The 55,646-nt window shown below is 68.1% G+C and carries 60 protein-coding genes and 1 tRNA gene (2 of these 61 running past the window's edge); 33 read left to right on the forward strand and 28 right to left on the reverse strand.

The features are described from left to right. From ACZ7OI_RS24505 to ACZ7OI_RS24550, 10 genes are all read right to left on the reverse strand, one after another. Positions 1 to 605, reverse strand: the 5' portion of a protein-coding gene (locus ACZ7OI_RS24505; RefSeq protein ID WP_470266493.1) for an ABC transporter permease. The gene continues 376 nt to the left of window position 1, outside the view; the window shows 605 of its 981 coding nt (coding positions 1-605); the start codon lies at positions 603 to 605; its stop codon lies off the left edge, out of view. Then, the gene (locus ACZ7OI_RS24510) at positions 605 to 2,197 is read right to left on the reverse strand and encodes an ABC transporter substrate-binding protein (RefSeq protein ID WP_470266494.1); all 1,593 of its coding nucleotides are present in this window, start codon (positions 2,195 to 2,197) and stop codon (positions 605 to 607) included. The genes ACZ7OI_RS24505 and ACZ7OI_RS24510 overlap by 1 nt, the downstream gene beginning before the upstream one ends. Before the next feature lie 10 nt (positions 2,198 to 2,207). Then, positions 2,208 to 3,101: a serine hydrolase gene (locus ACZ7OI_RS24515; protein ID WP_470266495.1), complete on the reverse strand. Its 894-nt coding sequence runs from the start codon at positions 3,099 to 3,101 to the stop codon at positions 2,208 to 2,210. Then, the gene (locus ACZ7OI_RS24520) at positions 3,098 to 4,486 is read right to left on the reverse strand and encodes a serine hydrolase domain-containing protein (RefSeq protein WP_470266496.1); all 1,389 of its coding nucleotides are present in this window, start codon (positions 4,484 to 4,486) and stop codon (positions 3,098 to 3,100) included. Before ACZ7OI_RS24520 ends, ACZ7OI_RS24515 begins: the two co-directional genes overlap by 4 nt. A gap of 119 nt (positions 4,487 to 4,605) precedes the next feature. Then, on the reverse strand, positions 4,606 to 5,493 hold the full coding sequence (locus ACZ7OI_RS24525; RefSeq protein WP_470266497.1) for a serine hydrolase: 888 nt from the start codon (positions 5,491 to 5,493) through the stop codon (positions 4,606 to 4,608). Between the two features lie 222 nt (positions 5,494 to 5,715). After that, a complete protein-coding gene (locus ACZ7OI_RS24530; protein ID WP_470266498.1) occupies positions 5,716 to 7,371 on the reverse strand; it encodes a PucR family transcriptional regulator in 1,656 nt (551 codons plus the stop codon). A gap of 77 nt (positions 7,372 to 7,448) precedes the next feature. Next, the gene (gene menC / locus ACZ7OI_RS24535; protein ID WP_470266499.1) at positions 7,449 to 8,555 is read right to left on the reverse strand and encodes an o-succinylbenzoate synthase; all 1,107 of its coding nucleotides are present in this window, start codon (positions 8,553 to 8,555) and stop codon (positions 7,449 to 7,451) included. After that, complete coding sequence (locus tag ACZ7OI_RS24540) at positions 8,552 to 9,430, reverse strand: GNAT family N-acetyltransferase (protein WP_470266679.1); 879 nt, start codon at positions 9,428 to 9,430, stop codon at positions 8,552 to 8,554. The genes menC and ACZ7OI_RS24540 overlap by 4 nt, the downstream gene beginning before the upstream one ends. Before the next feature lie 47 nt (positions 9,431 to 9,477). Continuing rightward, a complete protein-coding gene (locus ACZ7OI_RS24545; protein WP_470266500.1) occupies positions 9,478 to 10,635 on the reverse strand; it encodes a M20 family metallopeptidase in 1,158 nt (385 codons plus the stop codon). Then, positions 10,632 to 12,107, reverse strand: coding sequence for an amidohydrolase family protein (locus ACZ7OI_RS24550; protein WP_470266501.1), 1,476 nt, complete (start codon positions 12,105 to 12,107; stop codon positions 10,632 to 10,634). The genes ACZ7OI_RS24545 and ACZ7OI_RS24550 overlap by 4 nt, the downstream gene beginning before the upstream one ends. Before the next feature lie 150 nt (positions 12,108 to 12,257). On the opposite strand from ACZ7OI_RS24550, the gene ACZ7OI_RS24555 reads away from it, so the two are divergent. Further along, complete coding sequence (locus ACZ7OI_RS24555) at positions 12,258 to 12,674, forward strand: VOC family protein (RefSeq protein ID WP_470266502.1); 417 nt, start codon at positions 12,258 to 12,260, stop codon at positions 12,672 to 12,674. Positions 12,675 to 12,708: 34 nt separating this feature from the next. Here ACZ7OI_RS24555 and ACZ7OI_RS24560 read toward each other — a convergent pair whose 3' ends face one another. From ACZ7OI_RS24560 to ACZ7OI_RS24590, 7 genes are all read right to left on the reverse strand, one after another. Beyond that, positions 12,709 to 13,605: an MBL fold metallo-hydrolase gene (locus ACZ7OI_RS24560; protein WP_470266503.1), complete on the reverse strand. Its 897-nt coding sequence runs from the start codon at positions 13,603 to 13,605 to the stop codon at positions 12,709 to 12,711. Then, positions 13,580 to 14,806: an MFS transporter gene (locus ACZ7OI_RS24565; RefSeq protein ID WP_470266504.1), complete on the reverse strand. Its 1,227-nt coding sequence runs from the start codon at positions 14,804 to 14,806 to the stop codon at positions 13,580 to 13,582. The genes ACZ7OI_RS24560 and ACZ7OI_RS24565 overlap by 26 nt, the downstream gene beginning before the upstream one ends. Next, the gene (locus tag ACZ7OI_RS24570; RefSeq protein ID WP_470266505.1) at positions 14,803 to 16,056 is read right to left on the reverse strand and encodes a carboxylesterase family protein; all 1,254 of its coding nucleotides are present in this window, start codon (positions 16,054 to 16,056) and stop codon (positions 14,803 to 14,805) included. The genes ACZ7OI_RS24565 and ACZ7OI_RS24570 overlap by 4 nt, the downstream gene beginning before the upstream one ends. A 115-nt stretch (positions 16,057 to 16,171) precedes the next feature. Next, on the reverse strand, positions 16,172 to 16,339 hold the full coding sequence (locus ACZ7OI_RS24575; protein ID WP_470266506.1) for a hypothetical protein: 168 nt from the start codon (positions 16,337 to 16,339) through the stop codon (positions 16,172 to 16,174). Between the two features lie 37 nt (positions 16,340 to 16,376). Further along, positions 16,377 to 16,919 carry an RNA polymerase sigma factor gene (locus ACZ7OI_RS24580; RefSeq protein ID WP_470266507.1) on the reverse strand — a complete coding sequence of 181 codons (543 nt, stop codon included), beginning with the start codon at positions 16,917 to 16,919 and terminating at the stop codon, positions 16,377 to 16,379. Positions 16,920 to 16,925: 6 nt separating this feature from the next. Beyond that, positions 16,926 to 17,117 carry a ferredoxin gene (locus ACZ7OI_RS24585; RefSeq protein ID WP_470266508.1) on the reverse strand — a complete coding sequence of 64 codons (192 nt, stop codon included), beginning with the start codon at positions 17,115 to 17,117 and terminating at the stop codon, positions 16,926 to 16,928. Then, a complete protein-coding gene (locus ACZ7OI_RS24590; protein ID WP_470266509.1) occupies positions 17,114 to 18,520 on the reverse strand; it encodes a fatty acid desaturase in 1,407 nt (468 codons plus the stop codon). Before ACZ7OI_RS24590 ends, ACZ7OI_RS24585 begins: the two co-directional genes overlap by 4 nt. A 127-nt stretch (positions 18,521 to 18,647) precedes the next feature. Here ACZ7OI_RS24590 and ACZ7OI_RS24595 point away from each other — a divergent pair, with 127 nt between their 5' ends. From ACZ7OI_RS24595 to ACZ7OI_RS24625, 7 genes are all read left to right on the forward strand, one after another. Continuing rightward, a complete protein-coding gene (locus ACZ7OI_RS24595; protein ID WP_470266510.1) occupies positions 18,648 to 19,889 on the forward strand; it encodes a PucR family transcriptional regulator in 1,242 nt (413 codons plus the stop codon). Positions 19,890 to 20,040: 151 nt separating this feature from the next. Beyond that, positions 20,041 to 21,768 (forward strand): GMC oxidoreductase, encoded by a 1,728-nt coding sequence (locus ACZ7OI_RS24600; protein WP_470266511.1) that lies wholly within the window; start codon positions 20,041 to 20,043, stop codon positions 21,766 to 21,768. Between the two features lie 565 nt (positions 21,769 to 22,333). Continuing rightward, on the forward strand, positions 22,334 to 22,465 hold the full coding sequence (locus tag ACZ7OI_RS24605) for a lasso RiPP family leader peptide-containing protein (RefSeq protein ID WP_470266512.1): 132 nt from the start codon (positions 22,334 to 22,336) through the stop codon (positions 22,463 to 22,465). Between the two features lie 102 nt (positions 22,466 to 22,567). Continuing rightward, entirely contained in the window at positions 22,568 to 24,406 is a 1,839-nt protein-coding gene (locus tag ACZ7OI_RS24610; protein ID WP_470266513.1) for an asparagine synthase-related protein, read from the forward strand. Further along, positions 24,390 to 24,644: a lasso peptide biosynthesis PqqD family chaperone gene (locus tag ACZ7OI_RS24615; RefSeq protein ID WP_470266514.1), complete on the forward strand. Its 255-nt coding sequence runs from the start codon at positions 24,390 to 24,392 to the stop codon at positions 24,642 to 24,644. Before ACZ7OI_RS24610 ends, ACZ7OI_RS24615 begins: the two co-directional genes overlap by 17 nt. An 11-nt stretch (positions 24,645 to 24,655) precedes the next feature. Further along, the gene (locus tag ACZ7OI_RS24620) at positions 24,656 to 25,090 is read left to right on the forward strand and encodes a lasso peptide biosynthesis B2 protein (RefSeq protein ID WP_470266680.1); all 435 of its coding nucleotides are present in this window, start codon (positions 24,656 to 24,658) and stop codon (positions 25,088 to 25,090) included. Next, positions 25,071 to 26,777 carry an ABC transporter ATP-binding protein gene (locus tag ACZ7OI_RS24625; protein ID WP_470266515.1) on the forward strand — a complete coding sequence of 569 codons (1,707 nt, stop codon included), beginning with the start codon at positions 25,071 to 25,073 and terminating at the stop codon, positions 26,775 to 26,777. Before ACZ7OI_RS24620 ends, ACZ7OI_RS24625 begins: the two co-directional genes overlap by 20 nt. Here ACZ7OI_RS24625 and ACZ7OI_RS24630 read toward each other — a convergent pair. Further along, positions 26,749 to 27,315, reverse strand: coding sequence for a hypothetical protein (locus tag ACZ7OI_RS24630; RefSeq protein ID WP_470266516.1), 567 nt, complete (start codon positions 27,313 to 27,315; stop codon positions 26,749 to 26,751). The genes ACZ7OI_RS24625 and ACZ7OI_RS24630 overlap by 29 nt on opposite strands. Before the next feature lie 641 nt (positions 27,316 to 27,956). Between ACZ7OI_RS24630 and ACZ7OI_RS24635 the strand changes: the two genes are divergently transcribed. Next, positions 27,957 to 28,475: an FxsA family protein gene (locus ACZ7OI_RS24635; RefSeq protein WP_470266517.1), complete on the forward strand. Its 519-nt coding sequence runs from the start codon at positions 27,957 to 27,959 to the stop codon at positions 28,473 to 28,475. A gap of 38 nt (positions 28,476 to 28,513) precedes the next feature. Then, on the forward strand, positions 28,514 to 28,936 hold the full coding sequence (locus ACZ7OI_RS24640) for a hypothetical protein (protein ID WP_470266518.1): 423 nt from the start codon (positions 28,514 to 28,516) through the stop codon (positions 28,934 to 28,936). Between the two features lie 462 nt (positions 28,937 to 29,398). Here the strand turns inward: ACZ7OI_RS24640 and ACZ7OI_RS24645 are convergent, their stop codons facing one another. Both ACZ7OI_RS24645 and ACZ7OI_RS24650 read right to left on the reverse strand, forming a co-directional pair. After that, positions 29,399 to 30,277, reverse strand: coding sequence for a glycosyltransferase (locus ACZ7OI_RS24645; protein ID WP_470266519.1), 879 nt, complete (start codon positions 30,275 to 30,277; stop codon positions 29,399 to 29,401). Beyond that, on the reverse strand, positions 30,274 to 31,140 hold the full coding sequence (locus ACZ7OI_RS24650) for a GntR family transcriptional regulator (RefSeq protein WP_470266520.1): 867 nt from the start codon (positions 31,138 to 31,140) through the stop codon (positions 30,274 to 30,276). The genes ACZ7OI_RS24645 and ACZ7OI_RS24650 overlap by 4 nt, the downstream gene beginning before the upstream one ends. Positions 31,141 to 31,262: 122 nt before the next feature. On the opposite strand from ACZ7OI_RS24650, the gene ACZ7OI_RS24655 reads away from it, so the two are divergent. The 17 genes from ACZ7OI_RS24655 to ACZ7OI_RS24735 all read left to right on the forward strand — a co-directional run bounded on the left by ACZ7OI_RS24655 (position 31,263) and on the right by ACZ7OI_RS24735 (position 39,892). Beyond that, the gene (locus tag ACZ7OI_RS24655; protein ID WP_470266521.1) at positions 31,263 to 31,646 is read left to right on the forward strand and encodes a hypothetical protein; all 384 of its coding nucleotides are present in this window, start codon (positions 31,263 to 31,265) and stop codon (positions 31,644 to 31,646) included. A 342-nt stretch (positions 31,647 to 31,988) separates the two neighbouring features. After that, entirely contained in the window at positions 31,989 to 32,159 is a 171-nt protein-coding gene (locus tag ACZ7OI_RS24660; protein WP_470266522.1) for a hypothetical protein, read from the forward strand. Between the two features lie 235 nt (positions 32,160 to 32,394). Beyond that, positions 32,395 to 32,559, forward strand: a complete 165-nt coding sequence (locus ACZ7OI_RS24665) for a hypothetical protein (protein ID WP_470266523.1) — start codon at positions 32,395 to 32,397, stop codon at positions 32,557 to 32,559. A gap of 1 nt (position 32,560) precedes the next feature. After that, on the forward strand, positions 32,561 to 32,728 hold the full coding sequence (locus ACZ7OI_RS24670) for a hypothetical protein (RefSeq protein WP_470266524.1): 168 nt from the start codon (positions 32,561 to 32,563) through the stop codon (positions 32,726 to 32,728). Positions 32,729 to 32,733: 5 nt separating this feature from the next. Beyond that, positions 32,734 to 32,907, forward strand: a complete 174-nt coding sequence (locus ACZ7OI_RS24675) for a hypothetical protein (RefSeq protein WP_470266525.1) — start codon at positions 32,734 to 32,736, stop codon at positions 32,905 to 32,907. A gap of 1 nt (position 32,908) precedes the next feature. Beyond that, positions 32,909 to 33,172, forward strand: coding sequence for a hypothetical protein (locus ACZ7OI_RS24680; RefSeq protein WP_470266526.1), 264 nt, complete (start codon positions 32,909 to 32,911; stop codon positions 33,170 to 33,172). Between the two features lie 3 nt (positions 33,173 to 33,175). After that, positions 33,176 to 33,358, forward strand: a complete 183-nt coding sequence (locus ACZ7OI_RS24685) for a hypothetical protein (protein WP_470266527.1) — start codon at positions 33,176 to 33,178, stop codon at positions 33,356 to 33,358. A gap of 98 nt (positions 33,359 to 33,456) precedes the next feature. Continuing rightward, positions 33,457 to 34,830: an FtsK/SpoIIIE domain-containing protein gene (locus tag ACZ7OI_RS24690; RefSeq protein WP_470266528.1), complete on the forward strand. Its 1,374-nt coding sequence runs from the start codon at positions 33,457 to 33,459 to the stop codon at positions 34,828 to 34,830. Next, the gene (locus ACZ7OI_RS24695) at positions 34,827 to 35,048 is read left to right on the forward strand and encodes a hypothetical protein (protein WP_470266529.1); all 222 of its coding nucleotides are present in this window, start codon (positions 34,827 to 34,829) and stop codon (positions 35,046 to 35,048) included. Before ACZ7OI_RS24690 ends, ACZ7OI_RS24695 begins: the two co-directional genes overlap by 4 nt. Positions 35,049 to 35,065: 17 nt before the next feature. After that, positions 35,066 to 35,443: a hypothetical protein gene (locus ACZ7OI_RS24700; protein WP_470266530.1), complete on the forward strand. Its 378-nt coding sequence runs from the start codon at positions 35,066 to 35,068 to the stop codon at positions 35,441 to 35,443. 4 nt (positions 35,444 to 35,447) lie between these two features. Further along, positions 35,448 to 35,669, forward strand: coding sequence for a hypothetical protein (locus ACZ7OI_RS24705; protein WP_470266531.1), 222 nt, complete (start codon positions 35,448 to 35,450; stop codon positions 35,667 to 35,669). Further along, entirely contained in the window at positions 35,666 to 36,088 is a 423-nt protein-coding gene (locus ACZ7OI_RS24710; RefSeq protein WP_470266532.1) for a hypothetical protein, read from the forward strand. Before ACZ7OI_RS24705 ends, ACZ7OI_RS24710 begins: the two co-directional genes overlap by 4 nt. Before the next feature lie 4 nt (positions 36,089 to 36,092). After that, a complete protein-coding gene (locus ACZ7OI_RS24715) occupies positions 36,093 to 36,320 on the forward strand; it encodes a hypothetical protein (protein ID WP_470266533.1) in 228 nt (75 codons plus the stop codon). Positions 36,321 to 36,334: 14 nt separating this feature from the next. Then, complete coding sequence (locus ACZ7OI_RS24720) at positions 36,335 to 37,051, forward strand: DUF2637 domain-containing protein (RefSeq protein ID WP_470266534.1); 717 nt, start codon at positions 36,335 to 36,337, stop codon at positions 37,049 to 37,051. Positions 37,052 to 37,144: 93 nt separating this feature from the next. Next, positions 37,145 to 38,515 carry a replication initiator gene (locus ACZ7OI_RS24725; RefSeq protein ID WP_470266535.1) on the forward strand — a complete coding sequence of 457 codons (1,371 nt, stop codon included), beginning with the start codon at positions 37,145 to 37,147 and terminating at the stop codon, positions 38,513 to 38,515. Then, positions 38,487 to 38,663 (forward strand): helix-turn-helix transcriptional regulator, encoded by a 177-nt coding sequence (locus ACZ7OI_RS24730; RefSeq protein WP_470266536.1) that lies wholly within the window; start codon positions 38,487 to 38,489, stop codon positions 38,661 to 38,663. The genes ACZ7OI_RS24725 and ACZ7OI_RS24730 overlap by 29 nt, the downstream gene beginning before the upstream one ends. After that, entirely contained in the window at positions 38,663 to 39,892 is a 1,230-nt protein-coding gene (locus tag ACZ7OI_RS24735; protein WP_470266537.1) for a site-specific integrase, read from the forward strand. Before ACZ7OI_RS24730 ends, ACZ7OI_RS24735 begins: the two co-directional genes overlap by 1 nt. Positions 39,893 to 39,905: 13 nt before the next feature. On the opposite strand, the gene ACZ7OI_RS24740 is transcribed toward ACZ7OI_RS24735, so the two are convergent. The 3 genes from ACZ7OI_RS24740 to ACZ7OI_RS24750 form a co-directional block, all read right to left on the reverse strand. Then, positions 39,906 to 39,979 (reverse strand) — tRNA-Leu (locus ACZ7OI_RS24740). A 95-nt stretch (positions 39,980 to 40,074) separates the two neighbouring features. Next, positions 40,075 to 41,403 carry an NAD(P)/FAD-dependent oxidoreductase gene (locus tag ACZ7OI_RS24745; protein ID WP_043836597.1) on the reverse strand — a complete coding sequence of 443 codons (1,329 nt, stop codon included), beginning with the start codon at positions 41,401 to 41,403 and terminating at the stop codon, positions 40,075 to 40,077. A gap of 84 nt (positions 41,404 to 41,487) precedes the next feature. Then, positions 41,488 to 42,171 (reverse strand): uracil-DNA glycosylase, encoded by a 684-nt coding sequence (locus ACZ7OI_RS24750; RefSeq protein ID WP_470266538.1) that lies wholly within the window; start codon positions 42,169 to 42,171, stop codon positions 41,488 to 41,490. Between the two features lie 53 nt (positions 42,172 to 42,224). Here ACZ7OI_RS24750 and ACZ7OI_RS24755 point away from each other — a divergent pair, with 53 nt between their 5' ends. After that, a complete protein-coding gene (locus tag ACZ7OI_RS24755; RefSeq protein WP_470266539.1) occupies positions 42,225 to 43,715 on the forward strand; it encodes a S10 family peptidase in 1,491 nt (496 codons plus the stop codon). 40 nt (positions 43,716 to 43,755) lie between these two features. Here ACZ7OI_RS24755 and ACZ7OI_RS24760 read toward each other — a convergent pair whose 3' ends face one another. Further along, complete coding sequence (locus ACZ7OI_RS24760) at positions 43,756 to 44,358, reverse strand: response regulator transcription factor (protein WP_470266540.1); 603 nt, start codon at positions 44,356 to 44,358, stop codon at positions 43,756 to 43,758. Beyond that, the gene (locus ACZ7OI_RS24765) at positions 44,355 to 45,491 is read right to left on the reverse strand and encodes a sensor histidine kinase (RefSeq protein ID WP_470266541.1); all 1,137 of its coding nucleotides are present in this window, start codon (positions 45,489 to 45,491) and stop codon (positions 44,355 to 44,357) included. Before ACZ7OI_RS24765 ends, ACZ7OI_RS24760 begins: the two co-directional genes overlap by 4 nt. A gap of 136 nt (positions 45,492 to 45,627) precedes the next feature. Here ACZ7OI_RS24765 and ACZ7OI_RS24770 point away from each other — a divergent pair, with 136 nt between their 5' ends. The 5 genes from ACZ7OI_RS24770 (at position 45,628) to ACZ7OI_RS24790 (ending at position 52,206) form a co-directional block, all read left to right on the forward strand. After that, positions 45,628 to 46,512 carry an ABC transporter ATP-binding protein gene (locus ACZ7OI_RS24770; RefSeq protein WP_470266542.1) on the forward strand — a complete coding sequence of 295 codons (885 nt, stop codon included), beginning with the start codon at positions 45,628 to 45,630 and terminating at the stop codon, positions 46,510 to 46,512. Between the two features lie 22 nt (positions 46,513 to 46,534). Further along, entirely contained in the window at positions 46,535 to 47,254 is a 720-nt protein-coding gene (locus tag ACZ7OI_RS24775) for an ABC transporter permease (protein WP_470266543.1), read from the forward strand. Between the two features lie 174 nt (positions 47,255 to 47,428). Further along, positions 47,429 to 48,949: an alpha/beta hydrolase gene (locus tag ACZ7OI_RS24780; protein ID WP_470266544.1), complete on the forward strand. Its 1,521-nt coding sequence runs from the start codon at positions 47,429 to 47,431 to the stop codon at positions 48,947 to 48,949. A gap of 150 nt (positions 48,950 to 49,099) precedes the next feature. After that, complete coding sequence (locus ACZ7OI_RS24785) at positions 49,100 to 50,623, forward strand: alpha/beta hydrolase (RefSeq protein ID WP_470266545.1); 1,524 nt, start codon at positions 49,100 to 49,102, stop codon at positions 50,621 to 50,623. Positions 50,624 to 50,691: 68 nt separating this feature from the next. Further along, complete coding sequence (locus ACZ7OI_RS24790) at positions 50,692 to 52,206, forward strand: alpha/beta hydrolase (RefSeq protein WP_470266546.1); 1,515 nt, start codon at positions 50,692 to 50,694, stop codon at positions 52,204 to 52,206. Positions 52,207 to 52,247: 41 nt separating this feature from the next. Here the strand turns inward: ACZ7OI_RS24790 and ACZ7OI_RS24795 are convergent, their stop codons facing one another. From ACZ7OI_RS24795 to ACZ7OI_RS24805, 3 genes are all read right to left on the reverse strand, one after another. Next, positions 52,248 to 53,963, reverse strand: coding sequence for a S8 family serine peptidase (locus tag ACZ7OI_RS24795; protein WP_470266547.1), 1,716 nt, complete (start codon positions 53,961 to 53,963; stop codon positions 52,248 to 52,250). Between the two features lie 84 nt (positions 53,964 to 54,047). Next, positions 54,048 to 55,046, reverse strand: a complete 999-nt coding sequence (locus ACZ7OI_RS24800) for an ABC transporter ATP-binding protein (protein WP_470266548.1) — start codon at positions 55,044 to 55,046, stop codon at positions 54,048 to 54,050. Continuing rightward, positions 55,039 to 55,646: the 3' portion of an ABC transporter ATP-binding protein gene (locus ACZ7OI_RS24805; RefSeq protein ID WP_470266549.1), read on the reverse strand. It continues 418 nt past the right edge of the window; 608 of the gene's 1,026 nt are visible here — the last part of the coding sequence; its start codon lies beyond the right edge, outside the window; its stop codon occupies positions 55,039 to 55,041. The genes ACZ7OI_RS24800 and ACZ7OI_RS24805 overlap by 8 nt, the downstream gene beginning before the upstream one ends.

Genomic DNA, 55,646 nt, shown 5'->3' on the forward strand with positions numbered 1-55,646 from the left:
GGGCCGAGCGCCAGCGCGATGATCGGCAGCACGAGCGAACCCGCGCCCTCGTGGCCTGCCACCGGGAACCAGCCGAGCTGCACCGCGAAGAACGCCACCAGCGCCACCGCGACCAGGAACTCCGGGATCGCGGCGAACAGCACGGTGGCCGAGGTGAACCCGAGTTCGGCGCCGCGACGCCGTCCGCCGCGGGTCAGCACGGCGAACGTCAGTCCGAGCGGGATCGCGAGCCCGATGACCACCATGAACGCGGGCAGCGCCAGCTGCAACGTCGCCGGGAGCCGGTCGGAGATGACGTCGCCGACCGGCTGCCCGGTCAGCATCGACGTGCCGAAATCGCCGCGGAAGAGTCCACCGAAGTAGTCGAGGTACTGCTGCCACAGCGGATGGTCCAGGCCGAGCGCGGCGCGCCGGGCGTTGATCAGCTCGATCGGCGCGGTCAGGCCGAGCGCCGCACGCACCGGGTCGCCCGGGATCAGCTGGATCATCAGGAACGCCATGGTCACCAGCACCCACAGCGACACCACGAACCGCCCGAGGCGGCGGGCGCCGAAGGTCAGCCAGGGGCTGACCTTCGGGCCCGCGACGGCGATCGCGCCGGTCATCAGGCGTACATCCGGATGGTGGCCGGCTTGATGTAGCCGTTGATGATCTCGAACTTCGCGTTGCTGCCGAAGGTCGGGACCACCGAGTTCGCGAACTGCACCACGTCCTGCTTCTCGTACAGCGCCGATTCCGCGGCCAGCCAGTCCGCGCAGCCCGCTTGCCCGGCCTGCGTGGCTGCCTTGGTGACCAGCGCGTCGTACTGCGGGTTCTTGATGTGCGCGAAGTTCGTGCCCTCCGGCGGCTGCGCACCGGAGATGAACGGCACCAGCTCGCTGGGCACGGTGAGGCCGAGCGGAGCCATCGAGATGTCCCACTCGCCGGTGGCGAACAGCGCCTGGCTGATCCCCGGACTGTCGAGGCCCTTGAGCTGGACGTCGACGCCGACTGCCTTCCAGCCCTGCTGCATCAGCTCCGCGCCGGGCGCCATCGTCGGACCGGCCTGCGTTCCGTAGATCGCGGTCAGCGACAGCCGCTTCCCGTCCTTGACGCGAATGCCGTCCGGTCCCGGTTTCCAGCCCGCCTGCTCCAGCGCCGCCTTGGCCCCGGCGACGTCGAAGCCGGGCATCTTCCCGGTGGCCGAATCGCCCTGGCAGGGCCGGGGTTCCATGGTGACCATGCCCATGACCGGAGCACTGCCGTCGCGGGTCAGCACCTTCGCGACCTGCGGGAGGTCGATCGCCTGGGTCAGCGCGCGGCGCATCGCCTGGTCCGCGCCGAACCGGCCGGGCGCCTGGTTGAAGAACATTTCGCCGAACGGGGCGACGATGTCGGCGTGGTACAGCCGCTGTGCCTTGAGCCGCTGCTGGTCCTGCCCGATCACCGAGGCGGCGTTGACCTCGCCGGACAGCAGCAGGTTCGACATCGTCGTCATGTTCGGGACGATCCGGACGTTGATCTTGTCCGGCAATCCCTGTTGCTTCGGGTCGAACTGGCCGGGACCCCACGTGTAGTCCTTGCGCCGGGTCAGCGTGTAGTGGTCGTTCGGGACGATCTCGGACATGGTGAACATGCCGGTGCCGTTCTCGCCCTTGGCGAGCGTCTTCCGGTCGGCCAGCCCCTTGGCGCAGGCGATCGGCAGGCCGGCGATGTTGCGGAGCAGGAACGCGTCCGGCGCACCGCTGGTGATCTTGACCGTGCCCTCGCCGGCGACCGCTTTGGTGCCGGTCTTCACCGTGACGCCCGCCAGCGGGGACTTGTTCGCCGGGTCGCCGATGAAGTTGATGTTCGCCGCGACGTCGGCCGCGGTCAGCGGACTGCCGTCGGCGCAGGTGACACCCTTGCGCAGGGTGAAGGACGCCGTTGTCGTGTCGGCTTCCCACTTCTCCGCGAGCGCCGCCTCCGGCTGGCCCTTGGAGTCGAGATTGATCAGGGCGTCGTAGAGGAACCCGTCGAGATTGCGGGCGACCGACAGCACGGTGATCGCCGGGTCGAGCGTTCCCGGATCGGTCGGGACGGCATAGGTGAAAGTCTTGCCGTCGACCAGTTTCTGGTTCGCGGTCCGGTCCGTCCCGGATTGCGCTGATCCCCCGCACGCGCTCACGGTCAAGGCCACCACGCCCGCCATCGCGGCGGTGAGCCGGGCAGTTTTCATGGGATTTCTCCTACGTGGTCACGCTCTGGAGGTGGTCGACAGCCAGCCGGGCGGCGGTGCCGATGGACGCGTCGACCGCGGGAAGGCGGTCTTCGAGAGAATGCGCGCGAGTGAACACCGCGACCGCGAACCGGCGGCCGTCCCCCAAGGTCACCACGCCTGCTTCGTTGCGGATTCCGGGCAGCGTCCCGGTTTTCGCCGCGATCGCCACGCCGGACGGGAAGCCCGACGACAGCCGGTGCGGCCAGATCTGCTGCGCCATGATCGTGCGAACCCGTTCGCACGCTTCGGGTTCGCCTGCCCGGTCAGTCCAGATCGCGTCGAGCAGCGTCGTCATCTCGCGCGGCGTGGACGACGTGGTGCGCTCCGGATCGCGGACCGACAGCTTGTCCAGCTGCTCCGGCGTCGCTCCGCCGAGCAGTGCTTCGAGATCGGAATCCGGAGTGCCGCCGAGATCGGAGACGACGGACGCGAACAGGTCCTCGCAGCAGCCGATCAGCCGGGTGCGGGCGAGCCCGAGATCGGCCAGCACCCGGTCCACCGTCTCCTGGCCGAGCCGGTGGTAAATGACGTCGGTGGCGGCGTTGTCGCTCATCGTGAGCATGAAGTGCGCGAGGTCGCGCCAGCTCATCTCGACGTCGTCGGCGCAGCCCGCGGTGCCGATGCCGCCGATCCGGTACCGCGCGGTCACCTTGGTCCGTTCAGTGTCGTCCAGCCGTCCAGCGGCGACCTCGCGGGCGTAGGCGAGCGCTACCGGGATCTTGAACACCGACGCGAGGACGACCGGGGCATCCCCGCCGGCCGACACTTCCGGACCTTGCACCCCGATCTCCCGGGCATGCAGGAATCCTTCCGCGCCAGCGTCGGCGAAGACGGCCTCGATCTGTTCGCGGATCCCGCTCACGGCGAGACCCGTCGGTCCGCGCGTCCAGTGTGGAGGAACTGCGCGCGGCCGTTCCCGTCGTCGCCGACGAATGCGTGTGCCATGTAGACACCCGGAAGCTGCTCGGTTTTCCCGACGAATGTGTCGCCCTGGCACGGGAACAGCTCTTCCTTTCCCGAGGGCGCGCCGATCTCGGCGAAGATTCCCTTCGGGGTGCGGCTCATCCAGAGCTTGCCGTCCTCCTCGGTGACGACGGTGTCGGCGACCATCGACGAATACTCGCCCGTGTACCGGGACAGGTCGGCCGGTGCGGCGGCGGGGTTCGGCAAGGGCAGCGGCGGGACCGCGATGCCGGCGAGTTCGTCCAGCAGCTTGGTGTAGATCTCGTGGTACACGTGCAACGGGTTTCCGCCGTTGGTCAGCAGCGCGATCGCGACGCCGTGCTCGGGCGCCACGCGCAGGAAGGCCGACTGGCCGATGGTGCCGCCGTCGTGGCCGATCACCTTGCCGCCGTCCCAGTCGAAGAGCATCCAGCCGAGGCCCCAATGCTCGGCCATGATGCCGAGGTAGGGCACGTCCACCTGCGGTTCGCGCATCGCGAGCAGCGATTCCGGCAGCAGCACCTGGGCGCCGTCGTCGGCCTTGCCGTCGTTCAGGTGCATCCGGGCGAACGTCAGCAGGTCGCGCGGGCGCATCGCGAGTGTCGAACCGGCGGGCGAGTTCGAGCGGGTGAGCGCCCAGATCGGCGCGGGCACCGGGTCTTCGCCCGGTTTCGGGGAGACATGGCCGATCGCGGCGCGGTAGCGGATCGCGTCGTACGGGCCGGACGCCGCGTGGGTCAGGCCGAGCGGCGCGAAGAGGTGGTCGCGCACGCAGTCGTCCCAGCACTTGCCGCGCAGCACCTCGATGACGCGGCCGAGCACGCAGTAACCGGCGTTGTTGTAGGAGAACCGTTCGCCGGGCGGGAAGAGCTGCGGCACGTCGGACAGCGTCGCGACGAGCTTCTCCACGCAGTCGTCGCCGGGTCCGGTGTCGGTGAAGATGTCGCCCTCGAAGCCGGCGGTGTGACAGGTCAGCTGGCGGACGGTGATCACCGCCGCGGCCTCGTCGTCGCCGAGCACGAACTCGGGAAGGTAGTCGCGCACCGGCCGGTCGAGGTCCAGCTTGCCCTCGTCGACGAGCTGCATCGCCAGCGTGGTCGTCCACACCTTGGTGATCGAGCCGATCTGGAACACCGAGTCCACAGTGGACTCCACGCCGGTGCCCTTGTTGACGACGCCCGCCGCGTGGTCGATCACCTCGCCGTCGGCGAGCACCGCGATCGCGGCTCCGGGAACCTGATGCTTGGCCAGCAGAGCGGCGAAATTCTCCTGGAGCCAGGTCTCGATTTCGGAAATTTTCGACATGTGCACCTTCTGTCCGGGTGAGGGTGGACCGGCGTTTCGGAAATGCTAGGTCGGTGGCGGACGTCACTTGTTCGTCCGGACCGAGGAGAGCGAGGGGAAAGTTCCTCCGCTCCGACGAATCAAGCCGTGCGCAGCGACTCCACTGCCGTCGCGGCGGCGAAACCGATGAAGGCGTCGCGCTCGGGCACCCGTGATCGGGAATCCTCGGCGCGGGTGAACACGGCGACGGAGTACCGCCCGCCGTCCGGGTATTCGACCACGCCGACCTCGTTGCGCACGGCGGGCAACGTGCCGGTTTTGCCGCTCGTGCGGATCCCGTCATCGGGGAATCCGGAACGCAGGCGGTGCGGCCAGACCTGCAGTTCCATCCAGCGCCGGACGTCCGCGCACGCCTGCGGGGCGGCCGCTTCGTCGCGCCAGATCAGTCCCAGCAGCCGGGTCATTTCGGCGGCGGTGGTGCGGCAGGACTTTTCCGGTTGCAGCGCGCGCAACCCGGAAACCTGTTCGTAGGTGAGTTCGGCGAGCGCGCGTTCGTCGTCCTCGTAAGAGACTCCGAGATCCTCGCCGATGGTGGCGAGCAGTTCGCCGCAGTCCTGCGGCACGACGGTTTGCGTGAATCCGAAGCGTTGCAACGTGTTATTTACCGCGTCTTTGCCGACCTCGGCGAGAATCAGGTCAGTGGCAACGTTGTCGCTGATTCCGATCATCAGAATCGCCAAATCGTGCCAGGACATCAGGACTTCGTGGCGAAAGGTGGCGAGGCCGTACGGGCTCGGCGTCGGGTGCCCGGGTTTGACGGTGATGCGCGTGCCGAGATCGAGCACTCCCTCGGCGGCCTGGCGAGCGAGCTCCAGCGCGATCGGGACCTTGAACACCGACGCGGGGACGACCGGAACGTCCTCGCCGATCCCGAGGCTGCGGGTGCCGTCGACCTCGGCGGCGTGCAACCGGACCTCGACGCCGACCTCCTCGGCGCGGCGGGCGATCGTTTCGGATGCGGTGGCCATGGCCCTCCTGTCTACTGTGGACTTCGTTGTCGGCAGCAGGCGGGAATTCCCTGGTGCGCACCGGAAATCGCGAACCGCCGGTTTCCCATTGTGGTGGGGCCGGCAGGGGCGGGGTTGGTGCGTTCGCAGGAAGGTTGCGGAGGGGTTTCCGTCAGGGGGAGCAGAGCGGCGGCAGGGCTGGGTCTCGTGAGTGCTTAGGCCGGTTAGAACCGGCTTAAACACTCACGACCCCTCCTCGGGTTTCTCGACGCGCGGAAGCAGGTGCAGCTGCACCATCGCGGCGAACCGGTCCCCCGGGTCGTCGAGATCGATTCCGCCGACCTCGGCCAGCCGGCGCAAGCGGTACCGGAACGTGCTCGGATGCACGTACGCCGCGGCCGAGGCGGCGCTGATGTCCCCGAACGAATCGAGCCAGCACCGCAAGGTGTGCACGAGCTGCGACTGGTGTTTGGTGTCGTACTCCAGCAGCCGCGCGATCGGCCCGGTCGCGACGTCGCCGCGCGCCGCGGAAAGGTCGGCCAGTTCCAGCATCAACGCCTCGATGTGCGCGTCCTCGGCGGCGATCACCCGCTTCGAGCCGCCGTTGGTGAGCAACACGCGCAACGCCCGGTCGGCCCCGTCGCGGGAGGCGCGCAGCCCGGATCCGTCCAGCGCCAGCGGTCCGATGCCGATCGCCGCGGCGACCCGGCGGCCAGTGCGTTCCAGGAAGGTCGACGCGACGCGCACCGAGCGTTCGCGGCAATCCCCGTGGTTCCCGGGCATCGGGACGATGCCGTACGCGACGTCGCCGACCAGTGCGACCGCCGACCGGGGCTGAACGGCGCTGAGGTGCATGGCGAACGCGTCGGCGACCCGCTGGCGTTCGGCGACCAGCCGGAGGTCGTCGTCGGGCGCCTCGATCAGCCCCATGGCGAGCACGATCGTCGGCTGCCCCAGCAACCCGAGGCGCGCGATGGCTTCCTGCGCGCCGGTGCCGCCTTCGAGCGCGGTGCTGACCAGATCGGCCCGCAGCCGGCGTTCGACGTCGGCTCCCGCGCGCAGCCGAAGCATATGCAGCGCAACGATTTTCGACGCATCGATCAATGCTGCGGTACGTTCTTCGCTGAGCTCTTTGTCGACAGCGGCCCAAATCGACCCGAGGACCTCGTCGCCCGCCCGGACCGCGAGCGCGGCGCGGGGCATGACGATCTTCTTGTCGTAGCCGTCTCCCGGATAGACGTAAACCGGGCCTTGGTCGCGATAGAGCCGCTCGAAAACGCCGTCCTTCTCCAGTTCGCGAGTGAACCGCTCGGGCACCTGACGGCCGAGAATCGTCTCGACCCGCGAAGGGTCGGCCTCGTCCTGACGGCCGGAGAACGCGAGCACGCGCGAGTTGCGGTCCTCGATGGTGACCGGCGCGTCGAGCAGCGCGGCGATGGCGTTGGCGAGCGCGAAAAGATCGCCGGACGGCATCCCGCCGAGCGTCTGTGGGGAAACGTCGCCGACGTCGCCCTCCGCCAGCAGCGTGCGGAGCATGGCGGCCAGCTGCGCCCACGAAGCGCCGCTGGCCAGTCCGAGCAGGGCGACCCCGGAGGAATTGGCCGCCCGCACGAGTTCCGCCGAGGCGGCGACCGGCGCTCGCACGACCAGCGCGGTGGCTCCGCGCGCGGCGACGGCGTGCAGGAGCTGCACGATCTCGCCGGATTCGCGCACGCCGACGCCGAGGACGACCGCCTGCGCGGGGAATTCCGCGTCGTCGTGCGGGTCGTGAATCACCACCCCGCCGAGCTGCCGCCGCGTGTCGCGGCCGACGGCGACCGGTTCGAGGAGCACGTCCCCGAGCGCTTCGAGGACGCGTCCCAGACTCGTGTGCGGTTTGCTCGGCACCGGTGTCAGCACCCCCCGAAGGTAGATCCGGCCTCACCCGGACCGGCTGGTCCGATCCGACCAAATCTACCTCCGGAATTCGTAGCGGGCTACGAACCGATCCACACCTTTGCCGTGGTCACCTCGTCCAGCAGCTCCGGAATCGGCGCCACGCCGAGGCCCGGTCCGGTGGGCACCGGCAGGTGGCCGTCGGACAGCACGAAGGGTTCGGTGATGTCGGTCCGGTAGAAGCGGTCCGACGCCGAGGTGTCGCCGGGCAGGGTGAAGTTCGGCAGCGAGGCCAGCGCGACGTTCGCCGCCCGGCCGAGGCCCGTTTCGATCATCCCGCCGCACCAGACCGGGATCCCGTGCGCCGCGCACACGTCGTGCACCCGCCGCGCTTCCAGGTAACCGCCGACGCGGCCCGGTTTGATGTTCACGATCTGGACCGCGCCCAGTTTGATCGCGTCCGCCGCCGCGCGCGCCGACACGATGGACTCGTCGAGGCAGATCGGCGTCTGGATCCGGCGCGCCAGTTCGGCGTGGCCGAGCACGTCCTCCTCTTCCAGCGGCTGCTCGATCAGCAGCAGGCCGAACGGGTCGAGCTTGGCCAGCTGCGGCGCGTCGCCGAGGGTGTAGGCGGTGTTCGCGTCGACCTGCAGGAGCACGTCGTCGCCGAAGCGTTCGCGGACCGCGCGCACCGGCTCGACGTCCCACCCGGGTTCGATCTTCAGCTTGATCCGGACGTAGCCCTCGTCGAGGTATCCGCCGACGACGTCGAGCAGCTGCGGGATCGTGTCCATGATCCCGACCGAAACGCCGCACGGCACGGAATCGCGCACCGACCCGAGTTCGGCGGCGAACGACCGCTCGTGCGCGCGGAGTTCGGCGTCGAGCACCGCCATCTCCAGCGCGCCCTTGGCCATCCGGTGGCCCTTGAACTTCACCAGCAGCGGCGTCACCTTCGCCGCGGTGACGTCGCCCGCGGCCAGCAGCGTCGGGATCAGATGGTTCCGCAGCACGTGTTCCGCGCCGTCGTTGTACTCCGACGAGTACACCGGCCCGGCCATCGTCACGCATTCGCCCCAGCCCTCGCCGGCCGGCGTGACCGCGCGCAGCAGCAAGAGCTCGCGGACGGACTGGGTGCCGAACGAAGTCCGGAACGGGGCGACGAGCGGCATCTGCACCCGGCGCAGTTCCACACCGCTGAGTTTCACTGCTCCTCCTTGGAGATCACGTAAAAGCCGGCTCGGTCGAAGCCGGTCACCCGGCCGCCGGCGGCCATCAGCCCGCCGAGCGATTCGCGCAGCGCGGCCCGCCACGCGTCCGCCTTGCCGGGATCGGTCGTGCGCAAGCCTTCGATGTCGGACGGGACCGCGACGAGCACCACCGGGGCGTCTGCTTCACCGGTGGCCGGACCGCCGTCTTCGCCGACAGACAGGGCCACCGCCGCGCCTTGGTCGAGCAAGGCCTTCGCATTGGTGCGGATCGGCTCGCCGAACGCGGCGGTCCGCACGGTCGGACTGGCCAGGTCCCAGGACACCATCAGCCGGTCGGTGTCGCCCGAACCGTTGATGCCGTCCGCCATCGGCCCGTAGAAATCCCGCAGGTAGCGCACCGGGAGCGCGCCTAGTTTTCCGAGGTTGAAATAGCCGTTGCGGCGCACCAGCGGGTCGAAGGTCCATTTGATCGTCGACACGTCCTGCGCGAGTGCCCAGCCGCGTTGATGCAATTTCAGCGCGTACCCGATTCCGCGACCCGCACCGGCCTTCGCGACTCCGGCGATGTGACTGTGCAGACTGCCTTTTCCGGGATTGCCGAAAAAGCCGACGCACGCACCGAGCATTTCCCCGTCGGCGAACGCGCCTGCCACGTAATTCCCCGCCGACGACAGCGCGCGCAGCAGCTCCGTGGTCACCGGCCGGGTGCCCGGCGCGGACCGCCAGATCGTCTCGAACAGCACTCCGACCTCGGTCATTTCCGCGATCTCGGTGATTTCCCGGACTTCGACCCTCGAGGCGGCAGCCGCCGCCCGAGCGGCCGCGACCGCCTCGTCGCACACTTCCGCCGCGACGGGTCTTTCCGTGTTCATCGCAAGATTCGTCACGGGATGATCCTTTCCCGGCTTCCCCACCGACGTCACCGTCGTGCTCGACCAGAATCGTCAGCCGGATTCGTCGGAACCGACGGACTCCCCTTCGTCAGCACGTTTTCCACCAGCGCGGCCAGCAACGCCGTTCGCCGCGGCAATTCCTCGACCAGGACATGTTCGTGATCCGCGTGGGCCCCGCCGCCGACCGCGCCGAGACCGTCAAGCGTCGGCACACCCAATCCGGCGGTGTAATTGCCGTCCGAAGCACCGCCGACGGCCGCCTCGGTCAATTCCGGCAATCCCAGTTCGGCGGCCAGTTCCGTTGCCAGGCCGTACAACGCGGCCGACGAAACGGCGTCCAGCGGCGGACGGTTGATGCCGCCGGTGATCCGCACCTGTGCGTCTGCCAGCACCGGTCGCAACGCGCGGACCTCACGGTCGACGCGGAGCTGTTCTTCCTCGTCCCACACGCGCACGTCGACCTCGACCGTGGCTGCCGCAGGCACGGTATTCACCGTGGTACCAGCCGAAAGCACGGTCGGCACAACGCTGGTTCCACGCTCCGGGCTGGCGAGCGCGGCCACCGCGAGCAGCTGATGCGCGATCTCGATCCCGGCGTTGATCCCCTTCTCCGGTTCGAGCCCGGCGTGCGAGGCGCGTCCGGTCACCTCGATCCGGTAGTGGGAAACGCCCTTGCGCCGGGTCTTGAGCGCGCCGCCGTCCGCCGAAGCCTCCAGCACGAACGCCGCCGCGCAGCCCTGTGCCTCTTCCTCGATCAGCCCCCGCGACGACGGCGAGCCAAGCTCCTCGTCGCCAGTGACCAAAATGGACAGTCCACTCCGGTCCGCCAGCGAAGCCGCGACGTGCAACGCCATCACGACGCCGGTCTTCATGTCGAAACAGCCCGGTCCGCGCAAAACGCCGTCCTGTACGGAAAACGGATGCGTCTCCAGCGAGCCCATCGGCCAGACGGTGTCGTGGTGGCCGAGCAGCAGCACGCGCGTCGGGCCGTCACCGAACCGCCAGCGCAGATGCGTCCGTCCATCCAGTACGATCCGCTCCGGCTCCACGCCGAGCAACGCCTTGCCGACGCCGGTCAGCACGTCGGCACTGTGCGCGACCGCGTCGAGGTCGGAGGACGGGGATTCGCAGCACACCAACGTTTCGATGTCGGCGAGCAGAGCGTCCACATTGAACTCGGTCATCGCGGCTCACCTCGCAGCGGCTGGCCGGGGAACGCGTCGGTGAGCAGCTGCCCGTCGCGCACCACCGGAGTGCCCGAGACGAACAGGTGCCGGACACCGACCGCGGGCCGGGTAGCGTCGAAATACGTTGCGGTGTCGGTGATCGTGGCCGGGTCGAGGACGACGATGTCCGCGTCCGCGCCGACGTTCAACCGGCCCTTGGTCCGCGCACCGGGCGCGACCTCGTCGAGCACGCGCGCCGGAAGGTAAGAACAGCGCCGGAACGCCTCCAGCCAGGTCCAGACACCGGCCTCGCGCACCATCAGCCGCAGCGACTTGGAGAACGTCCCCGCCGTACGCGGATGCGTCGCGCCGCCCGGAGGCAGCGGCCACTCGGTCGATTCGTTGGTGCCGTCCTGCCAGTACACCGGCATCGCGTCGCTCGCGACGATCGAGTCCGGAAACGCCAGTGTCTGGTGCAGCAGCGCGCGGTCCACCGGGTCTTCCTCGTCGAGGAACTCCAGGATGCACGGCGCACCCGGCGTCTCGGCGCGGACCTGCAGCAACCGTCCCTCGTCCGAGATCCGCTCGCCCGTCTCCAGCAGGACCACCCGCGTCGGGTTGAGCCCCTTCATCTTCAGCCTCTCCGGCGAGATGAAGAACGCGCCGACCGCGGTGCTGCCCGCGCCGTACGGATAAGCCTCGACCGTCACCCGCGACCCGGCGGACCGGCCCGATTCCAGTGCTGCGAGCACGCGGTCGACGTGCCGTCCGGAGGTGCTGTTGACGTGGCAGTGGTGCATCGCCGCACCGGTCTCGGCCGCGACGATCGCGATCTCCTCGGACCCGTCGGCAGGTGTGTTCGGATCGACCTCGACCAGCTCGCGGACGTGCGTGTACGTCGGCGCTTCAGCCTGCTTGGCCAGCTTCGCCAACGCCAGGAACTCGGCCGGATCGCTGGCCGGCGCGTATCCGAGCAGCACGCCGACGCCGAGCGCGCCCGCCGCCAGCTCGCCCTCCACCAGCGACAGCCACGCGGCCAGCTCGGTCTTCGACGAGGACCGCTGCCAGGCCGGATTGCCGAGCACGGAGAGCCCGGTGTTGATGTTCGCGTCCGGCTCGATGCCGGCGAGCACCTTCGCCCGCGCGGACCCCCACGAGGCCGAGAACCCGTAGTGCAGCGGACGCCCCGCCTTGGCGGCCTCGGCGTAGGCCCGTTCGACCGGCATCAGCCCGGCCTCCAGGTCGAGCGCCGTCGTGACGCCGTCCATCGCCTGCAGCCGCTGTCCCGCGATCGTGTGCACGTGGCTGTGCAGATCGATGAACCCCGGCCCGACGACGTACCCGGCGACGTCGATCTCGACCTGGTCGTCCGAACTCGGCAGTCCCGGTCCGACCGCGATCACCTTGCCGTCGGATACCAGCACGTCAGCTGTGCCGTCGAAGCCCGTAGCCGGGTCGATGACGCGACCGCCACGCAGCAGTGTCCGCATGCTTGCCTCCTCGCCTCGCTGCTGGCGACCCTAGGAGGTTTCCCGGGCAGTACGTTCGTGCGCGCGGACGAATCCGGGGCGGCAGATCTATCCACGCGCACAAACCGAAATCCGCTGGGCGGGGGTGCGCGAGCGCCCTAAGCTCGCCGCATGGCCTGCCGGATCACCGAACTCGTCCTCGACTGCGCCGACCCGCGACGGATGGGCGAGTTCTGGTGCGAAGTCCTCGGCTACGTCGAACTCGGCTGGGACGGCGAGGACCTCGAGATCGGCCCGCCCGAAGCCGGTTTCGGCGGCCCGCAGCCGACGTTGATCCTCAGCCGCAGCAGCGACCCGAAACCGGCGAAACTGCCGCTGCACCTGGACGTGAACCCGACCGACCGGGACCAGGACGCGGAACTGGAACGCCTGCTGGCGGCCGGGGCGCGGCCCGCCGACGTCGGCCAGACCGGGGAGGAGTCGTGGCACGTGCTGGCGGACCCGGAGGGGAACGTGTTCTGCCTGCTCCGCCGCCGGGTCGACCCGATCCTCCCGACGGTCCGTGAGGGGACCCCTGAGGGAATCTGATTCCCTCAGGGGTCCCCTCACGGACTTTGACCCGCTACGCCAGCCACTCCCGGTAGCGGAACTGCCCGGCCCGGACCAGGTCAGCGGCGAACTCGAACACATAGCCGGACGCGCCACGCCGCACCCGACCAGCCGAGGGCGCCGGGAAGTGCGTCGGGAGCAGGACCGAACCGGTCGCTTCCGCCAGCAGACGGCTCCGCACCTCCGCCGCCTCTCGCGGCTCAACGCAGTACCGGGTGCTCAGCTCCGGATGCCGAATCTGCACCCCGTGATGCATCGTGTCCCCGGCGAGCAGGACCGTCCCGGCACTGCCGCGAACCCGCACGCACACATTCCCCGGCGTATGCCCAGCAGCGGGAACAAGTTCCGCATGCTTGCCCACCGCCGCGTCCGGAGCGACGAACTTCAACTGCCCGGCCCGCTCGATCGGCAGCACGCTGTCGGCGAGGTAATCACCAGTCCGGCGCATAGCCTCCCCACCGGCCTCACTCGACCAATACCGGAACTCCTCCTCGACCACGAAGTGCGGAACACCCGGAAAAACCGGCTCCAGCTGGAGAGTGGCCGCACCCACGTGATCGGTGTGCAGGTGGGTGAACACCACAGCATCCACGTCCGAAGGCCGCAGCCCGGCAGCGAGGAACTGCTGCATCCACCGATCCGGCAACTGATCGAACTCCGCGCGCCGCCGGTCCTTCCCCGCTCCGACGCACGCGTCCACCACCAGCACCTCGTCGTGAGAGCAGACCAGGAACGACTGGATGGCGAAGACCAGCTTCCCCGCCGCCCGGTCGAACCACGGCTCCCGCGCGTACCAGTCGTCGAGGTCCGGTTCGAGTCCCGGGAAGAACTCCCCGGGCTCGATCAGCAGCCGGCCGTCCTCGACCAGGGGAACCACCGCGACGTCACCGAGATCGAACCAGTGCGCCATCGCGCTCCTTCCCAGCCTTCGTCCGCACCCGGCTCAGCCCCACCGCGCAAGCGATCGCCACCAGCACCGGAACTGCCGTCGCCAGGACGATGGTCTGCGCCGACAACGCCAGCGCGAGCAGCAAACCCGCGACGCCCGGTCCCACGATCGACCCGATCCGCCCGAGCGCCGCAGCCCAGCCGACCCCGGTGGTGCGAGTGCTCGCAGGATAGATCGAGACCGCCAGGGTCAGCTGGCCGATCTGCCCGGCCGTAACCCCGAAACCGGCCCCGGCCAGCAGCAGGAACAGCACAGTCTCGCCGACCGGCACCGTCGCGACGAGGACCATGCACACCGCCCCGATGGCGGGCATCAGGATCAGCGCGCGGGCGATCCCGATCCGCGCGGCCAGCGGGATGAGCACCAGGCCGCCCGCGATCCCGCCGAGGGTGAGGAACGCGAGTCCCAGCGGAGCCTTCCCCGCGGCGAAGCCGTATCCGGTGAGGAGCGTCGGAACCCAGGAGATCAGCACGTACGCGGTAATGAAGACGAGGAACGAGAACGCCCAGATGAGGGAGGTCGGCAGACGCAATCCCGGGCCGAACAGCCTGCTCACCTTGGCCTCCTGCTTCGCCGTGCCCGCGACCGAGGGCTCGCGGCTGGGCAGCACCACCGCCATGAGCGCGGCCAGCACCAGCGGAGCCAGCCCGGCGACGTAGAAGACCCCGGCGGACCCGACGCTGTGCAGCAGTTTGCCGCCGAAGAATCCGCCGAGGCTGCTCCCGGAAGCGAGACCGAGGGTCACCGCCACGGAGACCAGCTCCCGACGCCCCTCCGCGCTGTGTTTCGTCGCGAGCGAGACCCCCGCCGGAAGCACCAGCCCGAGACCGAGCCCGGTCACCAAGCGAGTCGCGGCGAAGACCGGCATGGATTTCAGGTGCAGGATCGCAGCGGTCAGCACCGTCGCGCCCGCGAAGATCAGGACGCCGGTGAGCACCACCGAGCGCGCCTTCATCCGGGCGCCGACGTAACCCGCGGCCAGATAGCCCACGACGACCCCGATGTTGGTCAGCACCAACGGCAAGGTGAAGGCGGCGGGGGCGGCACCCCATTCGTGCGACAGCGTCGGGATCGTGAACGACAGTGCGGCAGTGTCGAAACCGTCCAGGAGAACGGCGAAGAAGCAAAGCAGGACAACGGGCCAATGGATAGTCTTGCTCATCGCGTGTTCTCCAGTGTCTGAGGGGAATTCCCGATCCGGAAGCCGCGCTGCGGTCCCGGCGAGCCCGAACGCGCGAATTCGGTCCACCACAAGCGCATCTGGGCGCCGAGGCGTTCGACCTCGGCCCAGCTCGTGTCGCCCAGCATCGGGCTCCCGCGCCAGGATTCCGGCGTGCCCAGCAGGAAAGGCAGTTCCAGGCAATGGATCGCGCCGTAGCCGCCGCGTTCCGGAGCCCAGTCGAACTCGTAGGAGTACGCGCCGTACCGCTCTGCCAACTCACGCGCCGGACGACCGAAGAGCGGATCGGTCTGCTCAACGATCGCTTGCCGGATCCCGTCGTCCTGGATTCCGATCGCGAACGCCTCGCACTCTCGCGTGGTGTATCCGATCATCAAGTCCGGCAACGGATCGGACAGTCGCACCTCCAGATCGACGATCCCGAAAGGCGGCCGGGTCGACGTCGGGTCCTTCGCGGCGTTCCACCGGAGAGTCTGCCCTTGCGCGGCAAGCAACTGCTCGACTGAAGCGGTCAACGGATCTCCGCCGACCGCGTCGACGAAATAGCGGCCGATCTCCAGTGCTTTCGCGCGGTCCTGGATGATCGCGGGATCCGGAGAACTTTGGACGATCGCCCGCCGGACGAGCGGACGGCTGTCCGGCCTGGACAACAAGGCGAGCGTCGAAAGCGCGCCCGCGGACTGGCCGAAGACGGTGACATTGCCCGGATCACCGCCGAACGCCGCGACGTTGTCGCGCACCCATTCAAGCGCAAGCGTCTGGTCCGCCAGGCCGAGATTGCCCTCGCTGACGCCGTCGCAGACCAGGTAGCCGAACGCCCCCAGCCGGTAGTTGACCGACACGACAACCACGTCGCCGTCCGCGGCGAGCCGTCCGCCGTCGTACCAGGGAAGGGTGCCGCCGCCGCTGAGGAAACCGCCGCCGTGCAACCACACCAGCACCGGACGGGCCCCGGTCAGCGCGGGCGTCACGACGGCGAGATTGAGGCAGTCCTCGGAGTGCGACGGCTCTTCCCGCGGCGGCCCCATCGCGGCCTCCAGACGAGAGCCGAGCTGTGGGCAGATAGGCCCGGGCAGGCTCGCATCGGCACGAGGAACGGCCGGTCGCGGCGGCCGGAACCGCTCGGCGGCGCCGTACCGCACGCCGCGGAACCGCAGCAGACCGTCGTCGCTCTGAACGCCGATGACCGGACCGGACGGCGGCTGGGCAGTGACAGGCTGGCATTCGGTCATCTCGGCTCTCCTTTGAGCGGGTGTCCGGCACCTTCGACCCGCAGTCAGGCTAAGAAAGCCCGGAATGCCTGACCAATGCTCTTTGCCGCCCGAGACATGTTTGCCCGGCTATACCTCAGCGCGCAACGCGGCTCCCCGCCTCGGCCGGTTCCGCGCGCACCGCCCGGCGCGCGGGCTCGACCCGCTTGCCGCCGCCGGAGAAGACGTCCGAAAGCTTCCCGATCGCCATCCCCAGCAGCGGAAGCCAGATCGGGCACAGCATCAGCACCAGCAGTGGTCCCATGATCTTGAAAATCTCCAGGAATCCGTGCATAACAGCGTCACGCCTTCTCGGTCTCGGCCAGCAGCGTCGCGAGCGTGCGCACCGCGCGGTGCTGCAGCGCCCGGACGCTGTTGGGGTTCTTGTTCATCGTTTCGGCGACCTCGGCGACGGAAAGCCCGGCGAAAAACCGCAACCGCACGCACTCGCGCTGCGGTTCGCTGAGGCCGGCCAGGCACCGGCGCAGCGCGGCGGCTTCGATCCGGGCCAGCGCGAGCCGATCGGCCCCGCCCCGGACGTCCGGTCCGTCGTGGTCTTTCCCGTCGAGGAGTTCACGCCGGTAGCGGGCCGATTTTCGATGGTCGCGCAGGAGGTTGTCGGCGATCGTGTACAGCCAGCCGGTGAACGAGCCGCCGTCCGGGCGGAAGTCCGGCAGTTTCCGCCACGCTCGCAGGAAGGCCTCGCTCGTCAGGTCCTCGGCGACCGTCGCCGTCGGCACCCGCATCCGCAGGTAGCGGAAGACCGGCGGCGCGTGTTCCCGGTAAATGACGGCGAACGCGGCCTGGTCGCCAGACCGCGCTCGCCCCAGCAGCTCCGTCTCCACCGGGCCTCAATCCTGCAGCCGCAGCGCGGCGGCCGGGCACGCGCGCACCGCCGCGTCGACGAACTGCCGGTCCGCCTCGGGCGGCGTCTCGTCGAGGACCTGCACCACTCCGTCGTCCCCGACCTCGAAGAACTGGTCGGCCATCGCCTCGCACATGCCGAGGCCCTCGCATTTGCCGTGGTCCGCGACGATCTTCACGCCGCCTCCCGAACCACCGGCACGAAGTCGACCTTGTCGCGCACGCCGCAATCGGGGCACGTCCAGTCGTCCGGGATCTCCGACCAGGCTGTCCCGGCGGCGAAGCCCTCCAGTTCGTTGCCCTCCGCGACGCGGTAGACATAGCCGCAGCCGGGGCACCGCGCGGCGTCCACGTCGTCGGCCAGCTGCGACCGAGCGTCCACAGTGGATTCCTCCGCTGCGGCAGCGACAACCGGGTACTTCTTCAGCAGCGACGGCAGTTTGCCCGGCCGCACGTTCGCCTGCCGGAGGTCGCCGTCGAAGTGCCGGTAGACCCGCGGATCCATCACCTTGCGGAACCACGCCGGGACCAGCGCGACCACCATCATCCCCGTGTAGCCAGTCGGCAGAACGGGACTTTCCTTGAAGTCACGCAAAGTCTGGAACCGGCGCGTCGGGTTCGCGTGGTGATCGCTGTGCCGCTGCAAGTGGTACAACAGCACATTCGTCGCGACATTGTTGGAATTCCAGGAATGCGCCGGGGTAACCCGCTCGTACCGAGTCTTCACGCCAGTGGTGACCTGCTTGCGCAGCATCCCGTAGTGCTCCATGTAATTCACGATCTCCAGCAGCGAGAACCCGAACACCGCCTGCACCACCAGGTACGGCAGGATCCCGACACCCAGCCAGGCAATCAGCCCGCCCCACAGCACCACGCTCATCAGCCACGCATTGAGCACGTCATTGCCCAGGCGGAACGGGTGACTTCCCTTGCGGGCATAGCGTTTCCGCTCGACACCCCAGGCGCTGCGCAGTGAACCGAAGACCGTACGCGGCCAGAACCGGTAGAAGCTCTCGCCCAACCGGCTCGACGCCGGATCCTCCGGAGTGGCGACGCGAACGTGGTGCCCACGGTTGTGCTCGATGTAGAAGTGCCCGTAGAAACACTGCGCCAGCGCGATTTTCGCCGCCCAGCGCTCCGTGCTTTCCCGTTTGTGGCCGAGTTCGTGCGCGGTGTTGATCGCGATCCCGGCGACCGTGCCCAGCGTGATCGCGAGGCCGATTTTGCCGCCGACGGACAGATCGCCGCGCGCGAGCATCCACGCGCCCGCCACGAAACCGGCGTATTGCAACGGCAGGAAAAGGTAGGTGATCCAGCGGTAGTAGCGGTCCTCCTCCAGCGCCTCCATCACCTCGTCCGGCGGATTGGTGTGGTCGTAGCCCGCGACGAGGTCGATCAGGGGCACGAGAACGAGCACGACGAGAGGTCCGAGCCACAGCACGGCGTCGGATCCGGTCGCGGCGTGCAACCCGATCGCGCCGAACGGCAGCAGCGGCACCACGAGCCCGAGCAGCCACAGGTGCCGCTTCCGGTCGTGCCAGGCGGTTTCGCCGTTCGCTCCGGCGAGGCGGTACTTCTTCATGGCGGCCTCCACGCGGTCTGTCGTTTTCCTGAAGGTAGGAATTCGCGGGCGGCGGGACACTGTGCGCGAAACCGAAACGCTCGGCTGCGTTGGGTCCCGGGCACGAACCGGGCGTACGGTGCTGCCTGTGACGTCGACGGCTGCCGCCACGCTGGCCAAGGTCGCGGACTCGGTCCTGGCCGAGCTCGCGCTGCTCTGCGCGCGGATCGTGGAGGAGATCGCCGCGGCGGTGCCGGTGCTCGCGCCGGACGCCCAGGCCTGGGAACTGCTGGAAAGCTCGGTCCGGGAAAACCTCGTCGCCGCGTTGGGCGTGCTGAGCGGCGCGACGCAGCCCGCGGACGTCGGCGCTCCGCCTACCGCGCTGGAGTTCGCGCGGCGGCTGGCCCAGCGCCGGGTGCCGATCACCGCGATGCTGCGCGCGTACCGGCTCGGCCAAGCCGCCTTCCAGCAGGAGATGATCACCCTGATCGCGGCCGAACCAGTGCAGACCGCGGACGTCTCGGCCGCCGCCACCGAGCTGTCGCAGGTCGCCTTCACCTACATCGACAAGATCTCCGAGGAGGTCGTCGAGGCCTATCAGCTGGAGCGGGACACCTGGCTGCGCCACCGCAACGCGGCCCGGCTCGCGAAGGTGCAGGCAGCGTTGTCCGGCAAGCCCGTCGACACCGCCGACGTCGAGAAGACCCTCGGGTACGCGCTGTCGGACCGGCACGTCGGCGCGGTGCTCTGGTGTGGTCCTGAACTGGACGAAAGCGCCCGGCTGACCACTCTCGAACGGCACGCGGCCCTGCTCGCGAACGCCCTCGGCACGACGCCGCTGGTCGTCGCCCCGGACGCCTCGACCGTCTGGGCCTGGTTCCCGACGGCGAGCCTCGACCTCGACGCGGTGTCCGCCGCGCTGGCCGGCTCACCCGATCCGGTCCGCGTCGCGCTGGGCGACCCGGCAAGCGGATTGGCCGGGTTTCGCACCACGCACCAGCAGGCCCGGCAGGCCGAAGCCGTCGCGCAGATGACCGAGCGGACCCAACCGCGACCGGTCACCGCGGCGGCGCAGCTCGGACCGTTGGCGCTGGTCGCGGCCGATCCGTCGGCGGTCGCGGGCTGGGTCCAGTCGGTGCTCGGCGCGCTGGCCGACGACGACGAGGGGCACCACCGGATGCGCGAGACGGTGTGGGCGTATCTGTCGAGCGGGAGCAGCCTGATGGTCGCCGCGCAGGAGCTCCACCTGCACAAGAACACCATCCAGTACCGGCTCCGCAAAGCTGAGCAGGAACGCGGCCGTCCGCTGTCCGAAGGACGGATCGACGTCGAGGTGGCGCTGTTGGCGTGCCGCCTGCTGGGTACCGCCGTGCTCCGGCCGGTCGACTGATTTGTGCCCCGGGACCAGTCGGGTCCCGCCGTCCCGGTCCGCAGACCGATGCCCGCGCCCGAGCTGGGGCGAAGACTTCGGAGAACGCCGCCGGGCGATGCCCATCCTCCGCCCGGCGGCGTCCCGGACCCCGAGGGCTAGGACAGAACCGATGAACACCACCACCCGCGAGGAGACCGACGTCCTCGTGATCGGCTCCGGTTTCGGCGGCTCGGTGAGCGCGCTGCGGCTGTCCGAAAAGGGCTACCGCGTCACCGTGCTGGAAGCCGGCCCGCGCCGTACCGAAGAGACACTGCCCAAAACCTCATGGGACGTCCGGAATTTCCTCTGGGCACCGCGTCTCGGCTGCTACGGCATCCAACGCATCCACCTGCTCCGCGACGTCGTCATCCTCGGCGGTGCAGGCGTTGGCGGCGGTTCGCTCAACTACGCCAACACTCTCTACGAACCACCCGCGCCGTTTTTCGCGGACCCGCAGTGGGCCCACGTCACCGACTGGCAAGCCGAACTGAAACCGCACTACGACCAGGCGCGCCGGATGCTCGGCGTCACGCAGAACCCCACCGTCACCACCGCGGACAAGGTGCTCCGAGAGGTCGCCGACGACCTGGGCGTCGGCTCGTCCTTCCAGTTGACCCCAGTCGGCGTTTTCTTCGGTGACAAGGACACTCCCGCCGGAACCGTCGTGCCAGACCCGTTCTTCGGCGGTGCCGGACCTGACCGCCGAACCTGCACCGAATGCGGGTCCTGTATGACGGGCTGCCGCGTCGGAGCCAAAAACACGTTGGACCGCAACTACCTCTATCTAGCCGAACAACGCGGCGCGAACGTCATGCCCATGACCACAGTGCTCGACGTGCGCCCCGCGGACGGCGGCTACACCGTCACCGCGGTCCGCACCGGACGCTCGCCCCGCCGCCGCAAAAACGTGCGCACCTTCTTCGCCCGCGATGTCATCTTCAGCGCAGGCACCTACAACACGCAGAAACTGCTCCACCGAGCCCGCGAAACCGGCTCGCTGCCCCGAATTTCCGCCAGCCTCGGCAAGCTGACCCGGACCAACTCGGAATCCATTCTCGGCGCGAAATCGAAACGCAAGGACGTCGACTTCACCCACGGCGTCGCGATCACCTCGTCCATCCACCCCGACGCGCACACGCACATCGAACCGTGCCGCTACGGCAAAGGCAGCAATGCGATGTCACTGCTGCAAACCGCGCTCACCGACGGAGGCAAGTCCGTCCCGCGCTGGCTGACGTGGCTCGGCGCGTTCGCCAGGAATCCGCGCAACCTCACCTGGTTCTCGCCGCGCCGCTGGTCTGAGCGCACCATCATCCTGCTGGTGATGCAAACACTCGACAATTCCATCACCGTCTCCGGAAAACGCACCCGCACCGGACGGCACAAACTGACGTCCGCGCCCGGCCACGGCGAACCGAACCCGACCTGGATCCCGGCCGGAAACGACGCCGCCCGCCGCGTCGCGGACAAAATCGACGGCATCGCGGGCGGCACCGCCGGCGAGATCCTGAACATCCCGATGACCGCCCATTTCATCGGCGGCTGCGCGATTTCCGACGATCCGGGAAGCGGCGTCCTCGACCCGTACCAGCGCGTCCACGGCCACCCCGGCCTGCACGTCGTCGACGGCTCGGCGATCTCGGCGAACCTCGGCGTCAACCCTTCCCTGACGATCACCGCCCAAGCCGAACGCGCGATGTCCTTCTGGCCCAACCACGGCGAGGAAGACCGCCGTCCCCCGCTCGGCGCGCCGTACCAGCGCGTCGACCCGGTGGCTCCGCGCCGTCCCGCCGTCCCGGCCGACGCTCCGGGCGCGCTCGCCAGTTCCCGCCGCGAGACGCACCCCGGCATTACCTGAGCGCACCGCAGCACCGGCACCGCGCCCTTCCGGGAATTCAGTACGCATCCAGAAGCAGTTTCCGGAAAATCCGCTCCCACCAGGCAAGATGAACCTTTACGCATATTTTTCATCAAAATCAAAACGGACTTCGCCCTCGGCCCAACTGATTCGACTGAACGCATGAGTGTCAGCACCGGGATTCCCTGCTAGCGTCTTCCGGGCGGAGAACTTCGCGCATCAGGAAAGTCCATCAGCGATCGCTATCGGACCCATAAGAAAGTCCATCAGAAAGAGCGAACAGAGGAGGACTGGTTTCCGTGAAGACCCTTCCCGAGCGCTATCAGGCCCCTGAGGCCGCCTCCGTCGGCTGCTTCGCGACCGACACCCGCCGGCTGCGCCGCGGCGCACGCGACCACCGTCGCCACGGGCGTCGTCGTCGCTGAGCAGGCGATCCCTTCGCGGGCAGCACCCGTTGCCCGCTGAGCTGACGTGGCTGGAGGTCGAGCCAACCCGGTCTTCAGCCACGTTCGTCATCTCGTCGCTCGATCGACCGCAGAAAAAGCCGACCAGAGGACTGGTTTCCGTGAAAACCGCGACTCTCCCCGAACGCTACCAAGCCCCCGCCGCCACCCGCGTCGGCCGCTTCGCCACCGCCACCCGCCGCTTCGGCCGGGGCGCGCTCGACAGCCGCTGGTTCGGGCGCCTTCTCAGCTGAGCACGCGGACAACACCCGGCCCGGCGTGGCCGGAGGCCGAGCCACCCAGCTTTCAGCCACGTCCGTCCTCCCCGTCGTCCGAATCGATCCCGGTCGGTGCCGATGAACGCAGAGCCGAGCAGCCTCGTCGTCCTCCCCGATTCGCCGGGCGGCTCCGCGCTGCTGCCGCGAGTCCCCTACCAGCGGCCGCGCGTCCTGTTCCATTCCTCCGGACGGCCCTGGCTGGCCGGCCGCTGGACGCCAGGGGAAATCCAAGTGGCAATCGCGGGCCGGGCCCGCGTCGCCGTGTTCGGGTTCTGCCCGATGCCGGTCGAGCGGCTGACCGCGTACACCGCCCGCCTGCGAACGGCGGCCGACGCGGACGCGCTCGCCCGCGTCCTGCCCGGCAGCGCGCACCTCATCGCGTCGGTGAACGGACAAGTCCGGTTGCAGGGCACGCTGACGAACCTGCGCCGCGCCTTCCACACCCGGATCGACGCCACCGCGGTCGCGAGCACCCGCGCCGACCTGCTGGCCGAGATGACCGGCGCGGAACTGGACGAGGATCTTCTCGCCGCGCATCTGACGCAAATGCAGCTGCTTCCCCCGATGATCGAGAAATGCTGGTGGCGCACGGTGCATTCGGTGCCGCCGGATTCGTCCGTCGTGCTGGCCGACGACGGAACGGCCCGCACGGTGCGCTGGTGGCATCCGCCGGAACCGGCTCTGCCGCTTCGCGAAGGCGCCCCCGCCGTACGCACCGCCTTACGCGAATCGGTCGCGGAGCGGCGTCCCGCGAAGGGCCGGTTGTCGCTGGATCTGTCCGGCGGCATGGACTCGACCACGCTGTGTTTCCTCGCCGCCGAGCAGACTTCCGACCTCTTCACCTTCCGGTGGACCGGAGGCAGCGTCGCCAACGACGATCCGATCTTCGCCGCCGAGGCCGCCCGGCTGCTCCCCGGCGTCGAGCACCTGGAACAGTCCGACGCCGACGCGCCGGCGTTGTTCGCACCGCCCTATTCGACGTCCGATCTCGAAGCGCCGTGGACGATGACCCGAGGGCTGACCGGGGCCGCCCAAGGCGTACGCCTGCTCGCCGAGCACGGTTCCGGCCTGCACCTGGCCGGGCACGGCGGGGACGAGGTCTTCACCGCCTCGCCCGGCTATCTGCACACCTTGATCCGTCGCCGCCCGGTCACCGCGCTGCGGCATCTCCGGGTTTACCGCTGCCTCGGCCGGTGGTCGTGGCCGCGCACCGTCGCCTGCCTGGCCAGCAGGCAGAGCTGGGACGACTGGTGGCGAGAGTCGGCCGACCGGCTCACCGACCCCCTGCCCCGGCCGGGCACACCGGAACTGGGCTGGGCCGATCTGGTCCGCGCCGCGCCGTGGGCCACCGGCGACGCGCTCGCGACGACCCGCCGGTTCCTGTACGAAATCGCCGGCGAGGCCACGCCGCTGGCCGCCGATCGCGGCCAGCACGAGTCGCTGACCAGCCTGCGCGCCGCCGGACCGCTCTGCCAGCAGATCCAGCGCGAGTACGCCGCGGACGGGGTGCCGCTCGACTTCCCGTACCTGGACGACCGGGTCGTCGAGGCCGCGCTCGCGGTCCGGACGTCCGACCGCTTCACGCCCTGGCGATACAAACCGCTGCTGGCCGCCGCGATGCGCGGGCTCGTCCCGGACGTCATCCTCGACCGCACCACCAAGGGCAACTACCAGGACGACGACGACGCCGAGGCCCACCGGCACGTGCCCGACCTGCTCGATTACTTCGCCGACTCGGCCTTGGCGGCTCGCGGTCTTCTCGACCTCGACGCGCTCCGGGCGCACCTGCTCGAACCGCGGATGGACGACGAGTGGGAAGCGCACCTGGAAACCGCGCTCGGCTGCGAAATGTGGCTGCGGGCGATCGCCGAGGGCAGGCCAGCGACCGACCGGAGGACCCATGCACCTGCACCCTGACACCGCCGTCACCGACACCGCGGACGGCTCGGTCCTGCTCAACAAACGCACCGGAAGCTATTGGCAGGTCAACCGAACCGGCACGCACACCCTCGACCGCCTGCTGGCAGGCGAATCCGCCGACCGGATCGCCGCCGACCTCGCCGCCAGATACGACATCGACGCGGCCAAGGTGCGGGCCGACATCACCGCGATGACCGAAAGCCTGCTCGCCGCCGGACTGGTCGAACCGTCGTGAGCCAGCCGTCCGTGGTACCCCGCCGAATTCGCCTGCCACTGCACCGGAAATTGGTGGCGCTGCTCGTAGTCGGCCTCGCGACCCTGCTGACCTCGTTGCCGCCCAAGCATCTCTGCGCGATCCTGATCTTCGCACGGCGAGGTGCCCGGCCCGCCACCTTCGAGCAAGCTCGCACCGCGCGTCGATCAGTAATCGCGATCAGCCTGCGCTGCGCGGGCGACGGCTGTCTGCTCCGCTCCGTCGCCACCGCGCTGCTCTGCCGGGTGCACGGCACTTGGCCGACCTGGCGCACCGGCGTGCGCACGCAACCTTTCAGCGCCCACGCGTGGGTCGAAGCCGACGGCCAGGTCGTCGACGAAATCCATCCGCCGGGCTATTTCGCTCCGCTGCTGACCGTCGCCCCGATAACTGCCGAGGACTGCCCGCATGACCGCCATCGCCACTGAAACCAGTCCTTCGGCGACCGACGCTCCCGTCCGGCCCCGAGTCGGTCTGCGCCACCTCTTCGCCGCCACCCGCGGGCACCGGCGAAACATCGCCGTGGCCTTGTTGTTCACCCTAATCGGCGCGGGACTTGGCTTACTGCAACCGATACTGGCCATGCGCACCATCGACGCCGTCGGAACAGACGGCGCGATCGGCTGGCTGCTGGCCGCCCTGGTCGCCGTGTTCGTCGCCGAGGCCGTCGCGGACACCGTCGGCCGCTACTGGCTGGAACGCACCGGCGAAGGCGTCGTGCTGGACCTGCGAGTCCGCCTGGTCAGCCACCTTCTACGGCTGCCGATGCGGCTCTACGACCAACACCGGATCGGCGACCTGCTGTCCCGGACCACCGCCGACACGACCCTCCTGCGCGACACCCTGGCCTACGACCTGGTCGAAATGCTCACCGGCAGTTTCGTAGTCGTCGGCGGCGCCGTCGCCATGCTCTGGCTGAGCCCGCTGCTGTTCGGCATCGTCGCGGTCATCGTCGGCGGCGTCGGCGGCGTCACGCTGTTTGTGTTGGCACGCATCAGAAACGCCACCGAAAACGCGCAAGACAACCTGGGCCTGATGGCCGCGGAACTGGAACGAGCACTGAGCGCCATCCGCACGATCCGCGCCACCCGCGCGGAAGACCGGGAAACCGACCGCATCGGCCACTACGCCCGCACGACCTATCAGGACAACGTCCGAGCCGCGCGCCTCAACTCCATCGCAGGCCCAGCCGTAACCCTCTCCGCCCACGGCGCCCTCATCGCCGTCTTGGTGACCGGCGGAATCCAAGTCGCCAACGGACATCTCACCCTAGCCGAACTCGTCGCTTTCCTGCTCTACGTCAGCTACATCGCCGTCCCGAGCGCAGGACTGTTCGAACTGGCCGCCACCATCCAAAAAGGACTGGCCGCCTTCCAGCGCGTCCACGACATGACCCAACTGCCCACCGAAACCGACCGCACCATCGCCCCTTCCGCATCACCGCCTTCCGCCCCAGTATTGGAACTGCGCGACGTCTGGTTCCGCTACCACCCCGACCGCCCGGTACTGCGCGGCGTCTCCTTCACCGTCCCGCGCCAAGGCCACGTCGCACTGGTCGGCCCTTCCGGAGCCGGTAAGTCCACCATTCTCGCGCTGATCGAGCGTTTCTACGAACCGGATCGAGGAACCATTCTGTTCAACGGACACCAGCCGTCCATCGCCGAATGCCGCCAGAGAATCGGCCTGGTAGAACAAACAACCCCAATCCTGCACGGCACCCTGCGCGACAACCTCACCTACGCCGCCCCCGACGCGACCGACGAGCAAATCCGCGACGTCCTGGCGAAAACCAACCTCGCGGAGTTCGTAGACCGCCTCCCCGCCGGCCTGGAAACCCCCGCGGGAGAACACGGCGGCATGCTGTCCGGAGGCCAACGCCAACGGCTGGCCATCGCGCGCGCACTGCTGGCCCGGCCTGAGCTGCTCTTGCTCGATGAGCCGACATCCCAACTGGACGCGGCGAACGAAGCCGCTTTCGCGCGAACGCTGGATCAGGTTGCTGGGGAGTGCGCGCTGCTGGTGATCGCCCACCGGCCCGCGACGGTGCGCCGGGCGCGGATGGTGATCGCGTTGGAACAGGGGCGGATCAGCACTGATGCGGGGCTCGTTCCTTAGCGTTCCGAGTCTGACCGGCGAGCCACGACCGCAGCGGCCTGCGCAGGAAGACAAAAAGCAGCAGGCTCACGACCAAGATCGCACCGCCGAGCCACGCCAGCCCCGTCCCCCACAGCCCCGTGTAGTGATAAGGCCGCTCCGATTCGGGCACCGTTTCCGCGATCTCGTCTACCCGGTCCTGGATCCGCTGCTGCTCCGCCTCGCTCAGACCGCCTGCGGCGAGTTGCTTGACCAGGTCCCCGATCTCACCGTTCTGCGCGGGGGTGAACCCAGGCAACGTCGTCGCGCCGCCGGACGGGAACTGCGGGTATGCCGTGCAATTCATCGCTTCGCCGGTGTCCGCGCTCAAATACAGGGGCCGGGACTCGTTGCAGGTGTCGCCCTCATGCCCGAACTCGATCCGGTAGGCACCGTCGACGTCGCTCCGCTGGCCGATCCCGGTGATCAGGCATCCAAAGCCGGGCAAGAGCGCCGCCGCGAGCAGAATTCGCGGTACGACCCGAGAGATAGCCTGCCGTAACGGTGCTGGAATCCCCATGCCGGCAAGTCTCGACGACCCGCGCGGGACCGGTCCCGCTTCTGACCGAGCGAACGCTTACCGGCCGGATTTGAACGAGCCTCGATGCTGTCTACCGGCGGGGCAATCTCGACCGAGACTCGCCCTGACCAGCCAAACCAGTGCCCCCGACGAGGTTCGAACCCGCACTGGGTCGATTTTCGGGCGGCAGTGGGCGACGTTGATCGTCCGCTGCCGTCCTTGTCTACTACCTGCGACATTAGCAAACGCAACTACCGGTTGATCGGTGTTGCCGGTCGTCGCGTGGCGTCAAAATCCGGGGGTAAACCGTGGATTGATCTTGCCGTCACGAGGCACTCGCCCGAGCAGAACGCGTGCCGCGGCGTTCATACTTGACCCGACGACCCCTTGACCTCATTGTTCGCGTTCGAGTCCAGGGGCAGTCGGATCCCATAGGCGTCTGCACTGCGGAAACGTGGTCATCGTTGGTTGATGGCGACTGACCTTGGCCGGTGCGGTGTTGGATGAATGTTGCATGCTCGGACAGGCTAGACAGAACCCGATGTTCTGTTACCTACCGGCCGCCACAGCCAGCAGTGCGCAAACTGCCGCCACTGCGAGTCCCGCGCAAGACCGCCTGCGAGTCATGAGAAGATGGCCGAGTGTCTGACGGGAGCGTGGATGCGACGAGTTGGCGGCGCAAGTTCGCCGCTTTCATACTGGTTGCTGCAATCGTAATCTGCGCGGTTCTTCTGATATTTGTTAGCCTGAGCAAGTTCTGGACCGTCGTACTGCAGGTTATTTCAGCTGTTTCCGGGGCGGCGTTGGGCAGTGTTTTATCTCTGGATTCCTCGCGAATGACAGTCAAGAACCAGGCGCGACCCTCGATCCGTCGGATATTTGATCAGATATCCAGGCTTCAACTCTTGGTGGTTCGCGTCGAGGATTACAATGACCGACTGCGTAGCGCCAATGAAAACGGCAAGAAGGTTGATGCAATTCGAGTCACGGAGTGGCTTGAGTCGGTCTCGCTAAGCCTTCGAGGGGAAATTGAGTCAACTGCGACAGCCGCGGACGATTGGGGCGACTTGGCTCGCGATGTCTACGCTTCCGAGCTCAAGCGCTACCGGTCTCGTAGTTCGCGGATGCCGAACGCATCGGATGACAGGGAGCAGGACTAGTGGTTGCTGAGGCTGAGATCTCAGGCAAGGTCGCGAAGGTGACGAGCGACCGCGAGCTTGTCATCAACAGGGGGGCTGAGCACGGCGTGGAGCCGGGCATGGTCTTCCGGGTAAAGGGCAGCCCTACGGAGGTTCTCGACCCGGATACAGGTGAAAATATTGGATCTGTCAGCAGGGTAAAGGTTTTCGTAAAGGTATTTTCGGTCGACGAAAAAATCGCGATAGCACGAACTTTTCGATCGCGACGAATAAATGTTGGCGGCAAGTTCGAAGGCGTGACCCCATTGTCGGGCATGTTCCAGCCGCCAAAATGGGAGACAAAATACGAAACTCTTCGTCGAGATCCTTCTGCTGGCTCGGAGATATCCGAGAAGGATAGCATTGTTTCAGTCGGAGATGTGGTGGAATTGGCCAGCGAAGATGACGACTTCGATGCTGAAGACTCCACGATTTGGCGCTAGTTTCTTTTGCGTGTTACGGGTCGTTGGCCCCCAACAAGTGGGTGGCCTCTCCGCCATCTCGTCGACCTGGCGCAGCCCGATCACGTCGGGTCAAGGGGGCACCTTCCCGCGGTCCGCAGCATGCCGGCCGAACTGCCCCCTTGACGCGGCGTGATAGCCCTCGGGGAGGTCGGCGGGATGGCGGCAGGTCACTCACGGACGCAACGTGCGCGCGGTCCCGGCCATCTCGGAGACCTGCCCGTCCGGCGAGGACACTTCTTTTCTTCTTGGACGCGGCCCCAGGTGCAGCCGCCGGGCCGGGTGCGTGGGTGCCGGAGGCGGGCCCCGCGTGCCCGGCCCGATAGCGGCGCGGCCCCGCAGGGGCCGCCTTGAACAAGAAAAGAAACTCTGAACACAACGGCCACGCCAGGACTGCGAGGGGCAGAGGGTCGGGGATGAGGCGGCTGGTACGCCACGCGCGGACTAACTGCGGAAGTCGCGGAGCACTCGTCGCTGAAGTTCGCGCTGGGCAGTCTCAAATAGGTTGCGTTCGTAACCCATGGGGTCCGGGTGGGCCTCGTCGTAGTTGCTGATGATGGCGTTCATGTGCTCGAACCAGGACTCCAGATCCGGGCTCGCTGCGGCGGAGATTCGGCCGCGGCTGACCGCGTGGTCGACGAGGAGACGAAAGTCCTGCTGCAGGAGTTCGGGCTTAGGCCGGATCGGATTGAACCAGTCGTCGGTCAGGACGGGTCGCAGCTGAGTGGCGTGCTGATTCCAGTAGAGCGTGATGGCAAGGTCCGAGGTAAACCCAGACGGGAGAGTGTCCGGCCAAAGGTCCCGGCGCGCCGCGCGTTGACCCGACCACGGAGTGGAGCCAACCTTTGGCAGGATCTCGGGTAGCAGCAGTCCTGCCAGCGGGGCAAAGAACCCGTTAAGCCACTGGTCGGGGTACATGGGGCGCCAGTAAAGGTTTGAGATCGTCGCGTCCGCAATGCCTCGAACCAAGGGCTCGACAAGCAGCGCGACAAGTGGAGTGTCGCCGTAATACTCAAGGTCGGCATCCATCAGGCAGACAACGTCGCCTCGCGCGGACTTCACGCCCGTGAGGATCGCCTCGCCCTTCCCTTCAGGGGCGATGACGACCTTTGCGCCTGTTTCCTCTGCAAGCTCGGCAGTCTTGTCGGTGCACCCACTGGCACTGACAACTACTTCGCCGTCAACCGAGAGTTCCGCAAGGCCTGCCGTCGCAGCGGCAACTGCGGCCTTGATCGTCGACTCTTCATTGTGCGCAGGCAAAACGACGGAGACAAAGGCAACATCAGTGCTCAGTGTGCGAGTGCGAGGTTTGTTCAGCGTCACTTGCGGTGCTCCTGTTCGCGGTCGTACTTCGGGTAGTCGGCGGGCCACGGCGCTAGCTGCTCACTGACCTCGATCTTGGTGCGATCAGCGGGGTAGATGGCGTCCGAAAGCTCAACGACGCGATCCCGAACGTCGATGGAGCGCGAACGAACCTGCAGCAAGGGCGTTCCGACGTCCATGCCCCACCTTTCTCGTTCAATGGAGCTGGGCGCTGAGGCGGTGACGGTTCGTTCGATCCGTCCCAGCTCGATCCCGACGGTGTAAAGCTGGTGCTGGTGCCCGCCCGGCCAGGGCTCGTTCCCGTCGTCGCGCAATTCGGGGTTGCCGACGATGAGATCCAGCGGAATGTAGGACACGCTGAACGCAATCCGGTGTCCCGACTTCGGGTCGTTCATCTCGTAGGTCCGCCGCTGGACTACGTCCGCGTCTTGGATGTCGAACTCGGCGGCGAGATTACGTCCCGCAGGGATCTCCTCGTACACGTGGGTAGAGGCGACGTCTTCGATGGGGATACCGGCGATCATCTCGATAGCCCCCCGCTTGGCTCGTTCCTCACGCGGGCGCAGAACTAGCGCCTTCTGCTCGTTGGTCCAGCGCGCGGACAGGTGGATGGGGTGCCTCTGAACCTGCGCGCGGACCACGGGCGGCTTCCCCCGGCCGCTTGCCGTGATCAGACCTTCCTGGCGGAGTTCGGTGAGGGCGGAGCGGACGGTGATGCTCGCGCAGTTCCACCGGTCCTGAAGCTCGCGGACCGGGGGGAGCGATTCTCCGGCCTTCAGTGCCCCAGAGGTGATGCGTTCGCGAAGGTCGTCGGCGATCCGAAGGTGCATCGGGACGACGCCGCTGGTGCGTTCTGCCTGCATATCGGCATCTTCTCACACCGCCAAAAAGTTAGCTAGCGAACCCCTTGTGCCTCGGTCGACGCTGGTGATAGCCTGGTGTCAGTTCGCTAGCGAACTAGCGATTAAAGTTTTAGGAGGCAGGCATGCAGGACATCCCGTTCTACAGCGGCGGTTACAAGTTCATGGTCACCGAAGCGCCCGTGATGAAGATGCGGGAGGTCAAGGGCGAGATGGTCCCTGCGGTGGACAAGCAGAGCGGTGAGGCGTCGTTTGTGGTGATGCTGTTCGCGAAGCCGCGGCAGGCTGGCCGCAACGGCCGGATCGGGAAGGGCGAGGAGATCAAGGTGACGCTGGCGACGGACCCGGGCGAGGGGTTCGACGAGGGCGCCTATGTGGAACTGGTGGACCCGGTGCTGAACACGTGGCAGACGACGAACGACGAGGGGCGGATCACGGGGTCGGGCCTGTGGTTCAAGGCTGAGGGGTTGAAGCCTGCCGGTGCTGGCGCGGTCCGCGACGCTGCCTAGCCCGGTTTCCTGACCGGCGGGTGCCCGGTCTCGCGGCGGCTTCCTCCCCGGCCGTGCGCGGAAATCACCACCCTGGAGCCCTTCCCAAGTCGGTTGGCTGCCCGTTTTCGAGTCGGGCGAGGGCGCTTTCCGTTGATTGACAAATACAGAGTGGGCCGATCCATGCCTGAAAACGCGCCTGTTTGTGGTGGCGCGCCTCGGTTCCCGGGTGTTTTCCGTCCGGGGGTCCTGGGGTTTCACCACGGATTCGTATATGGGAAGGGAGAACGGCATGAACACGGTTTTCGCGGCTCGGGGCGGGCTGTCGACGTTCGACCCCTACGGCCCGAAGCGGGGCACGCGGTGAACGACCTGGTGGCGCATCTGGAGGACAAGAGCGCCTGGTCGCCCGGTTTGCTGGTCACGTTGTGCGGGCTGACGGCCGAGCGTTCCGGGTGTTCGTCGGTGTGGTTTCCCGGCTGGGGAACGCCGAAGTGCGAGGAATGCGTGCGGATCAGCGACCGGGGCCACTGATGGCCGGTCATGCGTGTTCCGCGAATTTTTGGCTGTCCGCCACGGGAATTGCCACGTGCACCGTGTGCGGGCGGCAGTGGAATTACTTCGACTAGGGAGGTTTCGAGATGGTGGCGAACTTGAGTCCGTTTTTGTTCTGGCTGGTGCTGACCGGCTGCCTGGCGATCGCCTCGCCGATCCTGGCGGGCGTGACGGTCGTGGCGGCGATCGCGGTGCTGGTGAAGGCGGGCAAGCGATGAGCCGCCCGGTGCGCGTCGGGGTGGTGATCCGGATGCTGGCGGCCCGGCTGGAAGCGCAGCGGGCGCTGGCGCTGGCCGAACCGGCGGATGACCTGGCGTGGCAGGCCGGGTACTGCGAGGGCCTCAAGGAGGCGCAGCACGTGATCCGGAAGGACTCCTGAGATGCCGGAGATCGTCGCCATCATCGAGGCCGCGCACGACGCTTACCGGCGGTTCGTCGCGGCGGAGCCGGACCGGGACATCCGGGTCGCGGTCGGCAACGCGGTCGGGTTCTTGACTGCGGATCTCACCACGGCGGCCGAACTGACCGCCGCAACACGGGAAGGGTAAGCGGTATGGAGGAGATCGCGGCAATCATCGACGCCGTCGACCTGGCTTATCAGGGTCTTCGGAACAGCCATGCGTCGGCGCTCGTCAAGAACTCGGCAGATCGGGCGGTCCGGGCGCTGGTGGGCGACCTGGCAGCGCTGGACTGGTCTGTGCAGAACAACCCGGAGAGGTGGGTCTGACATGCAGGTGGGTTACCTGAATCGCCGGGCGCAGGAACGCTACGGCACGTTCACCGCGGCGCTGGACCTCGTGGCGGAGGTGCTGGCGGAGGTGGACAAGCTGATCGAGGGCTACGACGAGGTGGGGATGTCGGAGTCGTGGACGATCGCGACGCGGGACGAGCTGAAAGCGTTCCGCACGAAGGCGTTCGACGAGCTGGACCGGTTGCGGACGCTGGGCAAGAAGCACGAAGCCGAACTCGTCTCGCGGAACTGGAGGCTCTGAGCCATGTCTCATCAGGTTGACCGGGTCGTGGACGACCTGGACTCGGCGCTGCGCACGCTCAAGGACGCGATGCGCGGTATGCCGGTGCACCAGCACGGTTTCAAGGCCGCGCACGACAAGGCGGCCCGCGCGATGGGCACGCTGTCCACGGAACTGCTGGACGCACGCCCCGCGCTGACGCACTAGACCGAACACGCATTTTCGCACGAGACCGGCCCCGCCCTCCGTCCTGCCCGGACGAGGTGAGCGGGGCCGTTTTCGTGCTGCAGGAAGGGAGTACCGCGATGAAGAACCGCATTCCGAAGTCGGACCGCCGGGCGGGGTTCGAGTTCCGGGGCCTCAAGTGGACCGCCCGGCACCCCGGTTCGGTGCTCATGCCGGCCGGATTGACCGCCTCGGGGCTGGAGCTGGGCTGGACCGCGACCGGCGGGGTGGTCGGCGGGGCCGCGCTGGGGCTGTGCACCTGGTACCGGGCGCATCCGGACACGTTCGACCACTACGCCGCGCCGCGGATGCGGGCCTGGCGTCGCCGCTGGTCGAAGTACTGCGGGCCGAAGCTGAACAAGGCGCTGCAGGCGTGCGACCTGTACGTCACCAACCGCCGCACCGCCAAGGCCGACTTCCCCCGGGTCGTGCGGGTGCAGTCGTTCTCGCCGTCGGTGGACACGGTGACGCTGCTGCTGCCGCCGGGCATGGGACGGCGTGCGTTCAACGACAAGCTCGAAGACCTCGCGGACACGCTGCGGGTGGAGCGGATCGCGCTGGAGCGGGTCAAGCCCGGCCAGGTGTCGCTGATCATCGAACGCCGCGAGCCGTTCGCCGAGACCATCCCGGCCCCGGACATGCCCGAGGAATCCGGCGCGGTCGACCCGGGCGACATCTACGTCGGCGACACCGAGTACGGGACGGACTGGCGGCTGTCGGTTCTGGGCAAGCACACGTTCGTCGCGGGGGCGACCGGGGCGGGCAAGAACTCGATCCCGCTGTCGCTGCTGCGCGGGCTGGCCCCGCTGATCCGGGACGGGCTGGTCCGGCTGTGGATCTGCGACCCGAAACAGATGGAGTTCCGCAAGCTCGAAGGGGTCGCGCACCGCTACGAGCACGACGAGGCCGCCTGCGCGGACCTGGTGCGGGAGTTCATCGAGGACCTGCGCCGGGTGCAACGCGACTTCGCCGCGACCGGCAAACGCAAGATCACGATGTCGCCCGAGACGCCGCTGAACCTGCTGATCGTCGACGAGATCGGCGCGCTGCTGGCCTACGGCGACGGCACGATCGCCCGCACGCTGCGCAAGGACCTCGCGATCGCGGTGTCCCAGGGCCGGGCGACCGGGCATTCCACGATGGCGCTGGTGCAGGAGCCGACCAAGGACACGGTGCCGGTGCGGGACCTGTTCCCGGTCCGGGTCTGCCTGCGGGTGACGTCGCAGTCGCATGTGGACATGGTCCTCGGGGACGGTGCCCGGCTACGCGGCGCGCTCGCCGACGAGATTCCCGAAAGCGAGGACACCGCCGGGATCGGGTTCGTCATCCGGCCGCGTTCGCGGGTGCCCCAACGGGTTCGCGCCGCGTACGTGTCCGACCGGGAGCTGGACGAGCTGGTCGCGTTCATCCAGCGCGGCTACCACGCCGGTCCGGCCCTGTCGGTGGTCGCATGAGCTACCGCGAAGACCGGCATCAGGACCTCCTGGCCTGCCTGTCAGGCGCCTCGAACCGCGCCACGGACTGGTGCGACGCCGTTCGCCAGGAACGGGAACGCCACCTCGGGGCCGTCGACACCGACACCCTGATCGAGGACGCGGAGTACTCCGCCGCGCTGGACGTCTACAGCGCGGTTTCAGACTCGCTGGACCTTGCCCGCCGGGTCGGCGCATGACTGCCCAAGGAGAAGCGATGCAGCAGCTCGTCTATTTCCCGTGCCTGGTGCACGAAACGTACTGGCAGGTCACCTACCAGCGTTTCGGAGGCTCCGGCCCCCGGCGGCAGAGCTTCACGCAGATCGCCGTGTGCACGACGGACGAACGCGAGTCGTGGGAGAAGTTCCTGGACCTGGAAGCCGCCGGGCTGCATCCGGAGGCCGTCCGCTACGACGGGGCGTATTTCCCGCGCTGCGGGGTGTGCGGGGAGCACGTGCACGCTCCGGTGACCCGCCCGGTGTTCTCGTGGGACCAGGTCGTCGAATTCGTGCGCCTGGCCCCGCCCGGCTGGCTGGCCACGTCCGAACAGCTCGTGTTCTGCCCGTACCACCGACCCGAAAACGCAGAGGAGTAAACCCATGTGGCGCATCGGTTTTTACGTGTGGCGGGCGTGGCTGTGGCTCAAGCTCGGCGCGCCCGCCCTGCTCGTCCTGATCGTCATTTACGCGGCTCAGGGCCCGTCGGCGCTGTTCTGGAGCGCGGTGGCGGTGTTCGGGTGCATCGGGCTGGGCGTCGGGATCGCGGTCGCGGACTTCCGCAACCGGGAGTTCGGGCCGGTCGGCCGGGAGCGTGTCCGGTGACCCGCCGCGACCCGGCGCAACTCGGGCTCTTCGGCACGGTCGACGCGGCCCCGGCTCCGCAGTCCGGCCGCCAGTGCCCGCCCGCGCGGGTCTCCCGCCGCTCGAACGCGGGAGAGGGCGCGAACCCGTCGGTGGCCAGGGACGTTCTGGCCGAGGTCCGGGACGGCCGGTTCGCGCTGCTGGACGACACGGACCGGGTGCTGGTGTTCGAGGACACCGACCGCGTCCGGACCGCCCTGGACGAGGACGTCGTGCACCACCTGATCTCCGTCGGCTACGTCATCCGCGGCGGCTCGCGGGAAACGGTGTCGGCGATGCACGGCGCGATCCGGCGGCCGGTCACGCCGCTCAAGCTCACCGCGCGCGGCCGCACGATGCTGCAGCGCTGGTCCAACCTCGCCTCGATGGAAGGGAACTGAACCGATGGAACACATCTTCGGCGAGAACATCGCCGACGCGTTCCGCCAGATACAGCCGGTCGTGGACGAGTACTGCGAGCTGTACGCGCTCGAACGCGGCATGCACGACGGCGAACCGTGGTTCGTCCATCCCCGCCTTGCCGAGATGTCCGACGGCCTGGCCCGGTGGCTGGACACCTACGCCGGAGTGTTCCACCGCTCCGCGGAACGCTTCCGCACCGGCCAAGAATAAAAGGAGGAAACCCGATGTCCACTGCGGACAGTGCGAACGCGACTCGTCGGCTGGTGGACGCGATCCGCCTCCTGGTCGCCGCGACCCTCGGCCTGATCGGCGCGGCGGCCGGGTTCACCCACACCCACGACTGGGCCGTCCACCACGGCCAGACCGGCTGGATCGCCTGGGCCGACGCGGTCGTGATCGAAGGCATCGTGATCGTGGCCGGGTTCGAGGTCCAGCGCGACCACCGCAGCAGGCATCCCCGCCGGTTCAGCTTCCCGCTCGGGGTCCTGGTGGCCGGGTTCGGCGTGCAGATGACCGCACAGGTCGCGCTCGCCGAACCCACCCCCGCCGGATGGCTCGTCGCCGCCATGCCCGCCCTCGGATTCCTCGTGGTCGTCAAGCTCCTCATGCGCCGCGCCCCGGCCGAACCCGCCCCGGCGGCAACGCCGATCCCGGCACCGGCCGAACCCGCCGCCGCGCCTGCCCCGGCGGCAACGCCGGACAAACCGGAAACCGCACCCGCGCCACAGGCCCCGCCCGAACCCGCCGCGCGCCCGGCTGCCCGGCTGAAACTCCCGCCGGAGATCGCCAGCCGCGTCCACGCTGCCGCCGACGCCGCTCGCACCGAAGGCCGCGACCTCACCGCCGACGACATCCGCCGCGCCGCCCGCGTCCCCGACGCCATGGCCGCCCGCATCGTCGCCGACCTGACCGGCCGCAACGGACACCCCGTCACCGCCTGAACCGCCCCGCACCGACCGACGGCGCGGGAGCTGGCCTCCACCGGCTGGTTCCCGCGCCGTTTTCCATGCCCGCCCACGGAAAGGGCCACCGACATGCACACGCTGGACGAGCGCATCGCCTACCGGGTCCGGATGCGCGACTACGACGAATGGCGCGCCAAAGTGCACGCCGTCAACGGCTGCGCCCGCCCGATCCGCCTCGGCGGCGCGCACCAGCTCCAGGACGCGGCCAGCGGGCAGGTGCTGCACCACCACGGCGGCGACATCTTCGTCCCGTGCGGCAACCGCCGCGAATCGGTCTGCCCGTCCTGCTCCGACCGCTACGCCGCCGACGCGTTCCACCTCGTCCGCGCCGGACTCGTCGGCGGCCACAAAGGCGTTCCCGAGCACGTCACCGACCGGCCACGCGCGTTCGTCACCCTCACCGCGCCCTCGTTCGGGCCGGTGCACCACGCCCGCACCAGCGCGCGCGGCAAGCGCATCCCGTGCGGCTGCGGGGAATACCACCTCGACGCCGACCCGCGCGTCGGCACCCCGCTCGACCCGGACACCTACGACTACACCGGATCGGTGCTCTGGCAGGCACATGCCGGGGTGCTGTGGCAGCGGTTCGTGACCCGGCTGCGCCGCGAGATCGCCAAACGCGCCGGGCTCAAAGCCCGCGAGTTCGCCGAACAAGCCCGCCTGTCCTACGGGAAAGTCGCGGAATACCAGCGGCGCGGGCTCGTGCACTTCCACGCCGTGGTCCGCCTCGACGGCCCCGACGGCGCGGCCGACCCCGCCCCGGCCTGGGCACACCCGGACCTCCTCGAAGACGCCGTCTACGCCGCCGCCGGAGCCGCCTACGCCACCACCCACCTCCCCGACGGCACGCCGCTCGTGCTGACCTGGGGCGACCAGGTCGACGTCCGCCGCATCGAACCCATGAACTCCGCAGAGCTGGAGGACAACGCCGGCCGAATCAGCGAAGCCCGCCTCGCCGCCTACATCGCCAAGTACGCGACCAAGGGCACCGGCAAAAGCGAAGCCGCGGACCGGCCGATCCGTTCCGAACGCGACATCGCGCACCTGCGGGTCTCCGACCACCACCGCCGCATCATCCAGGCCGCCTGGGACCTCGGAGCGCTCGAACCCTACGCAGACCTGAACCTGCGCCGTTGGGCGCACATGCTCGCCTTCCGCGGCCACTTCCTCACCAAATCCCGCGCCTACTCCACCACGTTCAAGGACATCCGCGGCGACCGCCGCCGCTTCCGCCTCGAGGAAACCCTCGAACGCCTCGGCCTGGACGACCGCGCCGACACGATCGCCGTGGTCAACAACTGGACCTTCGACGGCGCGGGCTACAGCGACGACGCAGAACGCGAACTCGCGGCCGCCATCGCCTGCCGCATCCGAGACGACCGCAAACACAAATACAGCAAGGAAAACGACCATGGACAGCAAACTCCTGACCGTCACTGACCTCGCCGACTACCTCAGCGTCCCCGTCAACACCGTCTACCAGTGGCGCAAGACCGGCAAAGGCCCCAACGGCTACCGCATCGGCAAATACGTCCGCTTCCGCGCGGACGAGGTCGACGCCTGGATCGCAGAACAGGCCACCGCCTGATGGCCCGGCCGCCCCTGGAGATCGGAACCCACGGCAAGATCCGCTACGAAAACACCGCCAACGGTGTGCGGGCACGCACCAGCTACCGCGGCTACGACGGGAAAGTGCGCGACATCGAGCGCAGCGGAGCGTCGAAGGCCAAGGCCGAGCGGGAACTGAAAAAAGCGATCAAGACCGCGCTGAACGCGCCTGGCGGTGGCGACATCGACCACACCAGCAAGTTCTCCGTCGTGGCGTCGAAGTGGTTCGCTCGCCAGGAGGAACGCGCCAAAGCCGGTGAGCGGGCACCCGGGACGATCGACAACTACCGGAGCATGCTCAAGAACCATGTACTTCCGGCGCTCGGGGAACTGCGGCTCTACGAGGTGACGGTGCCTCGGCTGAGTGTGTTTCTGCCTGCAGTCCAAGCGAAAAGCAGCGCTGCGCACGCTCGAACTGCTCGCGCGGTTGTCGGCGGAGTCCTGGCATACGCGGTCCAACACGGCGCTCTCGGTTCCAATCCGATCCGCGATGCTGACCGGATTGAGGGCGGCAAACGGAAGAAGCCTCGGGCGCTCACCGCTGCCGAGCGGAAGGCGCTGCTGGAGAAGATGGAGGGCGACAAGCAAGCGGCCGCAAAGGACTTGCCCGACCTGATGCGGTTCATGCTGGCCACCGGTGTGCGGATCGGCGAAGCCCTCGCGGTCTTCTGGGAGGACGTCGACCTGAACCAGGGCACTGTCGTTGTCGACTGGAAGGTGGTCCGGATTCGAGGTGTGGGCTTGCGGCGCGTGAATCAGCTCAAGACGGACAACGGGGACCGCACGTTGCCGCTGCCTTCCTGGGCGGTCTCGATGCTGCGCGAACGTCTCCGGATCGCCCGGGAGGATGGACGCGGTCCCGCCAGCCCGGTCTTCCCGGACACGCTGGGCGGGCTGCGCGACCCCTCGAACACCCGGCGGGACCTCCGCAACGCCCGGGGCGTGGACGAGTTCGCGTGGGTCAAGTCGCACGTGTTCCGCAAGACCGCTGCTACGGTGCTGGACGACGCCTCGGCCAGTGCCCGGCAGATCGCGGACCAACTGGGCCACAGCAAGCCGTCGATGACGCAGGACGTCTACATGGGCCGTACGACGGTCTCGCGGGACAACGCGGTCGCGTTGGAAACCATGTGGCTCGACCCTGAATCCGGCAATTCCGGGGATAAACCGGGGATTGATCTTGAACCGGACTCGGAAGAACCGTCCTGACCAGGGAAAACGGTGCCCCCGACGGGTCTCGAACCCGCACTGGGTCGATTTTAAGTCGACTGCCTCTGCCAATTGGGCTACGGGGGCACACCCACCCTAGCGAACCCGCCCCCGCACACGACAAAGCCGGGCCGCCCCAAGACGACCCGGCTTCATCGAGACGAAATCAAGACGAAGAGCACTCAGCCCTTGCTGGCCCGGTTGAACTCTTCCTTCGGGTTGTTGATCTGCCCCAGCGAGATGACCTCACGCCGGAACAGCCCGCCCAGCATCCAGTCGAACAGGATGCGGATCTTGCGGTTCCACGTCGGCATCGCCTTGAGGTGGTACGCGCGGTGGAACAGCCACGCCGGGAAGCCCTTGATCTTCAGGTTCAGCGCGTCCGCGACACCCTTGTGCAGGCCGAGGCTCGCGACCGCGCCCAGGTTCTTGTGGAAGTAGTCCTTCGGCTGTCCGCCGCGGATCACCTTGATGATGTTCTTCGCCAGCAGGCGGGCCTGGCGGACCGCGTGCTGGGCGTTCGGCGGGCAGGTCGCCGTCGGGTCCTGCTCGGTGCGCGACAGGTCCGGGATGGCCGCGTTGTCGCCCGCGGTCCAGACGTCCGGGTGGCCGACTACCTGCATCGCGGCGGTGGCCTCGACGCGGCCGCGCTTGTCGAGCGGCAGGTCCGAGCCGGCGAGGACCGGGTTGGCCTTCACGCCCGCGGTCCAGATGATCGTGTCGGTGTCGAACTCGGTGCCGTCCGAGAGCACGACGTGGCCGTTTTCGAACGACTTCGCCGCGGTCGACAGGTAGACCTCGATGCCGCGCTTCTCCAGCTGCTGCACCGTGTACACACCCAGCGTCTCGCGCACCTCGGGCAGGATCCGCCCGGCCGCCTCGACCATCACCCAGCGGATGTCCGCCGGCTTGATGTTCGGGTAGTAGTTCTCGACCGCGAAGCGGGTCATGTCCTCGAGCTCGGCCAGCGCCTCGATGCCCGCGAACCCGCCGCCGACCACGGTGAACGTGAGCAGGCGCTTGCGCAGCTCGGGGTCGAGCGTGCTGGCGGCCTCGTCCAGCTTGGTCATGATGTGGTTGCGCAGGTAGATCGCCTCGCCGATGGTCTTGAAGGCGATGCCCTCCTCGGCGAGGCCGGGGATCGGCAGGATCCGCGCGACGGCGCCGAGCGCGACCACGAGCACGTCGTAGTTCAGCGTCTCGATGTGGCCGTCGGCCGCTTCGACCGTGACGGCCTTGCGCTCGTTCTCGATCTTCGTGACCCGCGCGGTCAGCACGTGGCAGCGCTTCAGCACGCGGCGCAGCGGCACGACCACGTGCCGCGGCTCGATCGCGCCGGCCGCCGCCTCGGGCAGGAACGGGGCATAAGTCATGTGCGGCTGCGGGTCAACGACGGTCACGGAGGCCTCGTTGGCGCGCAGCATCTTCTGAAGCCCGTACGCGGTGTACAGGCCGACGTATCCACCACCGAGGACGAGGATCCGAGTCGGTTCCGACTTCGCAGCAGCCATGTACCTATAGTCGCACTTCCGAAGCGGCTCCGCTCGGGTACCCCACCCCGCTGTGACCAGCATCGCCACGCTGGTTGTCACGATTCAGATGAGCCCGGCCGCCGAGGCCGCGGCGGTGAACGCGGTCACCACCATGGGCTGTGTCACACGACCGGTCTGGACATTGCGCGGTGACACGTGGTAGCAGCCGAACACCGCTAGGTCGCCGAGCTGCATCCGGGCGCCGTGCGCGAAGGCCGGACGCGGTTTCGGCACCGGCCAGCCCGCGGCGGACAGCACGGGCAGCAATGCCTGCCAGCCGAACGCTCCGAGCACGACGATCGCGCGCAGGGTCGGCCGCAGGAGGTCCAGTTCGTCGGCCAGCCAGTGCCGGCAGGTGTCCCGCTCACCGGGCGTCGGCCGGTTCTCCGGCGGCGCGCAGCGGACCGGCGAGACGAGCCGGGTGCCGCGCAGCGTGAGGCCGTCGCCGATGGCCGTCGACACCGGCTGCGACGCGAGACCGACCTCGTACAGCACGCGGAAGAGAAAATCGCCCGACGGATCGCCGGTGAACATCCGGCCGGTGCGGTTGGCCCCGTGCGCGGACGGCGCGAGCCCGACCACCGCCAGCGCGGCGTCTTCCGCGCCAAAGCCGGGAACTGGACGCGCCCAGTAGCGCTCGCCCGCGAAGGCGGCCTTCGTACCGGCCACGCCTTCGCGCCATTCGACCAGCCGCGGGCACGCGCGGCATTGCACCAGCTGCGCGTCGAGGTCGGCGAACGTGCGCATCGATCTCCTCCGCGTTGGTGTGCTGCCACGGTAACGCGGGATAGGTTGGGGCCATGGCCGACACCACCGCGGACGAGACCGCCGAGAAGACCAAGGACGAGGAGACGAAGGCGGCCGAGCCCGTCGACGACCTCGTCACGACGCAGCACACCCTCACCGTCAAGCGGCGCAAGCTCGCCTACACCGCCCAGGCCGGCCGGATCGTGCTCCGCCAAGAGGTCAAAAAGGACGGCAAGTCCGAGGGCCACCAACCCAAGGCCGAGGTCTTCCTCACCGCCTACACCTTGGACGACGCGGATCCCGGCTCGCGGCCGGTCACCTTCGCCTTCAACGGCGGCCCCGGTTCCTCCAGCATCTGGCTGCACATGGGATTGCTCGGACCGCGCCGGGTGCTGTCCGGCGACGTCGACGACCCGGTGCCGCCGCCGTACGGGCTCGAGGACAACCCGGAAAGCCTGCTCGCGCACAGCGACCTGGTGTTCATCGACCCGGTCCAGACCGGCTACTCGCGGGTGACCGAGGGCGGCGAATCGCAGCCGTACACCGGATTCCAGGGCGACGTCGAATCGATCGCGGAGATCATCCGGCTGTGGGTTTCGCGCAACGAGCGCTGGCTGTCGCCGAAGTTCCTCGCCGGCGAGTCGTACGGCACGCTGCGCGCCGCGGCGCTGGCCGGGCACCTGCAGGACCGCTACGGCCTGTACCTCAACGGCTTGATGCTCATCTCGTCCGTTTTGGACCTCGGCACGCTGCGTTTCGACGAGGGCAACGACCTGCCGTACTCGCTGTACCTGCCCACGTACGCGGCGATCGCGCACTACCACGGTCACCACGGCGAACGTCCGCTCGACGACGTGCTCGCCGACGCCGAGGACTTCGCCTCGAAGGAGCTGCCGTGGGCGCTTTCCCGCGGCGCGCGGCTGTCCACTCAGGACCGTACCGAGGCGGTGCAGACGCTGGCGTCGCTCACCGGGCTCAGTGAGTCCTATGTGGACCGGGTGAACCTGCGGATCGAACACGTCCGGTTCTTCACCGAACTGCTGCGCGACCAGGGCAAGACCGTCGGCCGGATGGACGGACGGTTCACCACGTGGGAGCCGGACGGCGGCGTCGAGCACATGAGCGACGACCCGTCGGTCTCGCGGATCATCGGCGCCTACTCGGCCGGGTTCAACCACTACGTGCGCGCCGAACTGGGCTACAAGAACGACCTGCCGTACGAGATCCTGTCCACTGACGTGTTCAAGGCCTGGTCCTACAAGGAGTTCGAGGGCCGTTCAGTGTCCGTTGTGGACACCTTGAGCGGGGCGATGCGGTCGAATCCGCACCTGCAGGTCCACGTCGCCTTCGGGCATTACGACGGCGCGACGGCGTACTACGCGTCCGAGTATGTGCTCTCGCAGTTGAAGATTCCTGAGGAACTGCGGGAGAACATCGACACGGCTTACTACCCGGCCGGGCACATGATGTACGTGCACGAACCGTCGCGGGTGCAGCAGTCGAAGGACCTGGGCAAGTTCGTGAAGAAGGCGTCCAACCGCTGACCTTGTGAGTGCCTATGCCGGTTAGAACCGGCATAGGCACTCACAACCAGTCGTGCTCTCGGGCGTACCGCGCCGCCTCGTGCCGCGTCCGCGTCTGTGTCTTCTGCATCGCGTTCGACAGATAGTTCCGCACGGTCCCCTCCGCCAGATGCAGCTGCGCCGCGATGTCCGCGACCGAATACCCCTCCCGTGTCGCCCGCAGCACGTCGATTTCCCGCACCGTCAACGGACAGTCGTCCACCACCGCGAGCGCCGAGACGTCAGGGTCGATCCAGCGTTTGCCCTCGTCCAGCGTCCGGATCACCGAGGCGATGTGCGCCGGTTCCGCGGATTTGCTGACAAACCCCTGCACGCCGAGTTTCAACGCCTTGCGCAGCACACCCGGCCGTGCGTGCCTGGTCAGCATCAGGATCACCTGCTCCGGCCGTTCCCGCCGGATCCGCGCGACCGCGCCCAGTCCGTCCACATTGGGCATTTCCAGGTCGATCACCAGCACGTCCGGCTGATGCTCCACAGTGGCCCGCACCGCCGCCTCGCCGTCTTCCGCCTCGGCGAGCACAGTGATCTCGCCTTCCATCGGCAGCAGCGCGGCCATCGCTTTACGGAGCAGCGCTTCGTCGTCGGCAAGCACCACCGTCGTCATCGCGCCGCCTTCTCCGGGAAGGCCGCTGCCGTCACGAATCGGCCGTCCTTCTGCTCCACTGTCAATTCTCCGCCCTGATCCGCCAGCCGGTCCGCCAATGTGGACAGTCCACTTAGCTCCGGAGCGCCATCCGCGGCACCGTCGTTGACGATGCTGATCCCGGTTTCGTTCAGCGTGATCCGCACCTGCCGGGCTTGCGCGTGCCGGAGGATGTTCGTGGTCGTCTCACGCAGCACCTGCCCGAGCAACTCGTCCACGCCCGAATTGACCTCCGCGTGCCGATCGATCCGCACATGGATCCCCGCCGCCTCGAAGAGGTTCTTCGCGTTCTCCAGTTCGGCCGACAGATTGAGCCGACGCTGCGCGTAGGCGAGTTCCTTGGTCTGCACGATGGTGTCGCCGACCAGGGTGTGCACCTCGCGCAGTTCTTCCTGCGCCCGTTCGAGATCCCGGTGCAGCAGCTTCTCCGCGAGCGCGACCTTCAGCTTCACCACGTGCAGCGTGTGGCCCTGGATGTCGTGCAGTTCGCTGGCGAACCGGACGCGTTCCCGGACCACCGCCAGCTCCGCCTCTTTCTCCCGCGATTCTTCCAGCTCCGCCACGAGGTCGTAGAGCCGCTGGCTGGCGAACATCAACAAGGTCGACAGCGCCGAGCCGATCGCGGGGGTCACCACATAGACCACGACGCGAGCGCCGAGATGGTCGTGGTGCAGCAGCATATTGGCCGCGCCGATCACGCCGGTCAGCACGGCGAAGCCGACCAGCGCGGCGAACCGGTGCCGCGGCAGCGGCGGGATGAGGAACGACCCGACCATGCTCAGCCCGTAGAACGCCATGGTGATGTCGCTGAGCGCACCGGCGAACCAGACGAGCGCGGTAAGCACCAGGCAGGGGCGCGCGACCCGGACGAAATCGCCCGCGGTCCAGCGTTCGGCGGTGGCGGTCGCGGCCAGCAGCCCGATCACCTGGACGACGACGTGCCACCAGGTCCGGCTGCTGAGGACGATCAGCACAACGCCGACCACCAGCAGCGGCGGCATCACCGTGACGAGGTTGAGCCGTCGGAGCCGGTCCTGGACCGCGTCGCTGGTCCAAGCCGCGCGACGAGTCCACAGGGGACGGATCTCGGTCATGGTGCTCCAGCTTCGGCCACGGATTGCGCCCCCAGCATGCCGCAGCCGCCGGAGGCCCACCAGTGACGCAGTGTCATGTCTTCGGCTGACACGGCCGCACTACTCCAGACCAGCGAGAACCGGCTGGAATCGGAGCATGTCCACGACCCCAGTCATCGAAGTCGACCACCTGAACCTCACCTACGGCGATTTCCAGGCCGTGCGCGACCTGTCGTTCCAGGTCGGCCGCGGCGAACTGTACGCGCTGCTCGGCACGAACGGCGCGGGGAAAACCTCGACCCTGGAGACCGTCGAGGGACACCGGCCGCCCAGCTCAGGCACCGTGCGGGTGTTCGGGAAGGACCCGCGCGACCGCGCCGCCGTGCGTCCGAGGATGGGGATCATGCTGCAGGAAAGCGGCTTCTCCCCGGACCTGACCGTGCGCGAATCGATCCGGCTGATCGGCAGCCTGACCCAGCGCGGCGACAACGTCGAACGGCTGCTCGGCGTCACCGGCCTCACCCGCAAAGCCACGACGAGGGTGTCGCAGCTCTCCGGCGGCGAAAAGCGCCGGCTGGACTTCGCGACCGCCGTGTACGGGACGCCGGACCTGGTCTTCCTCGACGAGCCGACCACTGGTCTGGACATCCAGTCGCGTGACGCGCTGTGGAACTCGGTGGACCGGCTCCGCGAGGACGGCACCACCATCGTCCTCACCACGCATTACCTCGAGGAAGCGCAGCAGCGCGCCGACCGCATCGGCCTGATGCACCAGGGCACGCTCAACCGCGAAGGCACCGTCGCCGAACTGACCCGGACGTTGCCCGCGACGATCCGCTTCGGACTCCCGCCGCACGCGCCGATGCCGCCGTTGCAAGCGACCCGCGAGGAAGACGGCCGCTTCCTCATCGAGACCTTCGGCCTGCAGAAAGACCTGCACACCCTGCTCGGCTGGGCCCAGGACTGCGCAGTGGAACTGGCCGAATTGGAGGCTGGCCCGACCCGCCTCGACGACGTCTTCCGTGCCATCGGCAACGCCTGACCCATTCCCGAAAGGCTTTCCCATGTTCTCCATCGCCCGCGGCGAACTGATCCAGCTCTTCCGAAACCGATTAGTGCTGGTCACCTCGTTGATTCTGCCGGTCGCATTCAGCGCCTTCTTCATCTCGCGACATGAAACCTTCGCGCAAATCGGCAGCCTCGGTTATATCGCGGCGCTGACGCTTTCCTTCATCACCGCGATCGGCCTCTACACCACCACCGTGACCACGCTCGCCGCCCGGCGGCAGAACCTCTTCCTCAAGCGATTGCGCTCCACCGCGGCGAGCGACTCCGGCATTCTCGTCGGCCTGCTCCTGCCGATCACGGTGATCACCACGATCCAGGTCGCCGTCATCCTCGCCGTGCTCGCCGCGGTCACCGGCCTGCCGAAGAACCCGCTGCTCCTGGTGGTCGCGGTCGTCGCGACCGTCGCCATGATGCTCGCGCTAGGCCTGGCCACGGCCGGTCTCACGAACTCCCCGGAGCACGCCCAGGTCACCACACTGCCGATCACCCTGGCCGTCCTCGCGGCAGCAAGTTGGATCGGAATCACCGGAACGGAACAGCTTTCCCTCCTGAAACGCCTTCTCCCCGGCGGGGCGGCCACCGAACTCGTGTTGAATTCCTGGAATGGCGGAGCTTCGGCCGCCGACTCACTCGTCCTGCTCGGCCCGATCGCGGCGTGGCTGATTCTCAGCGTCACCCTGGCGACCCGACTATTCCGCTGGGAACCGCGCCGGTGAAACCCCTTCCGGCGCCGAGGGGATCGGAGTAACGTCGGCGATGCTTTCGATCGCCGACGTCTCCGCGACGACGCGGCCGGACGTCGGCCCGACCGGCAGCGAACACACCTTGCTTTCGTGCACTTTCCCGTCAGTTTCCTGAGTTCGATTGATCTCGGCAAAGGATGGAAGACAGTGCGAAAACACGTATTCGCCGTACTGGCGGCAGCCGCGTTGACGGTGACCGCTGTTCCGGCGTACGCGGCTCCCCCGAAGTCCACGGTGAACTGGGGAGCCTGTCCGGCCGATGTCGCCGCGCCGGCGCAAGTGCAGTGCGCGTCGCTCGAGGTGCCGCTGGACTACCGGCAGCCGGACGGCAAGAAGATCAGCATCGAGATCTCGCGGCTGCGGAGCGTCGATCCGGCCGCGCGGCGCGGAGTGCTGCTGTTCAACCCGGGCGGCCCCGGCGATCCCGGCCTGACGTTCCCGCTGGACATCATCCAGGCCGGCCTCCCGACGAGCGTGCTCGCCCAGTACGACCTGATCGGCTTCGACCCCCGCGGAGTCGCCCACAGCAATCCGGTGAACTGCGACCTGACCGCGGACCAGACAGCGATCGCCCCGAAGTACGCGCACAGCGAGGCGGACGTCGTCGAGGCGTCCGCGTTCGCCAAGGGGATCGCGCGGCAGTGCGCGGCCTCGGAATCCGCGTCCGTGCTGCCGTATCTGACGACCGCGAACACCGCGCGGGACATGGACAGGATCCGGGCCGCCCTCGGAGAAGCGAAGATCTCCTACCTCGGCTACTCGTACGGCACCTACCTCGGCGGGGCGTACGCGACGCTGTTCCCGGACCAGACCGACCGAGTGGTGCTCGACAGCGTTCTCGGACCGGGCGGTTACGACATCACCGCGGCACGGCGTTTCGCCGAAGGCATGCAGGACCGCTTCCCGGACTTCGCGAAATGGGCCGCCGTACGCAATTCTTCCTACGGTCTCGGCACCACTCCGGCCGAAGTCACCGCGACCTTTGCGAAGCTCGCGGACAAACTCGACAAGACCCCGGTGTCAGGCATCGACGGCTCGTCCTTCCGACTGGCGACGCATAGCCTGATCTACCAGAACCGGTGGTTCCCGAGGCTGGCGCAGACGTGGCAGGCCCTCCTCGCGAACCAGGTCCCGCCGGGCGCGGTGCCACCCGCTCCGACGCCCGCCGAACAGAGCCAGGTCGGCACGATGATTTCGATTCTGTGCGGGGACAACGCGTGGCCGCGGACGATTTCGACCTACCAACGCAACGTCGCGCACGACCGGGCCGCGTACCCGATGCTCGGCGGCACGACGGCGAACGTCTGGCCGTGCGCGCACTGGCCGAAGCAGCCGATCGAAACGCCAGTGCAGTTCAGCGACCAGGGGCCGTCGAATCTGTTGCTGGTCCAGAACACCCGTGACCCGGCGACCCCGCTGTCCGGCGCGCTGGAAACCCGCGCGCAGTTCGGCGACCGGGCCCGGATGGTCACCGTGGACCAGGGCGGCCACGGTGCGGCGCTCCCGTTCCTGAACAGCTGCGGCTTCAACGCCGCCGCTGATTTCCTGGTGAACGGAACGCGTCCGGACACCGACAAGTTCTGCGGAGCCGAAGCGAGCGCACGAGGGCTCAGCCCTCAGCAACAGCAAGCGGCGGACAAGATTCTCGACCGGATGGCGCGGCACTGAACCGACGATGGGCGGGACGATGATCGGCGGTGGGGCGGGCTTCCCGCCCCACCGTCGTTTGCCCGTTCGGGAATGCCGAACGAGCAGCTTCGTGCCCTCTTCCCTCCGATTTCCTGAGTTCGATCGATCTCGGCACAAGGAAGGAAAACAGTGCGAAAGAAATTGCTCGTCGTACTCGCCGCCGCCGCATTGACCGCGACGGCGGTTCCGGCGTCCGCCACACCCGCGAGATCCGCGGTGAACTGGGGCGCTTGCCCGGCCGACGTCGCTTCCCCGGCGCTGCAATGCGCGTCGCTCGAGGTTCCGCTGGACTACCGGCATCCGGACGGGAAGAAGATCAGCGTCGAAATTTCCCGGCTGCCGAGCACCAATCCAGCGAAACGGCGCGGGGTCCTGCTGTTCAACCCCGGCGGCCCTGGCGGTCCCGGGCTGACTTTTCCGTTGGCCTGGGCGAATCTCGGGGCACCGGCCAGCCTGCTCGCCGAGTACGACCTGATCGGCTTCGACCCGCGCGGGGTCGGCCACAGCACTCCGGTGAGCTGCGAGCTGAGCTCTGAGCAGCTTTTGCTCATACCGAAGTACGCGCACAACCGCGAAGATGTCGTCCAGGCTTCCGCGTCCGCGAAGCAGATCGCGCGGAAATGCGCGGATTCGGCCTCCGCGCCGATCCTGCCGTACATCACCACCGCGAACACCGCCCGGGACATGGACCGGATCCGCGCCGCGCTGGGCGAATCGAAGATCTCCTACTTCGGTTTGTCGTACGGCACTTACCTCGGCGGGGTGTACTCCTCGCTGTTCCCGGACAAGACCGACCGAGTCGTGCTCGACAGCGTCGTCGGACCGACCGGCGTCGACGTCACCACAGCCCGGCGTTTCGGCGAGGGAATGCAAGACCGCTTCCCCGACTTCGCGAAATGGGCCGCGGTCCGCAATGCGATCTACGGTCTCGGCGCCACCCCCGCCGAAGTCACCTCGACCTTCTTCAAGCTCGCGGACAAACTCGACCAGCACCCGATCGCGGGCGTCGACGGCTCGATCTTCCGGCTGGGCACGCACAACCTGACTTACCAGACGCTTTCCTTCCCCAAGCTGGCGCAGATGTGGCAAGGCCTCCTCAACAACCAGGCTTCCCCGGCCGGCTCGCTGCAACCGGCCGCGACGGATGCGGAGCAGAGCCAGCGAGCCACCATGATTTCGGTGCTGTGCGGGGACAACGCCTGGCCGCGGTCGATTTCGACCTATCAGCGCAACGTCGCGCACGACCGGGAGGCGTACCCGATGCTCGGCGGCGCGTCAGCGAACGTCTGGCCTTGCGCGCACTGGGCCGCCGAGCCGCTCGAACCTCCAGTGCAGTTCAGCGACCAGGGACCGTCCAACCTGCTGCTGGTCCAGAACCTGCGCGACCCGGCGACGCCGCTGTCCGGCGCGCTCGAGACCCGCGAGGCGTTCGGCGGCCGGGCCCGAATGGTCACTGTGGACCAAGGCGGACACGGCGTCGGCCTCCCCCATCTGAACAGCTGTGGCTTCGCCGCCGTCACCGACTACCTCGTGCACGGAACGCGACCGGAAGCCGACAAATTCTGCGGAGCCGAAGCGAACGCCGCGCGATCGCTTACCCCGCAACAACAACAGGCAGCCGACAAGGTGGCCGATCAGCTGCGGCAGTACTGACCCGACGATGACCGGCGGTGAGGCGGGCTTCCGTCCCACCGCCGGTTTCCCATGAGGAAAGGAAAACCGTGCGAAAACAGTTGCTCGTCGTACTGGCCGCCGCGGCATTGACGGCGACCGCGGTTCCGGCCTCCGCTGGCTCCGCAGTGAACTGGGGCAAGTGTCCGGCCGACGTCACGTCTCCAGCGCTGCAGTGCGCGTCCGTCGAAGTACCGCTCGACTACCGGAATCCAGGCAGCAAGAAGATCAGCGTCGCAATCTCCCGTCTGCCCAGCACCGATCCAACGAAACGACGCGGGGTCCTGCTGTTCAACCCGGGCGGCCCCGGCGGCACCGGCCTCACGTACCCACTGGAGATGGCGCAGGCCGGACTGCCCGCGAGCGTGCTCGCCGAGTACGACCTGATCGGTTTCGACCCGCGCGGAGTCGACCACAGCAGCCCGGTCAGCTGCGACCTGAAACCAGAACAAATCCTCGCCATCGTGCCGAACTACGCGCACAACCCCGCCGAAGTCACCGCAGCCGCGGCGTCCTCCAAGCGGATCTCGCAGCAATGCGCAGCTTCGGCATCCGCGTCGGTCTTGCCCTACATCACCACCGCGAACACCGCCCGGGACATGGACCGGATCCGGGCCGCGCTCGGCGAGTCGAAGATCTCCTATTCCGGGTTGTCGTACGGCACCTACCTCGGCGGCGTGTACGCGTCACTCTTCCCAGAGCAGACCGACCGCGTAGTACTCGACAGCGTTCTCGGGCCGGGCGGGTACGACATCACCGCGTCCCGTCGGTTCGCCGAGGGAATGCAGGACCGCTTTCCGGACTTCGCCAAGTGGGCCGCCGTACGAGATTCTTCCTACGGTCTCGGTGCCACTCCGGCCGAAGTCACCGCGAATTTCTTCAAGCTCGCGGACAAACTCGACCGGCATCCCGCCGGGGGATACGACGGTTCGCTCTTCCGGTCGGCAACGCACGGCCTGAGCTACCGGACCTCGTGGTTCCCCCAGCTGGCGCAGCTCTGGCAGGCCTTCCGCACGGACCAGGCACCCCCGGGCGACGCTCTGCCGAGCATCACCGGCCCGATCCAGAGCCAGGTGACCACGATGCTCTCGGTCGTATGCGGGGACCATGCTTGGCCCCGGCAGATTTCGACCTATCAGCGCAACGTCATCCACGACCGGGCCGCGTACCCGATGCTCGGCGGGTCGACGGCGAACGTCCCGCCGTGCGCGTCCTGGCCGTACCAACCGATCGAATCACCAGTGCGGTTCAGTGACCGGGGACCGTCCAACCTGCTGCTGGTCCAGAACCTGCGCGACCCGGCCACTCCGCTGTCCGGCGCGCTGGAAACCCGCGCGCAGTTCGGCGACCGGGCCCGAATGGTCACTGTGGACCAAGGCGGACACGGCGTCGCCCTCCCGTTCCTGAACAGCTGCGGTTTCAACGCCGCTATCGACTATCTCGTGCACGGCACCCGGCCAGCAACGGACAAGTTCTGCGGTGCCGAAGCGAATGCCGCGCGATCGCTTACCCCGCAACAACAACAGGCAGCCGACAAGATCCTGGACCGGCTGCGGCGCTCCTGAAACCGGCGGTGGGACGGGATTCCCGTCCCACCGCCGCTCGTTCAGCGCAGGAAAGCCGAACCCCGCGTCACCGCGGAATAAGCGTCCACCGAACCGTGTCCGTAGAACCCGTTGAACGACGCGTCACCCAAGCAAGTCGCCGTGAACGAAGCGTCGCGGCCCTCCTTGAGGTAATCGACCGTCCGAGGCACCGGGCACGCGATCGGCGCCGCAGTGCCTTCCAGCACGCGCTGCACCGCGTCCGGGTCCATCGAGACCGAATGTCCGGTCTTCTTGCCGTACTGGGAAACGATCAGCGCCGCGACACCAGTCGCATGTGGAGCGGCCATCGAAGTCCCTTGCAGCCATTGGTAATAGCCGACCCGGCCGTCGGCAGCAGTCGCCTTCTGCACGCCGAGTGCGACCCCAGCCGGGGTCACATTGCCCGCAGCGTCAATGTTTCCCGCCGCTACCCCGACGTTGCGCGGATACGTGGACAGGATTTCGTTCTCCACCGTCCGGTACCAAGGCGTGCCGTAGCCGTCCCGGAAGTACCCGCCCGGCGCGGAAACGGAGATCTGCTCAGTCCCGTAGTTGGAGTAGTCCGCCTTCGCCTGCGTCGGGCCGAACGAGCCGACACCGATGGTGTGCGGACCTTCGACCGGCAGCGAGAAGCACGAAGAATTGTCGATCTTGCGGGGATGCGGCCCGTTCGCCGGGTAGTCCGGGCTCGTGACGTCATCGTGCGGCGCGGCCAGCTCGTCGTGCTGGTTGCCGAGTGCGACCACCATCGTCACGCCCTTGCGGTGCGCGTAGTTCAACGCCCGCGTGGTCGCTTCGATGATCGTGCGCTGTTCCGCTTGTTCCGCGGCGGAATCCGCCGGGTTCGAGCGACAGTTGTACAGCCACGGGTCGACGTAGAAGCTCATGTTGACGACGTCGATTCCCGCGTCGCCGGAGTACGTCAGCGCGTCCACGGTCGGCTGCAGGAAGAAGAATCCGGCGTCCTGTCCGGCGCGGATGTTCACCAGCGTCACGTTCGGCGCCACGCCGGACACGCCGAATCCGTTGGCAGCTGCGGCGATCGTGCCCGCGACGTGCGTGCCGTGGCCGTTGTCGTCGTGGTCCACCGGGTCGACGCAACCGCGGAACTCGCACGGCCCGTCGACCACGGTGCCGTTGACGTCCGCGACGATGTCCTTGGTGAAGTTGCGCGAATCGGCTTTGTCGAAGTTCGGCGCGATGTCCGGGTGACTGCCGTCGACGCCGGTGTCGATGATGCCGACCTTCACCCGCTTGTCGCCCGCCTGCTTGGTGCGCGCGAGGTCGGAACGGGTCGATTTGAGGCCCCAGAGCTGGTCGTCCAGCGGATCGGTGCCGACCGCCTTGTTCGCCGCGGCCTTGCGCGACACACTGCCGCGGCCTTCCTTCTCGACCGCGTCCGGCTTCTCCTTCTTGCCCGCCTTCGGCGCGCTGCCGATCGCTTTCGCCTTCGCCGCACCGAATACCGCACGGTTGGCCGAAACCCGCTCAGTGAAGCCAGTAGCGGGCGCGGTGGCGGTGATGAGCCCGACGGCGGTATTGGTCTCGACGACCGTCCCGCCGGCGTCGCGCACGGCCTGCTGCGCGGCGGCGACGCTCTGGCCGTCCCGCGCCAGGACGCTGAATTCCGTTACCGGCCCGGACGGTTGGGCCGACGCCGCCGGAACGGCGACGCCGGACAACGCACCGAACAATGGCACCGCGAGTGCCACAGCGAGCAATCTTGGTCTTTTCACGAGTCCTCCTGACGGAAACCGACAATGCAACGTACATAGCGGACACTGCGTGCGGCAATCGGCAAACCGGAGGAATCGCCTTTGTTACGGAACCACCGACTTCACCTCGGCGAAGTGACAAGCCGACAAGTGCCCGTCCGTCCGCGGCTCCAGCTTCGGAACCTCGGTCGCGCAAATGTCCGCGGCCTTCCAGCACCGCGTGCGGAAACGACAGCCCGACGGCGGATCGATCGGGCTCGGCACGTCGCCTTCGAGCCGGATCACCTGCCGCTGCCCGCGCACCGCCGGATCCGCGACGGGCACCGCCGACAGCAGCGCCTGGGTGTACGGGTGGGACGGTCGCTCGTAAATCTCGTCCTCGGTGCCGACTTCGACGATCTTGCCCAGGTACATCACCGCGACCCGGGTGGACAGATGCCGCACCACCGACAGGTCGTGCGCGATGAACACATAGGACAGTCCGAACTCGCCCTGCAGTTCCCCGAGCAGGTTCATCACCTGCGCCTGAATGGAAACGTCCAAAGCGGACACCGGCTCGTCGCAGATGATCACCTTGGGCCGCAAGGCCAGCGCCCGCGCGATGCCGATGCGCTGGCGCTGCCCGCCGGAGAACTGGTGCGGATACCGGTTCACGTGCTCGGGATTGAGCCCGACCACCTCGAGCAGTTCCTGCACCTTCTTCGCCCGCGAACCCTTCGGCGCGACATCGGTGTGGATTTCGAACGGCTCGCCGACGATGTCGCCGACGGTCATCCGCGGATTCAGCGACGTATACGGGTCCTGCAGCACGATCTGGATCTCCCGGCGCATCCGCCGCAGTTCCGCGCCGCGCAGTTTGAACAGATCGCGGCCCTCGAACGTCGCCGCCCCGCTGGTCGGCTCCTCCAGGCGCATCAGCACCTGGGCGAGCGTCGACTTGCCGCAGCCGGATTCGCCGACCACGCCGAGCGTTTCGCCAGGCTGCAGGTCGAAGGAAACGCCGTCCACGGCTTTCACGTGTGCGATCGTCCGTTTGAACAGCACGCCGTCGCGCACCGGGAAGTGCTTGACCAGGTCGCGCACGCTGAGAATCGGCTCACCCACGGCTCTCCACCACCTCCTCGGCGAAGTGACACGCACTGACCCGGCCGAACCCGAGCGCGTGCGAGGACGGCCGCTCGTCGCGGCATCGTTGCTCGGCCCGCTTGCACCGCGGATGGAACGGGCATCCGGCCGGAATGTCGAGCAGGCTCGGCGGCAGGCCCTTGATCGTCTCCAGGGTCTGTCCTTTGAGGTCAAGCCGGGGCAGCGAATCCATCAGCGCGGCGGTGTAGGGATGCCCCGGCGAGCTGAACAATTCCCGCACGTCGGCCTGTTCCACGATCCGCCCGGCGTACATCACCGCGATCCGGTCCGCGACCTCCGCGACCACGCCGAGGTCGTGCGTGATGAGGACGAGCCCCATCCGCCGTTCCCGCTGGATGTCCGCGAGCAGGTCCATGATCTGCGCCTGCACGGTCACGTCCAGCGCGGTCGTCGGCTCGTCCGCGATGAGCAGATCCGGGTCGAGGGCCAGCGACATCGCGATCATCGCGCGCTGCCGCATCCCGCCGGAGAACTGGTGCGGATAGTCCTTCACCCGCCGCTCAGCCGCCGGAATGCGCACCAGGTCGAGCAGTTCGACCGCCCGCTTGCGCGCGTCCT

It is taken from the genome of Amycolatopsis sp. NPDC114503, assembly GCF_055633655.1.

Coding starts and splice junctions, on each gene's coding strand:
- ACZ7OI_RS24745 (WP_043836597.1), bottom strand. CDS start 41,403: ATGGCTGCTGCGAAGTCGGAACCGACTCGGATCCTCGTCCTCGGTGGT.
- ACZ7OI_RS24765 (WP_470266541.1), bottom strand. CDS start 45,491: ATGACCGAGATCCGTCCCCTGTGGACTCGTCGCGCGGCTTGGACCAGC.
- ACZ7OI_RS24685 (WP_470266527.1), top strand. CDS start 33,176: ATGTCTCATCAGGTTGACCGGGTCGTGGACGACCTGGACTCGGCGCTG.
- ACZ7OI_RS24555 (WP_470266502.1), top strand. CDS start 12,258: ATGGCCTGCCGGATCACCGAACTCGTCCTCGACTGCGCCGACCCGCGA.
- ACZ7OI_RS24525 (WP_470266497.1), bottom strand. CDS start 5,493: ATGGCCACCGCATCCGAAACGATCGCCCGCCGCGCCGAGGAGGTCGGC.
- ACZ7OI_RS24655 (WP_470266521.1), top strand. CDS start 31,263: ATGCAGGACATCCCGTTCTACAGCGGCGGTTACAAGTTCATGGTCACC.
- ACZ7OI_RS24755 (WP_470266539.1), top strand. CDS start 42,225: ATGGCCGACACCACCGCGGACGAGACCGCCGAGAAGACCAAGGACGAG.
- ACZ7OI_RS24550 (WP_470266501.1), bottom strand. CDS start 12,107: ATGCGGACACTGCTGCGTGGCGGTCGCGTCATCGACCCGGCTACGGGC.
- ACZ7OI_RS24705 (WP_470266531.1), top strand. CDS start 35,448: ATGTGGCGCATCGGTTTTTACGTGTGGCGGGCGTGGCTGTGGCTCAAG.
- ACZ7OI_RS24715 (WP_470266533.1), top strand. CDS start 36,093: ATGGAACACATCTTCGGCGAGAACATCGCCGACGCGTTCCGCCAGATA.
- ACZ7OI_RS24775 (WP_470266543.1), top strand. CDS start 46,535: ATGTTCTCCATCGCCCGCGGCGAACTGATCCAGCTCTTCCGAAACCGA.
- ACZ7OI_RS24510 (WP_470266494.1), bottom strand. CDS start 2,197: ATGAAAACTGCCCGGCTCACCGCCGCGATGGCGGGCGTGGTGGCCTTG.
- ACZ7OI_RS24560 (WP_470266503.1), bottom strand. CDS start 13,605: ATGGCGCACTGGTTCGATCTCGGTGACGTCGCGGTGGTTCCCCTGGTC.
- ACZ7OI_RS24625 (WP_470266515.1), top strand. CDS start 25,071: ATGACCGCCATCGCCACTGAAACCAGTCCTTCGGCGACCGACGCTCCC.
- ACZ7OI_RS24575 (WP_470266506.1), bottom strand. CDS start 16,339: ATGGGACCACTGCTGGTGCTGATGCTGTGCCCGATCTGGCTTCCGCTG.
- ACZ7OI_RS24565 (WP_470266504.1), bottom strand. CDS start 14,806: ATGAGCAAGACTATCCATTGGCCCGTTGTCCTGCTTTGCTTCTTCGCC.
- ACZ7OI_RS24650 (WP_470266520.1), bottom strand. CDS start 31,140: ATGCAGGCAGAACGCACCAGCGGCGTCGTCCCGATGCACCTTCGGATC.
- ACZ7OI_RS24680 (WP_470266526.1), top strand. CDS start 32,909: ATGCAGGTGGGTTACCTGAATCGCCGGGCGCAGGAACGCTACGGCACG.
- ACZ7OI_RS24675 (WP_470266525.1), top strand. CDS start 32,734: ATGGAGGAGATCGCGGCAATCATCGACGCCGTCGACCTGGCTTATCAG.
- ACZ7OI_RS24630 (WP_470266516.1), bottom strand. CDS start 27,315: ATGGGGATTCCAGCACCGTTACGGCAGGCTATCTCTCGGGTCGTACCG.
- ACZ7OI_RS24545 (WP_470266500.1), bottom strand. CDS start 10,635: ATGACCGAGTTCAATGTGGACGCTCTGCTCGCCGACATCGAAACGTTG.
- ACZ7OI_RS24730 (WP_470266536.1), top strand. CDS start 38,487: ATGGACAGCAAACTCCTGACCGTCACTGACCTCGCCGACTACCTCAGC.
- ACZ7OI_RS24770 (WP_470266542.1), top strand. CDS start 45,628: ATGTCCACGACCCCAGTCATCGAAGTCGACCACCTGAACCTCACCTAC.
- ACZ7OI_RS24600 (WP_470266511.1), top strand. CDS start 20,041: ATGAACACCACCACCCGCGAGGAGACCGACGTCCTCGTGATCGGCTCC.
- ACZ7OI_RS24720 (WP_470266534.1), top strand. CDS start 36,335: ATGTCCACTGCGGACAGTGCGAACGCGACTCGTCGGCTGGTGGACGCG.
- ACZ7OI_RS24570 (WP_470266505.1), bottom strand. CDS start 16,056: ATGACCGAATGCCAGCCTGTCACTGCCCAGCCGCCGTCCGGTCCGGTC.
- ACZ7OI_RS24700 (WP_470266530.1), top strand. CDS start 35,066: ATGCAGCAGCTCGTCTATTTCCCGTGCCTGGTGCACGAAACGTACTGG.
- ACZ7OI_RS24610 (WP_470266513.1), top strand. CDS start 22,568: ATGAACGCAGAGCCGAGCAGCCTCGTCGTCCTCCCCGATTCGCCGGGC.
- ACZ7OI_RS24760 (WP_470266540.1), bottom strand. CDS start 44,358: ATGACGACGGTGGTGCTTGCCGACGACGAAGCGCTGCTCCGTAAAGCG.
- ACZ7OI_RS24690 (WP_470266528.1), top strand. CDS start 33,457: ATGAAGAACCGCATTCCGAAGTCGGACCGCCGGGCGGGGTTCGAGTTC.
- ACZ7OI_RS24665 (WP_470266523.1), top strand. CDS start 32,395: ATGAGCCGCCCGGTGCGCGTCGGGGTGGTGATCCGGATGCTGGCGGCC.
- ACZ7OI_RS24735 (WP_470266537.1), top strand. CDS start 38,663: ATGGCCCGGCCGCCCCTGGAGATCGGAACCCACGGCAAGATCCGCTAC.
- ACZ7OI_RS24725 (WP_470266535.1), top strand. CDS start 37,145: ATGCACACGCTGGACGAGCGCATCGCCTACCGGGTCCGGATGCGCGAC.
- ACZ7OI_RS24750 (WP_470266538.1), bottom strand. CDS start 42,171: ATGCGCACGTTCGCCGACCTCGACGCGCAGCTGGTGCAATGCCGCGCG.
- ACZ7OI_RS24590 (WP_470266509.1), bottom strand. CDS start 18,520: ATGAAGAAGTACCGCCTCGCCGGAGCGAACGGCGAAACCGCCTGGCAC.
- ACZ7OI_RS24695 (WP_470266529.1), top strand. CDS start 34,827: ATGAGCTACCGCGAAGACCGGCATCAGGACCTCCTGGCCTGCCTGTCA.
- ACZ7OI_RS24520 (WP_470266496.1), bottom strand. CDS start 4,486: ATGTCGAAAATTTCCGAAATCGAGACCTGGCTCCAGGAGAATTTCGCC.
- ACZ7OI_RS24540 (WP_470266679.1), bottom strand. CDS start 9,430: ATGAACACGGAAAGACCCGTCGCGGCGGAAGTGTGCGACGAGGCGGTC.
- ACZ7OI_RS24670 (WP_470266524.1), top strand. CDS start 32,561: ATGCCGGAGATCGTCGCCATCATCGAGGCCGCGCACGACGCTTACCGG.
- ACZ7OI_RS24615 (WP_470266514.1), top strand. CDS start 24,390: ATGCACCTGCACCCTGACACCGCCGTCACCGACACCGCGGACGGCTCG.